Source organism: Streptomyces sp. NPDC031379, from assembly GCF_055569615.1.
On the sequence record NZ_JBVIIT010000007.1, the window covers coordinates 1 to 55,808 of the forward strand.

The following is a 55,808-nucleotide window of genomic DNA, read 5'->3' on the forward strand; positions in this document are numbered from 1 at the left end:
CCCCCCCCCCCCCCCCCCCCCCCCCCCCCCCCCCCCCCCCCCCCCCCCCCCCCCCCCCCCCCCCCCCCCCCCCCCCCCCCCCCCCCCCCCCCCCTGGGCCGTTCATTCCGGCCAGGCCTCCGCCAGCATCTTCCTGGTGTCCGCCAGCAGCTGCGGCAGCACCTTGGTGTGGCCGACCACCGGCATGAAGTTCGTGTCGCCGCCCCAGCGCGGGACGATGTGCTGGTGCAGGTGGGCGGCGATGCCGGCGCCCGCCACCGTGCCCTGGTTCATACCGATGTTGAAGCCGTGCGCGCCGGAGGCGGTGCGCAAGGCCGTCATCGCCTGCTTGGTCAGCTCGGCCAGCTCGGCGGTCTCCGGACCGGTCAGATCGGTGTAGTCGGCCACGTGCCGGTAGGGCACGGTCATCAGGTGGCCACCGTTGTACGGGTAGAGGTTGAGGACCGCGTACACGTGCTCGCCGCGCCGCACGATCAGCCCGTCCTCGTCGGACTTGGCCGGGATCGAGCAGAAGGGGCAGCCGTCGTCGGCCCCCGGGCCGGTCGGCTTGTTCTCGCCCTGGATGTAGGCCATCCGGTGGGGCGTCCACAGGCGCTGGAACGCGTCCTGCGTCCCCACTCCGATCTGCTGCTCCGGCTCACTCGTCATGCTAGGCAGCATATGGCTTCGCCCGTTCCCGGCGTGTCGCCGGGGCTCCCGGGGGACGGTCTCCGGCCAAGCTTGGCCGGTGGACGACGACAGCCTTGCGGTTCGCTGGGAACAGCGCACGGAGATCCCCCTCTTCGCGGGGTCACTGGTCTTCACGGCCGCCTATGCCACCCGTGTCCTGGCCGTGACGCTGCCGTCCGGCTGGCGGAACCTGTGCGGGGCCGCGATGCTCGTGCTCTGGCTGCTGTTCGCGGTGGACTACGTGGTGCGCTGGCGTCTCGGCGGGCAGCGCTTCCTGCGCTTCGTCACCACGCACTTCCTGCACACGGTGGTGGTTCTCCTGCCGCTGCTGCGCCCGCTGCGGATCGTCCCGCTCTACGACGTCATCCAGCGCCGGCAGGGTGAGCCCCGGCTCACCCTGTACGCACGCGTGATCGCCTACGCGAGCCTGTCCACGCTGCTGCTCGGCTTCTCCGGCGCCCTCGCGGTCTACCAGCAGGAGCGTGGGGCGCCGGGCGCCACCATGCGCACGTTCGGGGACGCCCTGTGGTGGGCCGCCTCGACCCTCAGCACGGTCGGCTACGGCGACATCACTCCGGTCACCACCCTCGGCCGGACGATCGCGATGGGGATGATGGCCTGCGGGCTGGGCCTGCTCGGCGCGGTGACGGGTTCGTTCTCGTCGTGGCTGATGCAGACGTTCTCCCGCGAGGGCGACGTGGGAAAGCCCCCGGGACGGTGATCCCGGGGGCTTTCAGGTACGGGCGGTTCAGACCTGGGTCCGCTCCTCCACGACCTTGGCGATCTTGGCGATGGCCTCGTCGAACGGGATGCCGTTCTCCTGGGAGCCGTCGCGGTAGCGGAAGGACACCGAGCCGTTCGACATGTCCTCGTCGCCCGCGATGACCATGAAGGGCACCTTCTGCTTCTGGGCGTTGCGGATCTTCTTCTGCATGCGGTCCGAGGAGGAGTCCACCTCGACGCGCAGGCCCTGCTTCTTGGCCGCGGCCGCGAACTTCTCCAGGTACTCCACGTGCGCGTCGCCGATCGGGATGCCGATCGCCTGCACCGGGGCGAGCCAGGCCGGGAAGGCGCCCGCGTAGTGCTCGAGGAGGACGGCGAAGAACCGCTCGATGGAGCCGAACAGGGCGCGGTGGATCATGACCGGGCGCTGCTTGGAGCCGTCGGGGCCGGTGTACTCGAGGTTGAACCGCTCGGGCAGGTTGAAGTCGAGCTGGATGGTCGACATCTGCCAGGTGCGGCCGATCGCGTCCTTGGCCTGGACGGAGATCTTCGGGCCGTAGAAGGCGGCGCCGCCCGGGTCGGGCACGAGGGGCAGGCCCTGCTTCTCGGCGACCTGGCGCAGGGTCTCGGTCGCCTCTTCCCAGACCTCGTCGGAGCCGACGAACTTCTCCGGGTCCTTGGTGGACAGCTCCAGGTAGAAGTCGGTCAGGCCGTAGTCGCGCAGCAGGTTCAGGACGAAGGTGAGCGTCTTGTCCAGCTCGTCGGACATCTGCTCACGGGTGCAGTAGATGTGCGCGTCGTCCTGGGTGAAGCCGCGGGCACGGGTCAGGCCGTGCACGACGCCCGACTTCTCGTACCGGTACACGGTCCCGAACTCGAAGAGGCGCAGCGGCAGTTCGCGGTAGGAGCGGCCGCGCGCGTCGAAGATCAGGTTGTGCATCGGGCAGTTCATGGGCTTGAGGTAGTAGTCCACGCCCTCGTCGAGCTGCATGGGCGGGTACATGCCCTCGGCGTACCAGTCCAGGTGCCCGGACGTCTCGAAGAGCTTCCCCTTCGTCGCGTGCGGGGTGTAGACGAACTCGTAGCCCTCTTCCTCGTGCCGGCGGCGCGAGTAGTCCTCCATCACGCGGCGGACGATGCCGCCCTTGGGGTGGAAGACGGCGAGGCCGGAGCCGATCTGCTCGGGGATGGAGAACAGGTCGAGTTCGTTGCCCAGCTTGCGGTGGTCGCGCTTCTCCGCCTCGGCGAGGAAGTCCAGGTACCCCTTCAGCTCGTCCTTGGACGGCCAGGCGGTGCCGTAGATGCGCTGGAGCATCGGGTTCTTCTCGCTGCCGCGCCAGTAGGCGGCCGCGTTGCGCATCAGCTTGAACGCCGGGATGAGCCGGGTCGAGGGCAGGTGCGGACCACGGCAGAGGTCCTTCCAGCACAGCTCGCCGGTCTTGGCGTCCAGGTTGTCGTAGATCGTCAGCTCGCCGGCGCCGACCTCCACGTCCGCGCCGTCGTCGTGCGACGCCGAACCCTTGAGGCCGATCAGCTCCAGCTTGTACGGCTCGCCCGCAAGCTCCTCGCGGGCGGCCTCGTCGGTGACGACGCGGCGGGCGAACTTCTGCCCGCGCTTCTGGATCTCCTGCATCTTCTTCTCGATGGCCTTGAGATCCTCGGGCGTGAACGGCTTCTCGACGTCGAAGTCGTAGTAGAAGCCGTCCTTGACGGGCGGGCCGATGCCCAGCTTGGCCTCGGGGAACAGCTCCTGCACGGCCTGCGCCATGACGTGCGCGGTGGAGTGGCGCAGGATGTTCAGGCCGTCCTCGGACGAGATCTCGACACCCTCGACCTCGTCACCGTCGGACAGCGCGTACGCGAGGTCCTTCAGCTCGCCGCCCACGCGCGCGGCGATGATCGAGCGCTCGCCCGCGAAGAGGTCGGCGGCCGTAGTGCCCGTCGTCACCACACGTTCTTCCCGCTCGGAATCGCGCTGGATGATCACACGGACGTCTGACACCGGTCTCTCCTGACTGAAGGTGGGGTGCGGCGCCATACCAGGAGCGCGCGCACAGGCGATCGTACCGACCCGACGGCGCCGACGGCGAAACGGCCACCCTCGGTACCCGACCCCTCACACCCCGGGTCCCGGTCTCGTACGGCTCGGTCCCCGTCCCCGTAGGACGCGGTCGCTCCCCGTAGGACTCGGTCGCTCCCCGTACGCCTCAGTCGCCGTCCTCGTACGCCTCCCCGCACGCCTCCTCGAAGAAGGCGCCTTCCTCGTCGGTCTCCCCCAGGGACTTCATCAGCCGGTCCCGCTCGGCGTCGTCCACCTGCAGGGGTACGACCCCGCAGGCGCCGGTGAGCCTGCGGAAGCCGCCCCGGCGCTCCAGCCGGCCCTGCACGCGCACCGGCAGTCCGACGAGGTGGGCGTGGCCGGCGACGCGGTAGTCCGCCTCGTCCAGGGTGACGCGGAGGTGCGGGACCTCGGCGCCGGCGAGGACGCGCAGGCGTACGGTGCCCTCGCCGCCGGGTCCGGAGCGGCGCATGCGGACGACGGCGCCGGTGATCCTGACCGGCACGGAGGGCTCGTCACGCAGGTAGCGGGCCGCGGCCTCGCGCAGGACGGGCAGGTCGCCGGGTGAGAACTCGACGGGTTCGGCGGAGCCGGCGCAGCCCTCGGGGACGCCGGCGCCGGGAGCCCAGGCGACGGCGACGCGGGCCCCCTCGGTGCCCCGGACGAGCGCGGTGAGCGCCTCGGCCAGCTCGCGGCTGACACCGGCCTCGACAGCACCGTCGAACGCGTCCATGCCGCCGGTGGCCCGCTGGTAGTCGATCGCCTCGCGGGCCGCGTACAGGGCCTGGTGGAGGCGGACGGCGAGCACGCGGCCGGCGGGCACGGGCACGAACGCGGTCACGGTGCGGCCCCCTGCGGCGGGGCCGACGAGGACGTCCTCGAGGAGGGCGGCGGCCGGCCTGCGGTGCCGGGCGCCGTGGTAGCCGGCCCGCGCGCGCGTGGCGAGGGCGGCGGCGAGCAGCAGCCGGCGGGCGGCGCCGCGCAGTTGCTCGTCGGCCGTCCAGGGGGCGGCGCCGACGGGTCCGCTCGGGGTGTCCCGCCACCAGCGGATCTCGTCGCTCGGGACGGCGAGGGCGATCAGCACCTCGTGGGCGGAGGGGGTGTCGCTGCGGGAGAGGGCGTCGAGGGCCTCGCCGAGCAGGTCGTCGCTGTCGGGGAAGGCGCGGCTCTCCGGCACGAGCAGGCTGGTCCCGCCGCCGCCGGGCCCCGGTGGGGTCCAGCGGCCGTAGCGCCCGGCCGCGCCGCCGCGCCGCTGCCAGCCGTGCCGGTGCAGCAGGGCACCGAGCACGGTGGGGTCGACCTCGGCGGGCTCCGGCGGGCGGTTCCAGGGCGGTTCGCCGGGGTGCGGCCGGACCTGCCGGACCGGCTCCTCGTGGGGACGGCTTCTCATGGCCTGCCTCCCGTCCCGACCCGCGTCATGATCTCGCACAGCGCCCGGTCGTCGAAGATGCGTGAGGTCGGTATCCGCACGGTGGTCCGATGCCGGCCGGTGACGGGGTGGCCGGCGAGGTTGATCCAGTAGCAGCAGTGCCGGAGGTCGAGCCGGTCGTGGCCGGCGCGCAGCCAGTCGCCCTGGGAGCGCGGCACGAGCATGACGACCAGGATCTTGTGCACCGAGACGGGCGTGCGGGCGAGCTTGCGCAGATGGTCGTTGTCGAGGGTGAAGGAGAAAAAGCTCCCCGGCGGGTTGGGCGGGACCTGGTAGGTGGCCTTCAGCTGCACCTTGATGGTGATCTCGTCGTCGACGGCGTGTGACGGCGCGCTGTGGCTGACGTGCCAGTCGATGCCGTTGTCCGGAAAGGGCTGGGACAGCGAGCAGCCGGCCGCGGCGGCGACCGCGTGCAGATAGCCGACCTGCAGTGTCTCCATGCAGGCGGTGGTGGCGAGCGTGCCGCGGAGGGGACCCGTGCGGTCGGGCAGCAGCCCGCCCCGCTCGGGCTGCGCAATGGCCATGACCAACAGCCTTCCAAGCCAGGGGTTTCCCCGCTGTGGGCCGCTGAACTGCAAAGACCCGTACTCCTGTTGTCTCCTTCCGGCGTACCGCGCAAACGGCCCGGGTATCACCAAACAGGCAGAAGACGGAACGTCATCTGCACTGGGTGAACGAGGAGTTGGATGGGGATGACGACCTGGTACGAGGGGCCGCTGGCCGCCTTCGACACGGAGACGACGGGCGTGGACGTCGAGACCGACCGGATCGTGTCGGCCGCCGTCGTCGTCCAGGACGCGCCGGGCACCCGGCCGCGGATCGTCCGCTGGCTGGTGAACCCGGGTGTGCCGGTGCCGGAGGCGGCGACGGCGGTGCATGGGCTGACGGAGGAGCACCTGCAGCGCAACGGCCGCTGGCCGGCGCCGGTGATGTACGAGATAGCCGAGCAGCTGGCCGAGCACGCGGCGATGGGGCGGCCGCTGGTGGTGATGAACGCGCCGTTCGATCTGACGCTGCTGGACCGGGAGTTGCGCCGGCACCGGGCGTCGTCGCTGGACCGCTGGTTCGAGTCGGTGCCGCTCAGGGTGCTGGACCCGCGCGTGCTGGACAAGCATCTGGACCGCTACCGCAAGGGCCGCCGCACGCTGACCGACCTGTGCGCGCACTACGAGGTGACGCTGCAGGACGCGCACGACGCGGCGGCGGACGCGCTGGCCGCGCTGGACGTCGTACGGGCCCTGGGCCGCCGTTTCGCGGCCCGGCTCGAGCGCCTCTCCCCCGCCGACCTGCACACGCTCCAGGCCAACTGGCACGCGGCACAGGCGCGCGGCCTCCAGGCGTGGTTCGCGCGCAGCGGCTCGGAGGAGATCGTCAGCACGGAGTGGCCCCTGCGGCCGGAGCTGCCGGCGGCGGCGTAGGGGTGCGCCGGGAAGCGGAAGAGCCGGCCCGCGGTTTGCGGACCGGCTCTTTCCCGGTGGGCGATACTGGGTTCGAACCAGTGACCTCTTCGGTGTGAACGAAGCGCTCTCCCACTGAGCTAATCGCCCGGGAACGCACTGAACAATACAGGTCCCCCGGGTATGACTTCAAACCGCTTCGAGGTACCGCAGCAGCCCGCGCCGTCCGGCGGCCATCATCAGCCGGTGGTTGGCCCGAAAGACGGGGCGTCCCGGCACGGCCAGCCGTCTGAGCAGGGGCTTGGTCACGTCGACGACCTGGTCGTACCGGGCCAGGGTGCCCGCTTCGTCCGGTGTGACCGTCCAGCGGGCCCACCCCTCGATGTCACCCGACACGGCGACCTCCAGCACCCCGGCGGCCGGATCGCGCCGCGTCTGACGTGCGGTGAAGGTCAGGGCGTAGGGCAGCACGGAGCGGATGGTGAGGACGCCGGTGCCGTCGTGCAGCCGGGTCACCGCCCGCACCTGTGGCCACCAGCGGGGATAGTCCTCGGGCCGCTCCAGCGCCGCGTACACGGCGGCCGGCGGGGCGGGCAGGGACCACAGGCTGCGGAAGCGGTAGTGGTTCCGGTCCATGGGCCGAGTGTGCCCCGCCGGACGCATAAATCTGAGTACGCGTACTCATGCGCCATGCCGTGACGCGGACCACACTCGGGGGACGAGCGCCGCCGCCCGTGCGACGGCGCTCCCCTCACCTGCTACGACGGCATCCTGTCGCCGAGCAGGGCCAGGTTCTCGATGGCCGCGAGGCCATAGAGGGCGGTGTCGTTGGTGGACACCCAGCTCGCCTCGCCGCCCTCGACCAGGGTGGCCGGTCCGGTCAGCTTCTCGGTCTTCCACGGCGAGGACTCGGTGTAGCCGTCGGAGCTGTAGAACTTGGTCCAGGCGCGCCTGGCGAGCGCGGCGTCACCGGTCTGTACGGCGGCGTAGGCGTCGAGGCGCGAATGCCCCTGGAAGAGCAGCAGTGTGCCGAAGTCGGAGCCGTAACGGGCCGCCTGTTCCGCCTTGGTGGCGTTGAAGTATCGGCAGTAGTCCAGGTAGGCCTCCTTGAAGTCGGGCATGTCGACCAGGTGGATCAGCTCCGCGCACAGCTCGTTGAGACCGAAGACGGCGGAGAGGTGCGAGACGGACACCGCCGGCTTGTCGGCGACGGCGAACCTGCCGGTGTCGATGTCGTACAGGCCGCTGCCCTGGACGAAGCCGTTGGGCTGGGCGGCGATGGTCTCCATGGTGGACAGAACTCGTGCCTTGGCCTTCTCCCACTGGGGGCCCTTGCGTTCCCACTCGGTGAGCCAGGCCGAGACCAGGCCGCTCCAGTCGGTGCCGAAGCCGATGGACAGGGCGTGCGGGTCGGGGGTGTAGGGGTCGGTGCGGACCTTGCGCTGCGGGTCGAGGACGAGGAACGTCTCGTCGGAGTCGACGTTGGCGCGCATGAGGTCGCCGACGCGTTCGTCGGCGGTGAGGAAGTAGTAGAAGCGCCGGTACGTCGTGTTGGCGATGCGCTGCTGCTTGGCGCTGTCCGCGAAGTGCTGGACGCCGTGCCTGGTGCCGAGACCCGCCCACTTGCCGAGGTGGTAGACGTCGACCTCGCCGGTGTGCCGGGTCATCGCCTCGGCGAAGCGGAAGATGTCCGATCGGCCGCTCCTGAGGTACGCGTACCAAAGCCACAGGTCGGGCGACAGCTCGGAGTTGTCCCAGGCGTAGCCCCCGATGTCGTACCGCCACACGTGCCGTGCCGAGTCGTAGGTGTGCATGATGTCGCCGTAGTCCCAGAAGCCGTACCACCGGCGCATCTCCACCTGGTCCTTGTAGTAGGTGAAGAGGAAGTCGAGGTGGTCCTCGATCTTCGCCTTGGCGGCGGTGGAGCGGTCCGGCTCGGAGTAGAGGCCGGGACCGAAGACCTTGGCCTTGATGAGCTGCCTGGGCGGGGCGGCGAGCTGCGGCAGGGTCCGGACGGCCTTCACCTGGGCCGCGAGGGTCTCGGCCGCGGGCGTGGACTCGTCGGCCCAGAAGAGGAGTTCGGAGGTGCGGGCGATGCCGTACGGGGTGCCGAACTCCGGCTCGTAGTCCTCGTAGGTGATGTTGAGGCCTTCGAGCTGTTCGGCGTAGGTGTCCTGGCCCATGCCGTCGTGGTAGAAGCGCAGGTCCATGGGCTGGGCCTCGGGCGACCAGAGCCAGAGGGTGACGGTGGCCTCGTCGGTGTGGGCGTCGCGGATGTCGAGCTGGGCGGGGAACTTCTCCCAGAAGTCCCTGAGGCCGAAGGAGAGACCGCCGCTCGCGCCGCCGACGTACCCGAAGCCGGAGGCCCGCCTGCCGCCGCCGGCGCCGATCCAGCCGTGGCCCTTCTTGGTGCGCTTGCGCACGGTGAAGCCGTCGGCGGAGAGCTGGGAGAGGGTGTGGTCGCCCCAGTGCGGGATGTACTGCAGGCGGGTGGTGACGCGCTGGTCCCAGGTGGCCGGGTCGGGAAGCTTCCTGCCTTCGTACTGGGCCGCCTGGACGGCGGCGCCCGGGTCGCGGCGCAGGCCGGTGATCCCCTGGACGGCCTCCCGCAGCAGGCCGGTGCCCTCGCCGCCGATGCGGATGTGCCGGTCGTAGGCCGCGTCCCGCATCGGCACGGTGAAGCGGACGCCGAGCCCGCGGATGAAGTCACCGCTCGCCCTGCCGGGCTCCTGCGTGCCGTCGTAGGTGATGGTGTGCACCATCCGGAAGGAGTCGGAGCCGGCGTAGAAGTACAGACGGACGGAGAACGGCAGCAGGCCGCGGTCACCCTTGCGGTGCTTGCCGTCGATGCGGACCACGGCACGGACCGGGCCGTCCTGCTCGACGGTGACCTCGCCGATCACGCCGTCGAAGCGCTCGGTCTTCACCGTTCCCTGGTCCCCGTCCTCGATCTCGGGCTGCCGGACGAGGACGAGCCTGCCGTTCCTGGCGATCTCGGTGGACCCGCGGGTGACCGATCTGATGAGCGTCGAGCCGTTCTTGCCGATCTTCGCGGTGATGACACCGGTGGACACGTCGATGGTGCCGCCGCTCTCGTCGACGGTGATCTTCTTCTCCGGTGCCGCGGGCGTGCCGGCGGTCAGGGTGAGCTTGCCCGAGCCCGAACCGACCGCGTGGGCGGTCCACTTCAGGGAGCCGTCGGGCCAGTAGGCGAGCGGCCAGGTCTGTACGGGGACGTCCTTGCCGTCGGCGTCCGTGAGCGCGAAGGTCTGGTCCTTCTGAAAGGCACCCATGGGCCAGGGCACGCCGACCGTGGAGCCGGGGGCCGCGCCGAGGCCGCCGTCCTCCAGCCAGTCGAGGGTCACCGGGTCGGCGCCGTCGGCCGCGGCTCCCGGCGCGGCCGCGGCGTCCTTCGCTCCTAGGGCCCAGCTGAACTGGGCGGCGGCTCCGGCGGCCGCGGCGGCCTTGAGAAGGGACCTGCGGGGGATGGGGGACATGGCCTTTCCTCTCCGTGCGGGACGTCTTTGTTCCAAGCGAGTGGTCAGGGGCATGACAGACAGAGGCGCGGCGCCGAGGGCACCGGCCCTGAACGGGGGCACTGCCGCCTCAGCGGCGCCGGTACCGCTCCTCCACGGCGACGGCCGCCGCCGCGACGGCTCCGAGCACGGGGACCGCCAGCGGTGCGATGAGCAGGGCGGAGCCGAGGGTGAGGGCCACACCGCCGACGAGCAGGAAGGATCCGGCCGGGTCGAGGACCGTACGGCGGCCCGCCTCGGCGAGCAGCGCGCGCCAGCGGTCCCCCGGCGCCCAGACGGCCGCCGCGCGCAGCCCGGTCACGACGAGTCCGAGCAGCGCGAACAGTCCTGCGGCCCCCATCAGCGGCCCGCCGGGCAGCCCGGCCCGCACGGCGGTCACGTCCACCCGGACCAGGGCCACGGCGACCCACCCGCCGATGCCGACCGCCCAGCCCCCGCGCAGGGCGGCCCGGAAGTCGGCGGTGAACTCCCGCAGGCCGCCGCCCTGGTGCCCCGCACGACGGCGCAGGTGCCGGGCGCCGGCGGCGAACGCGGCAGGGTAGGTGACCACGCCCAGCGAGGCCACCGCGATCCACACACCGGTCAGCAGACACTCGGCGAAGATCCCGAAACGCTCGGCGAGCACGTACTCCTTGCGTGCCTTCACGCGCACGTCGGCCATGGTGACCGCCTCAGCCCTTCAGTCCGGAGGTGGCCATGCCGTCGATCAGATAGCGCTGGAAGGCGAGGAAGAACAGCAACACCGGCAGCAGCGCCACCAATGACATGGCGATCATGCCGCCGTAGTTGGCGGCCACGCCGTCGGAGTCGCGGAACATCATCAGGCCGAGGGAGACGGTGTACTTGCCGGGCTCGTTCAGGTAGATCAGCGGGCCCATGAAGTCGTTCCAGGCGTTGATGAAGGTGAAGATCGCGCTGGTGATCAGGGCGGGCCGGCACAGGGGCAGCACGATCGACCAGTAGATGCGCAGGTGTCCGCAGCCGTCGAGGCGGGCGGCCTCGTCCAGTTCACGGGGCAGGTTGCGCATGAACTGCACCATGAGGAAGACGAAGAAGGCCTCGGTGGCGAGGAACTTGCCGATCAGCAGCGGGGCGTAGGTGTTGATCCAGCCCAGCTTCTGGAACATCACGTACTGCGGGATCAGCAGCACGTGGTACGGCAGCAGGAGCGTGCCGATCATGAGGGAGAAGAGCAGGTTGCGCCCGGCGAAGTCGACGCGCGCGAAGGCGTACGCGGTCAGCGAGCAGGAGATCAGGACGCCGACGACGGCACCGAGCGCGTAGAAGAGGGAGTTCTGGAAGAACGTCCAGATCGAGATGTCCGCTATGCCGTCGGCGAGGCCCTTGAAATTGGACAGGATCGGGTGGGACGGGAACAGCGTGAGGCTGTTGATGATGTCCTTGCTGGGCTTGAACGAGGCGCCGACGACCCAGAGCACCGGATAGAGGATGACGGCGAGGATCAGCAGGGCGCCGAGGTGCCAGGCGAGGGACCCGGTGCGCCGGCGGTCGAGGACGGCGGGCTTGGTGGTGGTCGCGCTCATCGGGCGCCCTCCTCGTAGTGCACCCACTTCTTCTGGGACCAGAAGAGGACGGCCGTCACCAGGGCCACGGCAAGCAGCAGCATCCAGGCCATCGCGGAGGCGAAGCCCATCTGGGAGTTCTTGAAGCCCTGCTGGTAGAGGTAGCAGGTGTAGACGAGCGTGGCGTCCGCCGGACCGCAGTAGGTGTTGGAGACGACGTAGGCCGAGCCGAAGATCTGGAAGGAGTGGATGGTCTCCAGGAGCACGTTGAAGAACAGCACCGGGGAGATCATCGGCAGGGTGATGTTCCAGAACTTCCGGAAGGGGCCGGCGCCGTCCATCTCGGCGGCCTCGTACAGCTCCCTGGGCACCTGTTTGAGCCCGGCCAGGAAGATGACCATGGGCGCGCCGAACTGCCAGACGGTCAGCGCGACCAGGCAGTAGAGCACCCAGTCGGCGTTGCCCACCCAGCCGCCCACGGGGAAGCCGAGGAAGGACTGGGTACGGTCCACGATCGCGCCGTCGGAGAAGAGGGAGCGCCACACGAAGCCGACCGAGACGCTCGCGCCGATGAGTGAGGGCGCGTAGAAGGCGGCCCGGTAGAAGGCCTGACCTCGTCGGCTCTGCGCGAGCAGCAGGGCGACGCCGAGCGCGAGGAGCAGCTTCAGCGGGGTGCCGATGACGACGTACTTGGCCGTCACCTCCACCGACTTCTGCCATCTCGGGTCGTCGAACATCTTGGTGAAGTTGTCGAACCCGACCCACTTCGGGGTGTTGAAGAGGTTGTAGTCGGTGAACGCGAAGTACAGCGAGGCGACCATCGGGCCCGCGGTCAGCAGCAGGAAGCCGGCGATCCACGGGGACATGAAGAGGTAGCCGGCGAGGTTCTCCCGCCGGCGGCCCGGCCGCCCCGCGGTGGCGGTGGCGGCCGAGCGCGTCCTGGGGGTCGCGGGCACGGAGTCCTTGACGAGCGTCACGGCACTTCCCATCAGGCCTGGAATGCGGCCTCGGACTCGGTGAAGAACTGCTTCACCGCGTCCGCGACCTTCGTCTTGCCCTGTCCGAGGTCCCCGCCGACGCGCAGGAAGGCGGCCTCGATGGTGTCGGCACCGGAGGGGTGCGGGGTGATCGTGCCGAGGACACCGGCCTTCGCGGTGTCGACCTCGTACTGCGCGATCTCCTTGTTCACCGCGTCGGTCGGCTCGTACGCCTCGTACTGCTCGGTGCCGGCCAGGATGCCCCGGTCGTAGCCCATGATCTTGCCGACCTCGGGGTCGTGGACCATGAAGTCGATGAACTGGGCGACTTCCTTGGGGTGCGAGGTGCGGGCGGAGGCGCTGAGCATCAGGGAGGCGAGGTACTGGCCGGTCTGCTTGCCGTCCGTGGTGGGGATCGGGGCGAGGCCGTAGGTGCTGTCGCCCTCCGCCGAGTAACGGACGGTGAAGTTGTCCCAGGTGAACTCCGAGGCGCCGTGGCCGGCGGAGAGCGAGGACTTCGGCTGGTCCTGGGAGACCACCTTCGGGTCGGTGACGATGCCGGCCTTGACGCGGTTGTAGCCGTCGGTCCACCACTCCGTCAGGTCGGCCTGGTCGAAGCCGAGTCCGTCCTGGGTGAAGAACGCCTTGCCGTTCTGCCGGAGGTAGAGGTCGTACAGGTACATGATGGTGAAGTAGCCGGTGTCCCCGGGGACCTTCGTCCTGTCGTGCACCGTCTTCAGGGCCTTGAAGTACTCGTCCCAGGTCCAGCCCTCCTGCGGATCGACGCCCGCCTTCCGGAAGACCTTCTTGTCGATGACGAGCGCCATGGTGTTGGAGCCGACGGGAATGCCGAGCTGCTTGCCGTCGACCTCGCCCACCTTCGTGACGTCCGCGCGGAAGTGATCCAGGCTCAGATTGCCCGCCTGAACCTGGGGCTTGAGGTCGAGGAGAATTCCTCGCTTGTCGTACTTCCGAAGAAAGGTGACGGCGTTCTGGAAAACGTCCGGGGGATTTCCGCCGGCGGCCTGCGTCTGGAACTTCTCCCAGAAGGACTGGTATGTCTGGAAGTCGGTCTTGACCTTGATCTTCGGGTACTTCTTCTCGAAGAGCGCGATGGTCTGGTTGATCTTCTTGGCCCGCTCCTCGGCACCCCACCAGGAGTAACGGATCGTCACCGTTCCGTCGCCGGAACCGCTTCCGCCGCCGCAGCCGGTCGTCGCGGCGAGCCCGAGCGTGGCCGCCGAGGCACCGGCCGCCTTCAGGATCGAACGCCTCTCAAGATTCCTGGTTCCCACAGTCGGGCCCTCCCCGCAGCGTCGTCGCCGCGTCATGAATCGTTTCAAGTAAGCGCTTGCTGGCACAAGTTACGGAGGGGCCCGGGGTGCGTCAATGATTCGGACAGGAATTTCTTGCGGGCGGCGGCGGCCCAGGGCGGCCTGCCGGGCGTTCTCACAGGTGGGAGAGGCGTGACCGACAGGCCGAACGAGCGCTCAGGCGGGCAGCGAAGCCAGCCAGTCGACGAGGATCCGGTTGGTCTCGTCCGGCCGTTCCTGCTGGACGAAGTGGCCGCATCCGTCGATGACGTGCGAGCCGAGGAGGCCGGGGAGAGTCTTCGGATACGCCCGGACGGCGTCGGCCAACCAGGCGAGCGAGGCGTCCCGCGCACCCCCGACGAACAGCGACGGCTGGGTGATCGGGGCGCCGCTGTGACCGGCCAGATCCGCCCAGTCCCGGTCCATGTTCCGGTAGCGGTTCAGCGCCCCGGTCATACCGGTCCGCTCGAACTCCCCCGCGTACACGTCGAGGTCGTCCTCCCCCAGCCAGGCCGGCCGGGCGCCGGTGGGGAAGCGTTCCCGCAGGGTGCCGCCACGGCTGACGAAGTGCGGGTCCGGGGCGCCCGGCGCGGGCATCGTGTCGCCGGACAGGGCCGCGTAGAAACCGGCGAGCCAGCCGCGCACATCGGGCTCGATCTCCGCCTCCGCCCGGCCCGGCCGCTGGAGGTAGGAGACGTAGAACTCCTCCTCGCCGCCCATCCGCGCGAAGACCTCACTGGGCCGCGGGCCACCGGGCGGGGTGTACGGCACCCCCAGCAGACCCACAGCACGGAAGACGTCGGGCCTGGTCAGCGCGGAGGCAGCGGCGATGCTCGCGCCCCAGTCGTGGCCCACGACCACCGCGGACTCCTCCTCCAAGGCCTCCACCACGGCGACGTTGTCCGCGACCAGGTCGAGCATCCGGTACGCCTCCACGGCCGCCGGCCTGGAGGAGCGGCCGTATCCGCGGACGTCGACCGCCACCGCGCGGTAACCGGCGCCGGCCAGCGCCGGCAACTGGTGCCGCCAGGCGTACCACGACTCCGGGAACCCGTGCACGAGCAGCACGAGCGGGCCGCTCCCCTGCTCCACGAGGTGCAGGCGGCCGGCAGGGGAGGACACCAGGCGGTGGGTCCAGTCGGCGTTGCGGGACACGAGAGGCTCCTTGGGTCGGCGGGTGCTGGACGCCCGTGCGGAGGGGGCGGCACCCGATGGTCCGGGGCATGGCCCGACGGGCACGAGGTTTGTTGCCGATTCGGCAAACCCGCAGGTGCATGACGGCGACCGGCGGTTTCGCAAGCCGGGGCCGGGTGAGTCGGCGGGGGGCGGCCTGGGGGGGCCTGGGGCGGACGGTCGGGGGTTGACCTGGGGCGGACAGCCGAGGGCGGATGGCCTGGGGGGATTGACCTGGGATGGGTGGCGGGAGCGTGGACGGCCCGGAAGCGGACGGCCTGGGACGCACGGTCGGGGACCGCTCGGCCCGGCAACGGACGGCCCGGCAACGGACGGCCCGGCAACGGACGGCCCGGCAACGGACGGCCCGGGGACAGACGGTCCGGGAGTCGACGGCCTGGAGGCAGACGGCCGGAGGGCGAACGGTCGAGGGGCGAACGGCCCGGGAGTGGACGACCTGAGGACAGACGGCCCGGGAACGGGACGACCTGAGGACAGACAGCCCAGGGGCGGGAGGATCTGAGGACAGACGGCCCAGGAGCGGGACGGCCTGAGGACAGACGGCCGGAAGGGGAACGCTGGAGGGGCAGACGGCCCCCGAGCGGACGGCGCGCGGACAGACGGCCCGGGAACCGACGGCCCGGGGACAGACGGCCAGAGGGCGGACGGTCGAGGGGCAGACAGCCCGGGAGCGGACAGCGCACGGACACACGGTTCGGGGACCGCTCGGCCCGGCAGCGGACGGCCCGGGGACGGACGACCGGCGGAGGCACGGCCCGGGGACGCGTGGTCGGGGGACGCGTGGTCGGGGGCCGCTCGCCGGTCGGCGCGCCTCGTGTGCGTGCCCTCGGGTCGGCGGCCGGCCGGTCGGGTGTCTCGGCCGCCGCCCTCGTAGGCAGCCGACAGTCGGCCCCCTGAGAGACGCGGCGTCGCCGTTGCCGGGTGCAGGGTCGCGGGCCTGTGGTGACGGGCCGCGCATACGCCGACGGCCCACCTGCTGTCGCAGATGGGCCGTCGGTCCGGGTGGGCGATACTGGGTTCGAACCAGTGACCTCTTCGGTGTGAACGAAGCGCTCTCCCACTGAGCTAATCGCCCGGGCGCAGGAAGAACATTACCCCATGTCAGGGGGTGCCTCCGACCAGGGGCCGGGCCCGCCGGGCGGCCGGCCCCCCGGCGCGGATCACTGGTCCTTGATCTTCCACGGCATCACGAGGCCGAACTTCCACAGGTAGATCCCGACCAGCGTCCCCACGATCACCAGGCCGATCACGGTGAGGGTGATGTTGCGCCGGCGCACCCTGGGGTCCAGGGCCCGGTGGGCCGCCTCGGTGACCTTGCGCTTCGTCCAGCGGAGCACGAGCTGGGCCCAGACGAACTCGGTCGCCCAGATCGCCATGCCGCCGAAGATCACCACCCAGCCGGGTCCCGGCAGCGGCAGCATGACGATGCCGACGGCGACGACCGCCAGGCCGACCACGAAGACGCCGACCTGCCAGCTCAGGTGCAGGGCCCGGCGGGCCTTGATGAATTCCGGCGCGCGGGAGCCGAGCCCGCGCTCGGCGTCGTCCTCGCCCACTCGCCCGTCCGCCTCACTCTCGCCCGTCTCGTCCGCCGCCACGACCTCGTCCGCTGCCACCGCGATCTCGCCCCGCTGGTCACTCCCCGTATTCATACATACAAACCCTACCGGAGTGAATCCGGTCACCGGAATGGCCGTAGGTCTGGTACGAGTTCTCGGCCGGAAGAGTTACGTAAACACACGCAAAACCCTCAGAGGGGTTTACAACGGCACCGTAGGTGGCATGTCGATTTCGCCGACGTGCGAATCCCCGAGCGCACACTGAGCGAAAGGCCCTGGCGCTTATGAACACCACGGTCAGCTGCGAGCTGCACCTGCGCCTCGTTGTGTCGAGCGAGTCCTCCCTGCCTGTCCCCGCAGGCCTGCGGTACGACACGGCCGACCCCTACGCCGTGCACGCCACCTTCCACACCGGAGCCGAGGAGACCGTCGAGTGGGTGTTCGCCCGTGACCTCCTCGCCGAGGGGCTTCACCGGCCCACCGGCACCGGCGACGTCCGCGTCTGGCCATCCCGCAGTCATGGTCAGGGCGTCGTGTGCATCGCCCTCAGCTCCCCGGAGGGAGAGGCCCTGCTGGAGGCCCCGGCGCGGGCCCTGGAGTCCTTCCTGAAGCGAACCGACGCCGCCGTGCCGCCCGGCACGGAGCACCGGCACTTCGACCTGGATCAGGAGCTCTCGCACATCTTGGCGGAGAGCTAGGTCGAGGTCCTTCCGAGCAGCCCGGCGCCGTCCACTCGGGGAGACGGCTCGGGCCAAGACAACCGCATACGGCACGGGCCGGCGCCGTCACCGTGAGTGTTCGCGGGGCGGCGTCGGCCTGTGCGCGGGCGGCGCGGCCCGTGCGGGCGGCGATTTCGCGGCCCCGCGCCCGCGTGATCGGGAACCCCTTGGCACACGGAGGCGTTCTACCGGCAATCGCGGTCGGGCTCGGGCCGGTGCGGTGGGCGCGGTTGTCGCTACCATCGGCCAGCATCGGCGGGCGCCCGCCCGACCCTCAGGCCAGGGAGCAAAACGTGCTGATCACCCACGACACCCGGTGCGCCCTCGACACGGTGGTGGATCTGGTGAACTCCGCGCCGGAGGACGACGCGGCGGCGGACGGACTGCTGGATGTCGCGGCTCTCGCCGACTTCGTGCGAAGGCACGACATGAGCGATGTCGGAGTGCTGTCCGAACTCGACCTCTCGGCGGTGCGCAAGGTCCGGGGCAGGTTCGCGGGGATCTTCGCGGCCCCGGACGCCCGGTCCGCCGCCGGGATGATCAATGAGCTGGTCGCCGCGGCGGGCACCACCCCGCGCCTGACGGACCACGACGGCTACGACTGGCATGTGCACTACTTCGCGCCCGGCGCCTCCGTGGCCGACCATCTCGCCGCCGACTGCGGGATGGCGCTGGCCTTCTTCGTGGTGGCCGGGGAGCAGGAGCGGCTGCGGCGCTGCGAGGCACCGGACTGCCGGCGCGCCTTCGTCGATCTCTCCCGCAACCGCTCGCGCCGCTACTGCGACAGCCGCACCTGCGGGAACCGGCTGCACGTCGCCGCCTACCGGGCCCGGCGCAAGGAAGCGACGGGCTGACACCGCCGCGCCGGGACCTGGCCGCTCACCGCTCCCGTGCCTGCGGCGACGTCGGCCCCGGCGGGTGGCGCCGGGACGGACGCGTACGGCTCACAGCAACAGCAGATCGTGCAGCGCAGCCATGAGGAGCAGACACCCGATCACCGCAAGGAAGATCATCAGCGGTGGCTGGGAAAGGGCGAAGAGGCACCCGCGCGGCTCGTCCTTCGGCGGCGCGGCCTCGCTCTGTCTCGTGTCCAGCATCTCGCGGCCGATGATGGACCAGGCGACCGACAAGGCGCGATCAACCACAAGGATCTTGCGGGAGTTCGCCGATTACCGTGATCTCTCGTTCGGCTGGTGAACGATTCCGGACGTCCCGGGACTCACTGTGTCGTTTCAGTGAGTGATGTGACTGTCATATGCCGTGCTTCTTGAGGATGGCCTCGATGTCGCTGAAGTCGTCGGCGGAGTCGGCGGCCCGGGGTGCCGCCGCCGGTCGTGCCGCGGGCCGGGATCCCTGACCCAGGGAAGGTGCCGAGGCCGCCGGCGCCACCGCCTGGCGCCCCGCTCCCTTGGCCGCCTTGCGCTCGGACCCGGCGCCGCCGCGTCGGCGCTCCACGGCCCGGGTGGCGGCGAACAGCAGCCAGGCCGCGCCCAGCACCCCGAACCCCGCCCAGGCGGTGGGGCTGAACGCGGTGTCGGCGAGCCAGCCGACGACACCGGTCATCACCAGGCCGACCGGCACGAGGGAGTAGGCCGCGATACGGGCCGCCTGCAGGAAACGCCTGCGGTAGGCCGTGACCACCGCGATGCCCAGGCCCGCAGCGGACACGGCGGAACAGACGGTCTCGGCAATCATCCGGTCCTCCTGGGCGGGCTCGGTCGGCTGGCGGGGACGAGGGAGGACGCACCGGCGTGGGCGAGGTGCGCTTCGTCCCTTCCATCCTGCACCGCCCGGTCCGCGTGATGCCATGCTCCCGGCGGACATCAGGGACATCTCCGGGTCTCCTCGTCCTGGAGTGCCGGTGCGCCGGGAGCCACCGGTGCCCCCGGGGAAGCCGCCCTGGCCTGCGGCGCCGCGGCCTCCCGATTGGGTCGCCCGGGCCCGGCCTGGAAGACTGGGGCGCATGAGCGACTCCTCCCCCGCACGCACCGATGCCCTCGTCCTCGACGTCTGGTGCGAACTGCAGTGCCCCGACTGCCGCACCGCCCTGGACGACGTCCGCGCCCTGCGCGCCCGCTACGGCGACCGGCTGGAACTGCGCCTGCGGCACTTCCCGCTGGAGAAGCACAAGCACGCCTTCGCCGCCGCCCAGGCCGCCGAGGAAGCGCTGGAGCAGGGCAAGGGCTGGCCGTACGTGGAGGCCGTGCTGGAGCGGGTGGCGGAGCTGGACCGTGCGGGGGAACCCTTCCTGGTCGACGTGGCCCGTGAACTCGGTCTGGACGCGGAGGAGTTCGACACCGCGCTGATCGACGGCCGGCACATCCTGATCGTCGACGCCGACCAGGCCGAGGGCAAGGCCATCGGCGTGACCGGCACCCCGACGTACGTCATCGGCGGTGAGCGCCTCGACGGCGGCAAGAGCCAGGAAGGGCTGCGCGAGCGGATCGAGGAGATCGCCGACCGGCTGCTGGCCGAACAGGAGGCCTGAGCCGGCGGCGCGTCCCGGAGCGGGGGCCGGACGTCCCGGAGCGCGGAGCCGGGACTCGGAACGGATGTCCTGGAGCAGGCCCGGAGCGGGTGTCCTAGAGCAGGGGCTTGGCGAGGGAGTGGGTCGTCGTCTCGTAGCCGAGTGACGCGTACAGCCGCTCCGCCGGGGCGTTGCCCGCGAACACGTTGAGGCCGAGGACCGGCAGTCCGGCCTCGATCGCCTGGCGTTCCGCCAGCAGCATGAGCGTACGGCCGTGTCCGCGGCCGCGCTGGGCCGTGTCGGTCTCGACGTCGAACACGTAGGCCTTGGCGGCCTCCAGGGCCACCCACAAGGTGCCCACGCGGGCCCCCTCGTGCTCCAGGACGCTGAAGACCATGCCGTCGGTGGCGAGCCCGCGCGGCAGCAGTCGCTCGTGGTCCTCGTGCGCCTTGGCGCGGGCCGCGGCTTCGGGGACGCCCCGCTCGATCCACTGCCGCGCGTACCGCTCGCCCTCCTGCGCGTGCCAGGCGGCGAACTCGGCCTCGGTCATGGGCCGCGCGTGGCTGCCCGGCGGCAGCTCGGGCGGGGTGGCGCCGAGGGGCTTCTCCATGCCGCGGTTGCGCAGGGTGTAGCCGAGGGCGCCGAACAGCCGCAGGGCGCCGTCCGCCGCGGCGGGCACGAGTGTCTCGATCTGCCTGCAGCCCCAGCCGCGCGCCACCTCCTCGGCGGCGAGCGCGGCCACCGTGCCCCGGCCGCGCCGCCGGTCGGGCTCGTCGATCCGCAGCTCGAGGACGCGGGCCACGGAATCGCCGAGGGTCGGCGAGGTGCCGAGGCGGATCTCGCCGACGGGACGGCTGTTCACGCACACCTGATAGCGGCGGGAGCGGGTCCCGTCGGGGTGGTGCCGGAGCGGCTCGGTCGGCCGCAGGGTCGTGGTCATCACAGGTGTTCTACCCACAGCGGCCCGCCCCGTCAGCCCGTTTTTCGGGCTCAGGACAGCGCGTTGGCCGGCTCACGGCAGCCCGTTCGCCGGTGCCGCCCCCTTCGTCGGCTCAGGGGTCGAGGTCCCGCCCCGCGTGCTCGTCGAAGATCCGCATCGCCTTGGCGGTCACGGGGCCCGGCGTGCCGGCCAGTTCCCGGTCGTCGACCCGGTGCACCGCCTGCACATCCCGGAGGGTGGAGGTCAGGAAGACCTCGTCGGCCCGCTGCAGGACGTCCAGCGGAAGGTCCGTCTCCTTGGCGCCCGTCCACTCGACGGCCAGGGCGCGGGTGATGCCGGGGAGGCAGCCGGAGGCGATCGGCGGGGTGTGGATCTCACCGCCCAGGACGACGAAGACGTTCGAACCGGTGCCCTCGCAGAGCTGTCCGACCGTGTTGCCGAACAGCGCCTCGGAGGCGCCGTGTTGATGGGCGCGGGCCAGGGCGACGACGTTCTCGGCGTACGAGGTGGTCTTCAGGCCGGTGAGAGCGCCGCGCTCGTTCCGGGTCCAGGGGACGGTGATCACCGCGGTGGAGTCCGGGCGGCGGGCGGTCTCGCCGAGGGCGACGAACAGGGTGGTGCCGTGCTCGCCGCGGTCGGAGCCGAGCGGGCCGTGGCCGCCGGTGTAGGTGATCCGCAGCCGGCCGAGCGGCATCGGATTGGCCTCCAGCACGGCCGCGCAGGCGCGGTGCACCTCGTCGTGGTCGGGGTCGGGCAGCCCGAGGCCGCGGGCCGAGCGGGTCAGCCGGTCGAGATGGCGGGTGAGCGCGAAGGGCCTGCCGTCGACCGCCTTCACCGTCTCGAAGATGCCGTCGCCGACCGTCAGCCCGTGGTCGAAGACGGAGACGTGGGCGGAATCCAGGTCCCGCAGCCCACCGTCCAGCCAGATCCTCATGCGAACGCCTTTCCGCTCTCCTCGTACGCTCCCGACGCTACCGCGAGCAGCCGGGACGCCTTCAGCTCGGTCTCCCGCCACTCGCCCTCGGGGTCGGACCCCCAGGTGATGCCGGCGCCGGTGCCGAAGCGCAGGACGCCGTCGGCGCGGTCGATCCAGAAGGTGCGGATGCCCACCGCCAGCTCGCCGGTGCCCCGGTCGGCGTCCACCCAGCCGATGCCGCCGCAGTACGGCCCGCGCGGGGCCGTCTCCAGGGCCTCGATGATCCTCATGGCGCTCGACTTCGGCGCGCCGGTCACCGAGCCGGGCGGGAAGGCGGCGGCGAGCAGTTCGGGCCACCCGGCCCCGGCCCGCAGCTCGCCCCGGACCGTCGACACCAGGTGGACCAGGCCGGGGTGCTTCTCCACGGCACACAGGTCGGGGACCGTCACGCTGCCGGTCGCGCAGACGCGCCCGATGTCGTTGCGGACGAGGTCCACGATCATCACGTTCTCGGCGTAGTCCTTCTCCAGGAGGTCCGCCTCGGTGCGCCCGGTCCCCTTGATGGGCCCCGACTCCACGATCCGCCCGTCCCGGCGCAGGAACAGTTCGGGCGAGGCGGTGGCGATCTCCACGCCGTGCTCCGGCAGGCGAATCGTTCCTCCGTACGGCGCGGGGTTCCCGCGGGCCAGCAGCGCGGTGAGGGCGTCCACGTCGGCCTCGGGGGCGACGGGCGCACTGAGCACCCGGCAGAGGTTGGCCTGGTAGACCTCGCCGGCCGCGATGTGCTCGCGGATCCGGCGGACGGCCGCCGTGTACGCGTCACGGTCCAGGGAGGAGGTCCACTCCCCCACCGCCGGGCCCCGCCAGCCGCCCGGGACCGGGGCGGGCACCGGCTCCTCCCGTACGTCGGCGAAACGGGCGCAGGTCAGCCGGCCCTCGAAGTCCGCGCAGACGGCCCAGAAGCCGGTGGAGTCCAGGGCGGCCGGATCGCCGGTGACGTCGAGGAGGCCGGTGGCGACGCGGTCGCCGAAGCGGGCCAGAGGAGGGGGTACGGATGGGTGGTGGAGCACGTGGTCGAGTCTAGGGCGGGTGTCCCGGAGGTGGCCCGGGGATGTCCCGGTGGGGCCCCTGACCACCGGGTCCGCCGGACGCAGCGCAGCACGCTGCGCAAACGCGTTTTTGTACTGGCCCGGGAATCCGCTAGAGTTCAACACGTCGCCGGGACGCGGAAGCGGACCGAAACGACAAGCGGACGTAGCTCAGTTGGTAGAGCGCAACCTTGCCAAGGTTGAGGTCGCGAGTTCGAGCCTCGTCGTCCGCTCGAAGGAAGAAGGGGTCATCCCGATCCCCTACACTCCTGGTGGAGTGGCCGAGAGGCGAGGCAACGGCCTGCAAAGCCGTCTACACGGGTTCAAATCCCGTCTCCACCTCCAAGGACGATTAGCTCAGCGGGAGAGCGCTTCCCTGACACGGAAGAGGTCACTGGTTCAATCCCAGTATCGTCCACTGGATCTTCTTCGAAGGTCCGAGGGTCTTCTCGAAGATCCCTACCCGCGCGATTAGCTCAGCGGGAGAGCGCTTCCCTGACACGGAAGAGGTCACTGGTTCAATCCCAGTATCGCGCACAGACTGTGACTCTCGGGTCACAGCCCGCGGACGATTAGCTCAGCGGGAGAGCGCTTCCCTGACACGGAAGAGGTCACTGGTTCAATCCCAGTATCGTCCACACGACAAGAAGTCCCCGGCCGTCTCGTACGGCCGGGGGCTTCTTCGTGGACTCGGCGGTCAGCTGGAGAACAGCATGTGGCCGAAGCTCTTGTGCCGGTGGTGACCGCCGTAGTGGCCTCCCTGGTGGCCGCCGCCGTGCGGGGCGCCCCAGGCCGGCGCGGCCGGAGCCGGGTACGCCTGCGGGGCGGCCGGGGGCGGCGGGGCCGGCTGGGACCATTGGGACTCCAGACGGGTCAGCGCCTCCAGCTCGCCGTAGTCGAGGAAGATGCCGCGACAGCCGCTGCACTGCTCGATCTGGACGCCGTTGCGGTTGTAGGTGTGCATCGGCGCATGGCACTTCGGACACTGCATGGTCGGCTCAACTCCTCGCCGGTCGGTACTGCTTCGTGTTTCCCCAGGACAGACTCCGTCCGGCCCCGGGCGGTTGCAGCCTAGTCGGGGAATCCGGACGTCAACTGAGGGGGGAGGGGCGTCATTCGGGCACAGGCGTCGACGAGGGCCTGCTCCACCTCGTCCAGCGGGCGGTCCGCGGCGAGCGCCTTGGTGATCGCCAGGGCGGCCGTCTGCACGGTGAGGGCGCGGGCGGGCACGTCCAGCGCGGGCCAGGGATCGCCGTCCGGGGGTACGGCCGGGCCGGCGGCCCGCTGGTAGGCGGTCAGGAAGCGGGTCCACTCGTCGGGCGGGAGGAGGCCGCAGGCGTACCAGGCGGCGGGGCGGGCGAGATCCCAGGCCGGGACGCCGACCCCGAGGTCGTCCACGTCGATCAGCCGCCAGGAGCCGCGCGGCGCCGGGTGCCGGACGAGCTGGCCGAGATGCAGATCACCGTGGCAGAGGGCCGCCGGCCCGGGCATCGGCGCCTCCGCCCTGGCCCAGCCGGGAAGCGCGGCCCAGGCCCGGAGTACGGGGCGGGCGGCCGCGTGGGGCGTATTGCCCAGGGCGGCGCGCAGTCGCCCGACGGCACGGGCGGCTTTGGCGGGGCCGCGCATGGGTGGCAGGGGGGCGTGCGGGGGCGTCCCGTGGGCCGACGCGGCACCGTGGCCGGGGATGACGCCGGGGAGAGCGGCGGTGCCGTGGCGCGGGGGCGCGGCGGGGAGAGGGGGTGCGTTGTGGAGTCGGGCCAGGAGGGTGGCGACGGCTTCCCAGGGGGCCGCGTCCGGGTCGTCCGGGTCGACGGGGGTGCCGTACGGCCAGAAGGTCACCAGGCGGTCGTGGAGCGGGGTGGGGGTGGGGACGAGCGGGGCCAGGAGGATGTCGGGGAGACGTGCGGCCGTGGCCAGGCGGAGGCTCAGCTCGGCGGGATCGGTGCCGGGGTCGTGCGCCTTCGCGACGGTGCCGGCGTGACGGACGACGGTGGCGTCGGGCCGGTCCGCGAGCGGGGCGGGGGTGCCGCACGCGCAGGTGGCTCCGCCGGCCTCTGGATGGGCGGCGGCTCTGACCTGTGCGGTGAGTGCGGGCAGGAGGTTCACGGAGGCCTCGGGGGGGTCGGGGACGCGGGCTGAGCGTACGCGGGTGGGCCACGGGTCGCGGGGGGCGGGTGCCGGCTGCGCGTGATGCCCGGCGCCGGGGCCGGACGGGGGTGGAACCGCTCGCCCGTGGCCGCACGGAGTCTTCGGGTGGACATGGACGGAGGTGGCCCCGGCCGCGACGGCCTCGGCCACTCCCGCGCCGTCGGCTCCCGAGCGGGGCCCGTTGAGTCCGGCGCCGGTGGGGTGCCGCCTTTGCGCGGAACGGCACCCCCCGCGATGTGGATACGCCGCTGCCCGGAGCCACGTCGCCGAGGCCGGCAGCGGCCTGCCCACCCGGCCGCGGGGCGCGACCACCGCTGCCGAGCGAGCACCGCCCCAGCGACGGCGACGGGCAGCCGTGCCGGCGGCCCGGCCGGCACGGCTGCCCGCGGCCAGGCGAGACGGCTGCCGCGAGACGCGACACCGCTGCCAGGTGGGCACGCACCGCCCCGACAGCACGACCGCCCACAGCAGGCGAACTCGGCTACCGCTGCCAGAGACGACCGGCACTGACCATCGGGCACCGCCGCCGCGGCACGACCACCCCCGGCCAGGCGACCACAGCCGCCGCAGCCAGATCAGCACGACCGCCCGCAGCCAGTCGAACTCGGCCGCGGCCAGAGACGACCAGCACTGACCATCGGGCACCACCCCCGCGGCACGACCGCCCGCAACCAGGCCAGCACGACCACCCGCAGCCAGGCGACCACAGCCGCCGCAGCCAGACACGACCACCACTGCCAGGTGACCACCGCTCCAACAGCACGACCGCCCGCAGCCAGGCGCATTCGGCTGCCTCAGCCAGAGGCGACCAGCGCTGACGATCGGGCAGCACCCCGCGGCACGAGGGTCCCCGGTTGGGTGAGGGGCGTGGGCGCTGTCGGGCGGGGTTCGGTTCCGCGGGGTTGCCGCCCGCTGCGCGGCCGGCCGTACAACGGCTCAATGCCGGCGCAGCTCCCCAGCTGCGCCGGCATTTGTGCCGTCCGCCGCACCCCCGTCCCCACGGGGTTTCATGGATGGATGTCCCCGCCCGGACCGCTCTTCCGGGCCTGGGGTCGCCGCTCAGCGCCCCAGCATCGCACCCACGGACGACGCCTGTGTGGCCACCGTCTCCCAGCCGTCGAAGACGAGCAGGAGCAGGGCCGCCAGGGGAAGGGCCATGATCGTCGCCACCAGGGGGTGGCGACGGCCCGTCCGGCGGGGGGCAAACGCTGTGCGTCGCGGTGCCGTGTGGGCCATGGTCCCTCTCCTGACCGTCTCTGTTGTGGTTCGGCAGCGGCGGGTGTCTGACCTCGGGGGACGAGTGCTGCACCCGCCGCTTGACCTCAAATCTAGGCGCGGGGCGGACGGCGGGCGTCATGCCCTCGTACCGATTGCCGGGCCTCCCGAAGGATGAGCCATGACCTGCGGTCTACTCCCCTGGGTGGAGACGTGGTCCTAGGTCTCGGGGTGTTCCCGGAGGGGGTGCCCGCTGTGTCCCGTCATTTCGGAAGCGTCCACCGGGCCATGGGGAGTGACTTCGATCACTCCCGCCGGGGGTGGGAGGGGTGCCGAGCGCCGTGGGTGATCCACTCCTCGCCCGACCCCGATCGCCGTTCGCGGCGTCGGCGCGGTGGACGTGGCCCTCGACCTGCACAGACCCTCCGCGAGGCCAACCACCCTTTACCGTCGTCCGGTTGAGGAGGGCAGCGGCTCAAAGGCGGCGCCCCGCACGGGATCCTGACCGTGTTTCACCTCCTGCGCCCGGCCCGCACAATCCATCCGCCCGAGAGGGCGCGGCCTCTGCGCGCAGGCGGCCGTGGAAACGTAAGCTGTGCCACGTCACAGGGACCGGGCAGCGGGGATGAACATGGCGATGATGCGCCTGAGGCGCGAGGACCCGCGCGTCATCGGCTCGTTCAGGCTTCACCGACGGCTCGGCGCGGGCGGGATGGGCGTGGTCTATCTCGGCTCCGACAAGAAAGGCCAGCGGGTCGCGCTCAAGGTGATCCGGCCCGACCTCGCGGAGGACCAGGAGTTCCGGTCCCGGTTCGCGCGCGAGGTCTCGGCGGCCCGGCGCATCCGGGGCGGGTGCACGGCCCGGCTGGTCGCCGCGGACCTGGAGGCCGAGCGGCCCTGGTTCGCCACCCAGTACGTCCCCGGGCCGTCCCTGCACGACAAGGTCGCCGACGAGGGACCGCTCGGCGCGGCGGACACCGCGGCGGTCGGCGCGGCCCTGTCCGAAGGGCTGGTCGCCGTGCACGAGGCCGGTGTCGTCCACCGGGACCTGAAGCCGTCCAACATCCTGCTGTCCCCCAAGGGCCCGCGGATCATCGACTTCGGTATCGCCTGGGCCACCGGCGCCTCCACGCTCACCCATGTGGGCACCGCGGTCGGCTCCCCCGGCTTCCTCGCCCCGGAGCAGGTGCGCGGCGCGGCGGTCACCCCGGCGACGGACGTCTTCTCGCTGGGCGCGACGCTGGCGTACGCCTCGACCGGCGACTCGCCCTTCGGACACGGCAGTTCCGAGGTGATGCTGTACCGGGTGGTGCACGAGGAGCCGCATCTGCTCGGCGTGCCCGACGCGCTCGCCCCGCTGGTCCGGGCCTGCCTGGCCAAGTCCCCCGACGACCGGCCCAGCACGCTGCAGCTGTCGCTGCGGCTCAAGGAGATCGCCGCCCGCGAGGCGCAGGGCCTGCCCGACGTGCGGCCGCCCGCGCCGCGCGCCGCAGAGGCGGACCGGCCCACCGGGCGGCTCGTCGACACCTATCCCGAGCAGCAGCGCACCCAGCGGCGCACCTCCCCCGGCACGCCGGTGCCGCGCGGTGGCACCCCCTCCCGTGGCGGTACGCCGTCCCGAGGCGGGGTGCCCTCACGGGGCGGCAGCGGCGGGGGCGTCGCCTCCCGGCCGGGTACGGCACGCCCGACCCCGGTGCCGCGGGGCGGTGCCCAGCGTTCCGCCGGCGGGGGCCGGCCCGGTCCGCGCGGGTCCGGGCGGCCGGGGCAGCGGACGACGGGAACCGGGCGGCGGCCGGCCAATCCGCGGCTGCTGCGGCAGCGGCTGTTCGTGTTCGTGGTGGTGACGCTGCTCGTGGCGCTCGGCATCGCGGTGGCGCAGGGCTGCCAGGGTCCGGCGCGCGGGCTCGGCGGTGACGGCGGGGGCCGGCGGCACGCGCAGCCGGGCTTCACACCGCCGGACAGCGGCCGGCCGATGTCCGACCGACGGATGCCCCACTTGCCGATGTCCCACCTGTCGATGTCCGACCGGCAGGTGTCCGGCCTTCCGATGTCCGACCCGCAGGTGTAGACGCTCGGCCGGGATTCAAGGGAGTGAGCGCCGAGCGGGCGGATCAGGCCCCGGGACGGCCGGTGGCCACCGCGTAGAAGGCCACCGCTGCCGCCGCGCCCACGTTGAGCGAGTCGACGCCGTGGGACATGGGGATGCGGACCCATTCGTCGGCGGCGACCAGGGCCTGGGTGGACAGTCCGTCGCCCTCGGCACCGAGCATGAGCGCCAGCCGGTCCATCTTCTGCGGCGCGGCCTCGTCCAGGGAGCGGGCCTTCTCGTCCGGGGTGAGCGCGAGGAGGGTGAAGCCGGCCTCGCGGACCGACTCCAGCCCCTTCGGCCAGGTCTCGAGTCGCGCGTACGGCACCGAGAACACCGCCCCCATGGAGACCTTGACGCTGCGCCGGTACAAGGGGTCGGCGCAGTCCGGCGACAGCAGGACCGCGTCCATGCCGAGGGCCGCGGCCGAGCGGAAGATCGCGCCGATGTTGGTGTGGTCGTTGACCGACTCCATGACCACGACCCGGCGCGCGGAACGGAGCAGATCGGCGGCCGTCGGCAGCGGCTTGCGCTGCATGGAGGCGAGGGCGCCGCGGTGGACGTGGTAGCCGGTGACCCGCTCGGCGAGTTCCGGGCTGACGGCGTACACCGGGGCCGGCAGCTCGTCGATGACGTCACGCATGACGTCGATCCACTTGGCCGAGAGCAGCATGGAGCGCATCTCGTAGCCCGCTTCCTTGGCCCTGCGGATGACCTTCTCGCCCTCGGCGATGAACAGGCCCTCGGCCGGCTCGCGCTTGCGGCGCAGCTCGACGTCGGTCAGGCCCGTGTAGTCGGAGAGGCGGGGGTCGTCGGGGTCCTCGACGGTGATGAGATCGGCCACAGGGTGATACTGCCTTGTCCTGGGTGTGCTGCCAACGGCTGGGAACGGGTGGGTTACCCCGGGTTACGCGTGATCAAGCCACCGGCTCCGGGCCGACGTTCACGACCTCGCCGACGACGATGACCGCCGGGGGCTTCACGTCCTCGGCGCGTACGGTCTCGGCGACCGTGGCGAGGGTGGCGTCCACCCGGCGCTGCGCGGCCGTGGTGCCCTCCTGGACCAGGGCAACCGGGGTCTCGGGAGACCTCCCGTGCGCGACGAGCGTCTCGGCGATCTTCCCGATCTTGTCGACGCCCATCAGGATCACGAGCGTACCGGTGAGTTTCGCCAGCGACGGCCAGTCGACCAGGGAGCGCTCGTCGTCGGGGGCGACATGGCCGCTGACCACGGTGAACTCATGGGCGACACCCCGGTGCGTGACCGGGATACCCGCCGCGCCCGGCACGGAGATCGAACTGGAGATGCCGGGGACCACCGTGCACGCGATCCCGGCTTCGGCGAGCGCCTGGACCTCCTCCATGCCGCGGCCGAAGACGAAGGGGTCCCCGCCCTTGAGCCGGACCACCGACTTGCCCTGCTTGGCGTGCTCGATCAGCGCGTTGTTGATGGCCTCCTGGGCCATGTAACGGCCGTACGGGATCTTCGCCGCGTCGATGACCTCGACGTGCGGCGGGAGTTCGGCGAGCAGGTCACGGGGGCCGAGCCGGTCGGCGATGACGACGTCCGCCTCGGCGAGCAGCCGACGGCCGCGGACGGTGATCAGGTCCGGATCGCCGGGCCCGCCGCCGACCAGGGCGACGCCGGCGGTACGGGTGCGGTGGTGCGGGGCGACGAGGGTGCCGTCGCGCAGGCCCTCGACGACCGCGTCCCGGATGGCGGCGGTGTGACGGGGGTCGCGGCCGCGCGCGTCCGTGGTGAGCACGGCGACGGTGACGCCCTCGCTGTGGCCGGTCGCCGGCGTCCAGGCGGTCGCCCGGTCGGCGTCGTCGGAGCGCACGCACCAGACGCGGTGCCGCTCGGCCTCGGCGGAGGCCTGCGCGTTGGCCTCGGCGTCGCTGGTGGCGATGAGCGCGTACCAGGCCTCGGCGAGATCGCCTTCGGCGTACGGCCGCCGCTGCCAGGTGATCTCACCGGCGTCCGCCATCGCCTCGACGGACGGGGTGGCTTCCGGCGACACGAGGACGATGTCCGCGCCTGCCGCGATCAGTGCCGGCAGGCGGCGCTGGGCCACCTGACCGCCGCCGAGGACGACCACGCGACGGCCGGAGAGGCGGAGGCCTACGGGGTAGGCGGGGTGTTCGGCCATGAGGGACGGCTCCTCGTGCAGCTGTGCGGTGGGCGCGCTGCACCTTCGGAGCGGCCCTGACGTGCGGATTTTATGCGGTGAGCAGGGCGGGTGGCACGGGTGGTCCGGCGGCTGGACACCGGACCGCCCCTTTCCTCACGCCTACTTCTCGGTGACACCCGCCGAATCGAACGTGGCCACCTCGTGCATCGCCCTCGCCGTGCTCTGCACCAACGGCAGCGCGAGCAGCGCGCCCGTGCCCTCGCCGAGGCGGAGGTCGAGGTCGACCAGGGGGCGCAGACCCAGCTTGTTGAGGGCGGCCACGTGGCCGGGCTCGGCGCTGCGGTGACCCGCGATGCAGGCCGCGAGGACCTCGGGGGCGATCGCGCGGGCGACCAGGGCCGCGGCACCGGCGCTCACGCCGTCCAGGATCACCGGCGTGCGCAGCGAGGCGCCGCCGAGGAGCAGTCCGACCATGGCCGCGTGCTCGAAGCCACCGATCGCGGCGAGGACGCCGATGGGGTCGGCCGGGTCCGGCTGGTGGAGTTCCAGGGCCCGGCGGACGACCTCGGTCTTGCGGGCCAGCGTCTCGTCGTTGATGCCCGTGCCGCGGCCGGTCACCTCGGCCGGGTCGGCGCCGGTGAAGACGGAGATCAGGGCGGCGGACGCGGTGGTGTTGGCGATGCCCATCTCACCGGTGAGCAGCGCCTTGTTGCCGGCCGCCACCAGGTCGCGGGCGGTCTCGATGCCCACCTCGATGGCCGCCTTGGCCTCCTCGCGGGTCATCGCGGCGCCGGTGGTCATGTCGGACGTGCCACCGCGGATCTTGCGGGGCAGCAGACCGGGCGTGGCCGGCAGGTCGGCGACGACACCGACGTCCACGACGCACACCTCGGCGCCGACCTGGTTGGCGAAGGCGTTGCAGACCGCGCCTCCGCCGAGGAAGTTGGCCACCATCTGGGCGGTGACCTCCTGCGGCCACGGGGTGACGCCCTGGGCGTGCACTCCGTGGTCGCCCGCGAAGATCGCGACGGCGGCGGGCTCGGGGATCGGCGGCGGGCACTGCCGGGACAGCCCGGACAGCTGCGCGGAGATGATCTCCAGCATGCCCAGCGCGCCGGCCGGCTTGGTCATGCGCTTCTGGCGCTCCCATGCCTCGCCGAGCGCCTTGGCGTCGAGCGGGCGGATCTGTGCGACGGTCTCGGCAAGCAGGTCGTGGGGGTCCTCTCCGGGCAGGGCGCGGCGGCCGTACGTCTCCTCGTGCACCACCCAGGACAGGGGGCGCCGCTTGGACCAGCCGGCCTGCATCAGCTCGGGCTCGTCCGGGAACTCGTCGACGTACCCGACGCACAGGTACGCGACGACCTCCAGGTGCTCGGGCAGGCCGAGCGTGCGGACCATCTCCCGCTCGTCGAAGAAGCTGACCCAGCCGACGCCGAGGCCTTCGGCGCGGGCGGCGAGCCAGAGGTTCTCCACCGCGAGCGCCGAGGAGTAGGGCGCCATCTGCGGCTGGGTGTGACGGCCGAGGGTGTGACGGCCGCCGCGGGTGGGGTCGGCGGTGACGACGATGTTGACCGGGGTGTCGAGGATGGCCTCGATCTTCAGTTCCTTGAACTGCTTCGCCCGGCCCTTGGGCAGCGACTTGGCGTACGCCTCGCGCTGGCGCATCGCCAGTTCGTGCATGGTGCGCCGGGTCTCGGCGGACCGGATGACGACGAAGTCCCAGGGCTGCGAGTGGCCCACGGAGGGCGCCGTGTGGGCCGCCTCCAGGACACGCAGCAGCACCTCGTGCGGGATCGGGTCGCTGCGGAAGCCGTTGCGGATGTCGCGGCGCTCGCGCATGACCTTCAGAACGGCCTCGCGTTCGGCGTCGGCGTAGCCGGGCGCGGCCGGGCCGGTGGACTGCTGTGCTTCTGCCACTGCGGCCGTGCTCTCCTCCTGGTCGGCGGCCCTGGTCTGCAGGTCCTCCGCGTGCTGTACGACGTCGGGGGTATCCCCCGCGTCCGGCGCGGCCGGTACCGCGGCCGGCTCGCCCTCGCGCGGCGCGGGCACGGTGGCCACCGGCTCGGGCTGCTCCGGGGAACCGGAGTCCTGCGCGCCCTGGGGACCCTGCGGGGCCGGTGCGCCGTCCGTGGGCAGGACGAGGGGATGCGGCGGGGTCGGCGCGAGATGGGGGGTGGTCGGCACCTGGCCGTCCACCGGCACGAACTGCCCGAGCGGCTGCTCCGGGTGCGCCTCCGGCGGGACGCCGGCGGACAACGCCTCGGCGGCACCGCCGGAGTCCGGCTGCCCGGCCGGCACCGCCTCCGGGTGCGCGGCCGCGGCCTCGGTGCCGGCCGGCACCGGGGCCGGCTCGGCGGGCTGGGCCTGCGGGCCCGCGGGTACGCCCGGACCGGCGGCCGGGGCGACCTGGTGGGGGCCGTCCTGGGCCGGGGGCTCGGGCCGGGTCTGGGCCTGCGGTTCCGGGTGGACCGACGGCTGGGGCTGCGGCGCGCCGGGCACGGACTCGGCGGCGGGCGGGGCGGGTTCGGCCGGCTGCGGGCTCTGAGCCTGCTGGAGCTGCGGCTCGGGTGTGCCGTTGCCCTCGGGGGCGGCCGGGTCCCGTACGGCGGCCGGGTCCTGTACTGCGGCCGGGTCCTGTACTGCGGCCGGGTCCTGTACTGCGTCCTGGGCCACGGGGGCCTCGGTTTCCGCCGGAGCCGGCACGGCGTCCGCGGTGACGGACTCGGGTGCCTCTGCCGGTTCGGGCGCCTCCGCGAACGTTGGCGCCACCGCGGACGAGGGTTCCTCTGCCGCCTCGGGCGCCTGCACGGCTTGGGCGGCGGGCGCGGCCTGAGCGGCGGCGGGCTGGGCTTCGGCAGCGGGCTGGGCTTCGGCGGCGGGAGCGGCCTGAGCATCCGCGGTGACAGCCTGCGCGTCGGCGGGCTGCGCCTCGGTCACGGGCGCCACCTGAGCAGCGACGGACGGGACCTCCACGCCGGGCACCGTCCGAGCGTCGGCAGGCACGGCGTGGGTCTCGTCGGGCTGCGCCTCTGCGCCGGGCGCCGCCTGAGCATCGGCCGGCACGGCCTCAGTCCCGACCGGCTGCGCATCCGCCGCGGCGGGCTGAGCCGCTTCCGCGGCCGTGGGCTGGGCCCCCGTGACGCCCGACTCGGCTTCCGCGGACTCGGCCTGCGGGGTGCCGGGCTGAGCCTGCGCCACCTCTGCGGTGTGCGGGTCGGGCTGCGGCTGGGCGGCGGCCTCGGGAGCGGCCGGGTACAGAACGGCGGTCTCGGCCACCACCTGGGCGGGTGCGACGTCCGCGCCCTCCTGGGCGGGAACGGTGACGTCGGTCTCCGTCGCGTCCTGGCCCGGAGCGGCCTCCTCGGCGACCGCAGGAACCTGCGTCGTGTCGGTGCTGTCGGTGTTCTCCCCGCCCGCGCCCTCCTGCACGCTCGCGCCCTGCTCCGGCTCCTCGCCGGGACGGGCCTCGTCCGGAGTCACCTCGTACTGCTGAGCGATAGTCACCTCGGACTGCTGAGCGATGTCCGTGACCGGTCCGCCGTCCGGCGTTCCGTCCGCCGGGACATCGCCCGGCGGCTGCCGGTCCACCGCATCCTGGACGGGACCCTGCCCGACCGTGTCCGCCTCCTGGCCGGAAACGGGCGCCGGGTCGACGCCGAGGCCCTCCGCGGCCGCCACGGCACCCTCGACCGGTTGCCCGGCCTCAGCCTCCGCCGGAGCCGGAACCTCGGCCATCGGCGTGCCCTCAGGTGCCGGGCCACCCGCCGCGACCAGGTCGCCCTGCCCGGCAGCCGTGTCCCCGGCCGCCTGCTGAGCCCCCTCGGTTCCCTGCGCCACCGGAGTCGTGTAGACCCCGTCGTGGCCGTGCGCCGGCTGTACGCCGTCGTGGCCGTGCACCACCTGGGCCGGTGCCGGCGCGCCCGCCTGGGTCGCCAGGCGGGCGAGGGTGGCCTGGGCGGCACCGGACGGGTCGACGGGCTCGGCGAAGGCGTCCACCACCGGACCGGCGGCCGGGGCAACCGTTTCGGCAGCCGGTGCCGGAGCGCCGACCTGCGCCACGGCGCCCGGTGCGGTACCGGCGTCGGCCGGTGCCACGCCCCAGGGGGCCGCGCTCTGCGGGGCCATGTCACGCAGGGGCTGCGCGTCGAGGTACTCGGGGCCGGTGGCCGGCAGACCGGGCTGCCGTACCGGCGCTCCGGCGGGGCCGCGGTCGGCGAGGGAGCGGACCGGGCTCGCGGAGGCGTCGGGGATCGGCGGGCCGAGGTGCAGCGGGCGGCGCTGCGGCTGCGGGGCGGCCGCCGGGTCGTGCGGGGCCGACAGGATGGGCGACGGCGGCACGGACGCCGGGCCCGGGTCGGGCAGCCGGACGCCGCTGAGGTCGACCGAGCCGCTGTCCCGGCCGGACGTCTCGTGCGGGCCCGGCTCGTGGACGGCCTCGACGACCGGTTCCGGGGCGGGGGGCGGCACTTCGTTGCCCCACGCGCCCTGCGCACCCGGCAGCAGCAGGTCTTCGTCCTCGGCGGGCGCCTCGGAGAGGTAGGTGTACGCACCGTGCGCGGAGACGCCCGGCTGCTCCACCATGCCTGCGCTCTCCGGCTGCCCCTCGCCCGGGATCTGGCCGGTGTCCGTCATGCGTACCCCTCGCCCATCGGTTAGTGCTTCTACGACCAGCTCACCCGGAACGGCGCACCGACCGCCCCGTAGTGAAGAACGAGCGTCCGTGCCCAGCGGCACGAACGACCCGCCCAAAAAAGGCGACAAAGCCATTCAGTGGCATTGTCCCGGCCGTTCCGCCATCGCGACAGCAAGATCCGCGACAGCCCGCTGTGGACTGCGCCACGTTGCGCGTCCTCCGGTTCCGCAGTACCGCACCCACCCCAAAACGGGCGTGCGTTCCGGACATTGGCGAACGAAGTTCCGGGCCACCGGTGCGGTACAACGATCGGCCAGCCTACCGCGCGCGGTACGACAACAGGATCACGGGGCGCGATCCGGCAGAACCCCGCTGAGCAGGAACGCTACGTTCCGCTCGGTCTCGGTCCAGGCCCGGGTGTCGAGTTCGACGGACTGGAGGAGGGCGCACTCGACCCGGTATCCGTGCTCGGTCAGGTCGCGGCCCACGAGTTCGGCCGCGTCACGGGTCGCGGCGTGCGTGACGATGCGCTGCGGGCGCCGGTCGGCGACCGCGGAGACGACGGCCGCTCCCCCGCCACCGACCCGTACGACGTCCGGTTCGGGCAGGTTCTCCAGGACATGCGGGGCGGTGCCTCGCACCACGTGCAGCTGTACGCCGTACCAGCGTGCGGTGTTCTCGGTCCGGGCGCAGGCCTGCGGGTCGCGGTCGACCGCGATGACGGCCGCTCCGGCGCGCGCGGCCTCGGTGGCGAACGCGCCGCTGCCGCAGCCGATGTCCCAGACGAGGTCGCCGACCCGGGGGCCGAGACGGGCGAGTTGGGCGGCGCGCAGCAGTTCGGTCTCGCCCTCGCCGAGGCCGCCGCCGTAGGTCTCGTCGGGCTGCACCCAGCCGCGCGGGCCGGTCCCCGGGTCGCGCCCGGCGATCCAGCCGCCGCCCTCGGCGGCGCCCCCCGGCCCGGCGGGTCCGCCGATGACGATGACGACGTTCGGGTCGCGCCAGGTGTGGTCGGGGGCCTTGTCGGAGGTGACGACGGTGACCTGCTCGCGTTCGGTGCCCAGTTCCTCGCAGATGACGAAGGTGCGGTGGACGCCCTCCAGCAGGAGGCCGAGTTCGGCGGGACCGGCGCCCGGTGCGGTGAGGACGGCGACCTTGGTGTGGGCGCGGCAGACGTTCACGGCCCGGCGCAGGGTGCGCGGATGGGCGACGACCACCTGGGCGTCGTCCCAGGGCATGCCGGCGCGGGCGAAGGCCGCGGCGACGGCGGAGACGGCGGGGACGACCTCGACCTCCAGGCCGAACTCCGGCGCGCGCAGGGTGCGTACGACGCCGAAGAAGCCGGGGTCGCCGTCGGCGAGGACCACGGCGGTGCCGCGGTGGGCGGCGATGCGGCGGGCGGCCAGGGCGACGCTGCCGAGGCGGACGCGCTCTGCGCCGGGCGGGATCTCGGGCAGTGCCAGGTGGTGGGCCGCGCCCGCCACCAGCGTGGCGGCGCCGAGGGCGGAGCGTGCCGCGTCGGTCAGCGGCGAACCGTCCCAGCCGATCACCGTCACCCGGTCGGCCATCGTCGTGTATCTCCAGGTTTCCGCAGCTCGTCAGGGGAGGGGCCCATGGGCGGGCTCCGTGAGACTACCCGGTGGGGCTGCCGGACGCGCGCCGGGGCCGAGCCCGTGGTCCCGGGGGCGTCAGTTCCAGTCGGAGTACGACGTGAAACCGCCGGTGTCGGCGAACTGCTCGTCGGCGCCTTCCAGGTCCTCCGGCAGGAGGCTCCACACGATGTAGTCGGTGCGCACGTCGGTCCAGGAGCCGTCCTCGGTGCGGTGGTGCACTATGCAGGCGTTGCGCAGCACGCCCTCGCTGATACAGCCGATCTTCTGCGCGACCTGCTGGGAGGCGGTGTTGTCGGCGGCGGTGCGCAGTTCGATGCGCTCGAACCGCTGGTCCCCGAAGAGCCAGTGGGCGGTGGCGAGGGCGGCCTCGGAGGCGTATCCCTCCCCGCGGGCCCAGGGGGCGATGATGTACGACATCTCGGTGGACCGTACGTGCCAGTTGGTCTTGGCCAGCTGGACGAGGCCGACCAGGCGCTGGGTGAGGAACTCGGTGACCGCGAGGTCGAGGCCCCGGCCCGCGGCGCGCTCGGCGGGGGCGTAGGCGGTGATCCAGTGGCGGGCCTGGTCCTGGGTGTAGGGCTGGGGCACATTGGTCCAGGCACCGACCTGCTCGTCGTTCATCATCTCGGACAGGGCGGGCACGTCGTCCTCGTCGAGGGGACGCAGCACCAACCGCTCCGTGCTGATGGAGATGGTGGGGAAGGTGCTAGTCATGCGCCGCTCCGTAACCTTCGGGAAACGTTGATGGACCATCAGGACCGACGGGGCCGCCCTGCTGAACTGCCCAGCATGCAGCATGAAACCACCGAACCGCACGACGGGGTCCACTCCCGCTGAGGGAGTGGACCCCGTACGTCGTGTCCCGGATCAGAACGAGGGGATGACCGAGCCCTGGTACTTGTCCTCGATGAACTTCTTGACCTCGGGCGAGGTGAGGAGCTTGGCGAGCTTCTTCACCCGCGGGTCCTTCTCGTTGCCCTCCTTCACGGCGAGGAAGTTGCCGTACGGGCTGTTCTTCGCGGACTCCAGGACCAGGGCCTCCTCGGCGGGCTTGATGCCGGCGGAGATGGCGTAGTTACCGTTGATCACGGCCGCGTCCACGTCGTCCAGGGAGCGCGCGGTCTGGGCCGCCTCGACCTCCTTGAACTTGAGGTTCTTGGGGTTCTTGGTGATGTCCCGCGGGGTGGCCTCGGTGCCGACGCCGTCCTTGAGGGTGATGAGCCCGTTGGCGGCGAGCAGCTTCAGGGCGCGGGCCTCGTTGACGGAGTCGTTCGGGACCGCGATGGTCGCACCGCTCTTCAGGGCGTCGGCCTTCTTCACCTTGTGGGAGTAGAGGCCGAGCGGCTCCAGGTGCACCGTGACGACGGGCGCGATGTGCGTGCCGCGCTTCTTGTTGAAGTCGTCCAGGTACGGCTGGTTCTGGAAGTAGTTGGCATCCACGTCACCGTCTTCGGTCGCCGTGTTCGGCGTGATGTAGTCGGTGAACTCCTTGACCTCCAGGTCGAGGCCCGCCTTCTTCGCCAGGTCCTTCTTGACGAAGTTCAGGATCTCGGCGTGCGGGGTCGGGCTCGCGGCGACGACCAGCGGGCCGCTGTAGTCGGAGGAGCCGGAGTCCTTGTCCGAGCCGCAGGCGGTGAGCCCGAGGGTGAGGGCTCCGGCGGCGAGGACGGCGGTGGTGAACTTGGCGGTGTTACGCACGAAAAGTGCCTTTCCTTATGGGTGGTGCGACCCCGTGACGGGTGACGGGGAGTCTGGGGGTGTTACGCGACCTTGCCGACGTCGGCAGCCGCGGGCTCCTTGGCCTTGAGCAGGCGGAGCCTGGGTACGGGACCGGAGCGGGCGCCGCGGCTGTGCAGAGAGCGTGCCGCGAGGTCGCCGGCGAACTGGATGACGGCGATGACGACGGCGAGGATCGCGACGATCACCCACATCAGCCCGGTCTCGAAGCGCTGGTAGCCGTAGCGGACGGCGAGGTCGCCGAGGCCGCCGGCGCCGACGGTGCCGGCCATCGCGGAGTAGCCGATGAGGGCCACGAGGGTGGTGGTCGCCGACGCGATCAGCGAGGGCAGGGCCTCCGGGACCAGGACCTTGCGGACGATGGTGAGGGTGTTGCCGCCCATCGACTGCACGGCCTCGACGAGCCCGCCGTCCACTTCGCGGACAGCCGTCTCGACGAGCCGGGCGAAGAAGGGGATGGCGCCGATGGCGAGCGGCACGATGGCGGCGTCACGGCCGATGCTGGTCCCGGTGACGAACCGGGTGAAGTCCGTCAGCGCGACCATGAGGATGATGAACGGCATCGAGCGGGTGACGTTCACGACCTGCCCGAGGACCTTGTTCACCACGACGTTCTGCAGCAGGCCGCCGCGTTCGGTGAGGACGAGCAGGATGCCGAGCGGCAGACCGCCGACGACGGCGATGAGCGTGGACCACCCGACCATGTAGAGGGTGTTCCAACACTCGGGCCGGAGCAGTTCCCACTTCTCGGACCAGGTCACTTCGCACCCTCCTTGACCAGCACGGGCTCCTCGCCCTCGCTGCCGACGACGTCGATCTGCAGGCCCTGTTCGCGCAGGAAGCCGACCGGCACCACGTTGTCCTCGTAGCGGCCGGGCAGTTCGATGCGCATGCGGCCGATCTGGAGGCCGCCGACGGTGTCGATGGCGGCGCCGAGGATCGAGATGTCGATGTTGTAGGTGCGCGACAGCTGGGAGATGACCGGCTGGGTGGCGGCCTCGCCGTGGAAGGTGACGTCGAGGACGGTCCGGTCGGTGCCGGAGGCCTCGCCGCCCACCGGGAACAGCGCGGCGGCCAGCGTGGAGCCCGGGGTGCCCAGCAGCTCGCTGACCGTGCCGGATTCCACGATCCGGCCCTTCTCCATCAGGGCGGCGGAGTCGCAGATCGACTTCACCACGTCCATCTCGTGGGTGATGAGCAGGACGGTGAGGCCCAGCTGCCGGTTCAGGTCGCGCAGCAGCTGGAGGATGGAGCGGGTGGTCTCCGGGTCGAGGGCGCTGGTGGCCTCGTCGGACAGGAGCACCTTGGGGTCGCCGGCGAGGGCGCGGGCGATGCCGACGCGCTGCTTCTGGCCGCCGGAGAGCTGGGCGGGGTAGGCCTTGGCCTTGTCGGCGAGGCCGACCAGGTCCAGCAGTTCCAGCGCCTTGCGGGAGCGTTCCTTGCCGGACTTGCCGAGGATCTCCAGCGGCAGCTCGACGTTGTCCTGGACGGTCCGCGACGACAGCAGGTTGAAGTGCTGGAAGACCATGCCGATGTGGCTGCGGGCCCGGCGCAGGTCCTTGCCGGCGCGCGGTCCGCGGCCGGCCAGGGCGGTGAGGTCCTGCCCGGCGACGGTCACGGTGCCGGCGGTGGGGCGCTCCAGCAGGTTGACGCAGCGGATGAGGGAGGACTTGCCGGCGCCGGACTGGCCGATGACGCCGTAGACCTCGCCTTCGCGGACGTGGAGATCGACGCCGTCGAGGGCGGTGACCTCACGGCCGCGGGAGCGGTAGACCTTGGTCAGGCCCGTGGTGGTGATCACGTGGGTTTCCGTCACTGTCGAGTGCGCGGGCGTGGGTGTGCCCGGGCACGGATGCGTTTCGTGCGTTCGGTCAGGGACGCGGCACGGTTCTCGGGTGGCGGTGGAACCGGGGAGAACGTCGTGTGTGCGGCGCGGGCGGCCTTGGGTCGCGTACGCCCGGACTCGGACGCCGGACAGGCCGCGGGCTCTCGCTTCGGGGCGCGAGGCTCAGGTGGTGCGGGGGCCCTCTAGAAGGCGCACATTCGACACGGACACATACAACGAGCACCGGGCGTGGGGGTCGCCTCGGTCGCAAGGATGCGGCTGCTCGTGGTGGTCATGCGATCAGTAAACCAGACGTACGGTCCTGACCGGCCGCCGCTGTCCGCATGGTGGACAGGGGCGGACACCCCCGGCCGCACGCTCAGCCGCGGACCGAGATCTCCACGGCCTCGCCGGTGACCAGTGCGGACAAGGCCGACAGATCCCTGACCACCAGATCGGCGTCCAGCTCCTCCGCTCGGTGCGTTGTGGCCAACGCCACGGTGGTCATACCGGCCGCGCGGCCCGCGCGGAGTCCGGCGGGGGCGTCCTCGAAGACGACACACCGGGCCGGGTCCACGCCGAGCTGCCGGGCGGCGAGCAGGTAGGGCTCGGGGTCGGGCTTGCCGCGGGTGATGTCGTCGGCGGAGATCAGGGCCTTCGGGCGGATGCCGACGGCGTCCAGGCGGGCCTCGGCCAGGCGCCGCGTGGCGGAGGTGACGACGGCCCAGCGGTCGGCCGGCAGGGAGTCCAGGAAGTCCCGGGTGCCGGGCAGCAGCCGCACACCGCCGTCGGCCACGTCCTCGACCTCCAGTTGCTCGACCCGGGCGACCGCCTCCGGCACGAGGTGGGCGGGGAGCAGGTCGGCGACTATCTCCACCGCGGGCCGCCCGTGCAGTTCCACCCGCCCGAACTCCTCGGCCGTGATCCCGTACTCCCCGGCCCAGCGGGTCCAGCAGCGGTCGACGGAGTCGAGGGAGGAGACGAGGGTGCCGTCGTTGTCGAACAGGAGGGCGTGCGCGTGGAACATCATGGTCTAGACCCTACGGCGTACGACGGGGGCGGCGACGATGGGTCGTTTCGGCCGTAATAAGGTCACGGCATGCTCAATGCCCTGACGCTGGTGACCGGCATCGCCGCGCTGCTGCTCGCCGCCTGGTGCGGCTGGGCCGCCTACCGGGACCAGCCGACCAAGGACTGGCACTTCATCGGCATGGCCGTGGTGTCGCTGCTGGCCGCCGTCCAGCTGGTGATCGGGATCGTGCAGCTGGCGCGGGGCGAGAAGCCGGAGCAGGGCACGACGATCTTCGTGGCGTATCTGCTGGGTGCCTTCGCGTGCGTTCCGGTGACGGGGTTCATGTCACTGTCCGAGCGGACGCGCTGGGGTTCGGTGACGGTCGCGGCGGGCGGTGTGGTCCTGGCCGTGCTCGAAGTACGGCTCTACGACATCTGGGGAGGCTGAGGTGACCGCGGCGGAGGAGAAGCCGACCCGGCTGATCAGCGGGCCGGGCCTGCTGCTCGTCTGGTTCTACGGCGTGATGGTGGTCGGCGCGGTGTCGCGCTCGGTGTACCAGATCGCCACGGAGTTCGACCGGGCGCCGCTCGCGTACGTCCTCTCGGCCGGGGCCGGCGTGGTGTACGGGTTCATCACCTACACCCTCGTGCGCGGCGGCGAGACGGCCCGCAGGGCGGCACTGGTCTGCTGCGCGGCCGAGCTGGCGGGGGTGCTGGTCGTCGGCACCTGGACGCTGGTGGAGCCGTCCGCGTTCCCGGATGCGACCGTGTGGTCCAAGTACGGGATGGGGTACGTCTTCATCCCGGTGCTGTTGCCGCTCTCCGCGATGTACTGGCTGCGGAAGGCGCGGGAGCGAAGGGGCGCCTGAAGGCGGCGCCCCCTCAGCCGGTCGTCACGCCGTTGCCGCGAAGGTTCCCGTTCCCGCCTGCTTCTCCAGGATGATCATCTCCACCCCGTCGGCGCCCTGGGACCTGCCCACCGTCTGGTAGCCGGAGCGGCGGTACAGGCGCAGGTTGCCCTCGCTGCGGTGGCCGGTGAAGAGGCGGAACCTGGTGGCGCCGCGCTCCTCCTCCAGCGCCGCCTCGGCCGCGCGCAGCAGCCGCGCGCCGATGCCGTGGCCCTGCAGGCGCGGGTGGACGCAGAGCTTGCCGATGGCCGCGGCGCCGCCCTCGGTGACCTTGCCGCGCACGGAGCCCACGACCTCGTCGCCGAGCCGGGCGACGAAGACGCAGTCCGCGGCGACCTCCTCGCGGACGGAGTCCAGGGTCTGGACGAGCGGGTCGATGCGGTAGTTGCCGTACAGCGCCGCCTCGCTCTGGAAGCACAGGTACTGGAGCCTGAAGATCTGCTCCGCGTCCTGCTCGGTCGCCACCGAGATGGTCACGCTCATGCCCATGTGCGCATGCCTCCCGCTCACCTGATCACCTGTCGTTCCTCACTCCTATCCCCGCACTTCGCCGGAAGCAACCTCCAGGGTGAGCAAACGACGCAGACATCCGAGACATCGGGAACGTTCCGGGCCAAGGCTGCCCTGTGAGATACCCAACTCCCCCGCGATCTCCCGGTATGTCATGTCCTTCGGAGAGAGCAGCGCCTCCATGAGCCGGGGGCAGCGGCCGGGCAGCCGGCGGACCGCCGCCCGCAGCGCGCGGTACCGGGCGGTCGTGAGGGCGTGCTGCTCGGGGCCGGGGCGGACGTCATCGGCCGGCTCGGCGCGGTACGGGCGTTCGAGGCGGGTGGTGCGACGGGTACGCCGGGCCTCGGCGCGGACGGCCTTGCGCAGCCAGCCGTGCGGGTCCGGCGGTGGCCCGTCGGTCTCGAGCCGCTCCAGCAGGCGGAGCCAGACGGCCTGCTCGAGATCGCCCGGCTCACCCCCGGAGGCATATGCCTCCGCGGAGGCCTCGGCGGTGAGCAGCGGGCGCAGGGTGGCTACCAGGTCGTGCGTCATATGCGAAACGACGAGCCGCCCCGGCGGTGGGTTGCCGGGGCGGCTCGGAGTCACCCCGAACGGGGCGCCGGCGGCTGTGCCGGTTGACGCGGTCAGCCGTTCCGGAAGTCGGCGCGGGCGAGCAGGCCGGTGTCGGCGTTGTCGGTGAAGACACCGTCGATGCCGGTCGCGAAGTACCTCCGGAAGGCGCCGAAGACGTCTCCGTAGGCGTCCGCCGCGCTGCCCTTGCGGTACTCGGCCGGCAGGAAGGGGTTCTCGTTGCGCATGGTGTACGGGTGCAGGATCAGACCCACCCTGTGCGCGTCGGCGACCAGCGTGGTGGGTTCGGCCAGGGTGCCGTCCGCCTTCTTGGGTATGACCAGGTCCAGGGTCGGACCGATGCCCTGCGCGTAGCCGGCGATCTCCCTGAGGCCCTTGGGCGTGATCAGGTCGGCGACCGTGCGCGGGTCGCCCGCCTCGACGAAGTCCCAGGGGCGGCTGCCGGCCGAGGAGAGCAGGACGACGAGCGGGTTGTCGACCAGCTGGTTCAGCCTCTGGATGCTGGTCGGCTCGAAGGACTGCAGGATGACCGGCGAGTTCCGGCCGTCCTTGCCGTACTTGCGCAGCAGCTTCGCGACCCGCTCCTCCAGGCCGAGGCCGAGGTTGCGGAAGTAGGTGGGGTGCTTGGTCTCGGGGTAGATCCAGACCTGCTTGCCGCGCTTGCGGGTCTGCTCGTCCTGCCACTTGAGGACCTCTTCGAACGTGGGGATCTCCCAGCGCCCGTCGTAGAGGGTGTTGTGCGGCCGGTTGGCCGGGATGCGCTCGGTGGCGCGCAGCGTCTTCAGCTCGGCGAGCGTGAAGTCCTCGGTGAACCAGCCGGTGGTGGAGACGCCGTCGAGGAGCTTGGTGGTCCTGCGGTCGGCGAACTCGGGGTGGGAGGCGACGTCCGTGGTGCCGCCGATCTCCGGCTCGTGCCGGCAGACGAGGTGGCCGTCCTTGGTGGGGACCAGGTCACCGGCCTCGACGATGTCGGCGCCCAGGTCCAGGGCCAGGTCGTACGAGCCGAAGGTGTGCTCGGGCCGGTAGCCGCTGGCTCCCCGGTGGCCGATGATCGTCGGCACCGGCAGGCTCTTCAGCCCGCGCCCCCCGTGCCCGGCCGTCCGGACCTCGGCGGCCCCGGCCGTGCCGGGCAGCCCGAGGACCGCCCCGCCCGCGCCGAGCACCGCGGCGCCGAGGATCGCCCGCCGTCCCGTGATGCCGTGTGTCCGCTCGTTCGCCTGGTCGCCGCCCATCAGCGCCCTCCTGCCGTCGCCCTGCGTCTGTTTTCGGCGCTCCGCGCCTTCGGTGCGCGCCGATCGTAGGGGTGCGCGCGTGACGGACGGGAGTCCTCGGTTCGAACACGCGGGTGCCGGCACATGTCCTGTGGGAGGCGAGAGGTGACGGTCCGTCGGCATCGGCGGGCGCGGCCCGGGTACCCGGCGGACGAGGACCCCGCGCGATGTCCGTCACACCGTCGCCACGATGTGACGGCCCGTCCCCGGCACCGCACCGCAGGTAAACCCGCGTCAACACTTCGTAAGACCTCGGTGAACCGGGCCTCCCCGATGTGCGCTCGCCGGGGCGCCGCGAGTAATGTCCTCACCTGCACAGACTCATATCGCTCTCCCTCGACATCGGAGGACCCGTTGTCCCGCTTCGCGCTCATCAAGGCAGTGCTCGGACCGATCATGCGCCTGATGTTCCGCCCACAGGTGGAGGGCGCGGAGCACATCCCGGGGGACGGCCCGGTCATTCTGGCCGGAAATCACCTGACATTCATCGACTCGATGATCCTGCCCCTGGTCTGCGACCGTCAGGTCGTCTTCATCGGCAAGGACGAGTACGTCACCGGCAAGAGCCTCAAGGGCCGGCTCATGGCCTGGTTCTTCACGGGCGTCGGCATGATCCCGGTGGACCGCGACGGCGGTCGCGGCGGTGTGGCGGCGCTGATGACCGGCCGCCGCGTCCTCGAGGCGGGCAAGATCTTCGGCATCTACCCGGAGGGCACGCGGTCCCCCGACGGCCGCCTCTACCGCGGCCGCACCGGCATCGCCCGCCTCACGCTGATGACGGGCGCGCCCGTGGTCCCCTTCGCGATGATCGGCACGGACAAGCTGCAGCCGGGCGGGGCGGGGATCCCGCGGCCCGGCCGCGTGACCGTCCGGTTCGGTGAGGCGATGGAGTTCTCGCGGTACGACGGCATGGACCGGGACCGCTATGTGCTGCGGGCCGTGACCGACTCCGTCATGACCGAGGTCATGCGCCTGTCGGGCCAGGAGTACGTCGACATGTACGCCACCAAGGCCAAGGCCGCCTGAGGGCCGGGGACGGACGGGCGCGCCGGGCGTGACACCCGCGTGCGTCCGCCTGGCGGTGGAATCTGCCACCGACACATCGGGCATTCAGCCGAATCACCCGGCTATATGACCAGGCAACATGTCTTATTTAGACATGTTCAAACCTTCTCGGCGTACCCTCCTCCGTACCCCGATCGCCGCCGCCGGCGCGGGACTCCTGGCAGCCTGCACCGGCTCAGGTACCGAGCCCAGCTCCGGCCCCCAACGCGCCGACGGCTCAGGGAAGTTCGTCCCGGCCGGGCCCCGGGGGTACGTCAATCCGTCGGATCCGGAGGTCCTTGCCGCCGAGCGGAGACGCGGGTCGGGTCCCGTACGCACGTACCGGATCACGGCCGGCGCGACCACGCTGGACCTGGGCGGGCGGTCGGTCCGGAGCTGGGCGTACAACGAGGCGCTGCCGGGCCCCCTGGTGCGGGTGACCGCCGGTGACATCCTCGCGCTCACCCTCACCAACCGGCTGCCCGCCACGACCACGCTGCACTCCCACGGGCTGCGGCTGCGCTGCGACATGGACGGCGCTCCGGAACTGACCCAGAACGCCATCCCCTCGGGGGCGGACTTCCTCTACCGCTTCGCCGTCCCCCACCCGGGCACCTATCTGCTCCACTCCCACGTCGGCATGCAGGCCGACCGCGCCCTCTACGCGCCGTTCATCGTCGACGACCCCAAAGAGCCCCTGGCCTACGACAAGGAATGGATCGTCGTCCTGGACGACTGGGTCGACGGCGTGGACGGTTCCACCCCCGACGCGGTGCTCGGGCAGCTCCAGCCCGCCGGGTCCGCGCACATGGGACACATGGCCATGGGCCCCGGACACGGCAGCCCGTCCCCCCACCGGTCGGCGAGCGGGCACGCGTCGCCGCCCAAGTCCCCCTCGGGCCCCTCGCGGGTGCTGCACAAGTCCCACAGCCGCATGCTCCACGGGGAGGGCGGCAGCGTCGCCTACCCCTACTACCTGGTCAACGGGCGCCTGCCCGCCAATCCTTCGGTGTTCCGCTGCCGCCCCGGCGACCGCGTCCGGCTGCGCATCATCAACGCCGGTTCCGAGACCGCCTTCCGGATCGCGTTGGGCGACCACGAGATGACCGTCACGCACACCGACGGCTATCCCGTGAAGCACAAGAAGACCGACGCCCTCCTCGTCGGCATGGCGGAGCGGTACGACGTCCTGATCACCGCCCGGGACGGCGTCTTCCCCCTGGTCGCCCTGCCCGAGGGCAAGAAGGGCACGGCCCTCGCCGTCCTCCGCACGGACAAGGGCAGGAACCTTCCCTCACCTGAGGTGCGCCCGGACGAACTCGACGGGGAGACGGTCCCCGCGCGCCGTCTCGAGCCGGACGACTCCGTGGCGCTCGACGACCGCCGCCCCGACCGCGAACTGCGCATCCGGCTCACCGGAAACATGAAGAAGTACGACTGGGGGTTCGACCACCGGCCCTACTCCGTGCGCGAACGCCACCCGGTCCGTGCCGGCGAACGGGTGCGGCTCACCCTCGTCAACGCCACGGACATGTGGCATCCCCTGCATCTGCACGGGCACACCTTCGCGCTGACCGGCCTCGATGCGGTCGGCGCCCGCAAGGACACCGCCGTGGTGCTGCCGCACCGGAAGCTGGTGGTCGACTTCGACGCCGACAATCCGGGGCTGTGGATGTTGCACTGCCACAACCAGTACCACTCGGAGAGCGGGATGATGACGGTGCTCGGCTATCGGAGGTGACGTCCCGGGGTGGCTCGCCCCGTTTCGGGGCGCGGGTGCGTCGTGGCGTGTCGCGCAGCTCCCCGCGCCCCTTGCGTCGTCACCTCAGCCGGCGCTTTCCAGTCGCTGGTTCCGCAACAGGAACCATGCCGCCACCGCCGTGGCCAGCAGTACCGCGGCTCCCGCGCCCGAGGCCAGGTGGAGGCCGTGGACGAAGGATTCCCGGGCCGCCTCCAGCATGGTCTGCGCCGTGTGCGCGGGCATGCTCGACGACGCCTCCACCGCCGCGCCCAGTGACTCGTGGGCCGCCGCCGGAGTGCCGGCCGGCCCCGTGAAGTCGCGGTAGACGCCCGTCACGATCGAGCCGAGCAGGGCGATGCCGAGGGCCGCGCCCAGTTCGTACGCCGTCTCGGAGACGGCGGAGGCGGCGCCCGCCTGGTCCTTGGGCACGCTGGAGAGGATCACGTCTGCCGTCACCGTGAAGGAGAAGCCGGCGCCGATGCCGACGACCAGGAGTGCCGCGCCGAGGACCGGGTAGCCCGTCGACCGGCCCACGGTCGTGAGCACGGCCAGCGCGATGCCGACGGCCGCCAGGCCGCCCGAGACCACCACGCGGACCGAGAAGCGCCGGGCCGCGCGGCCCGCGACGAGGCCGGCGGCCACCGCACCGACGGCCGCGGGCAGTTCGGCCAGGCCCGCCTCGAACGGGCGCCTGCCCTGGACGAGTTGCAGGTACTGGGAGAGGAAGAACACCAGGCCGGACATGCCGAGGACGGTCAGCAGGTCGGCGAGGACCGCTCCGCTGAAGCCGCGACGCCTGAACAGCCGCATGTCCAGCAGCGGGGTCGGCATGGTGAGCTGGCGGTGCACGAAGCCGTACAGGGCCGCCGCGCCCAGCAGGGCCGCCGCGAGCGTGGGCCAGGTGAGGCCGTGCGTGGCCATCTCCTTGACCGCGTACACGATGCCGATCATGCCGACGAGGGACAGGAGGACGCTGACCAGGTCCCAGGGACCGGGGTTCGGGTTGCGGGACTCGGGCAGCGTGCGGATGCCGACGAGGACCAGGACCGCCATCACCGGCAGGTTGATCAGGAAGACCGAGCCCCACCAGAAGTGTTCCAGGAGGAATCCGCCCGCGATCGGGCCGACGGCCGTGCCCGCGGAGGCGGTGGCACCCCAGATGCCGACGGCCATGCTGCGCTCGCGCGGGTCGTTGAAGAGATTGCGGATCAGCGCCAGGGTGGCGGGCATCAGGGTCGCGCCCGCCACGCCGAGCAGGGCCCGCGCGAGGATCATCAGCTCGGGTGTCGTCGCATAGGCGTTGAGCACGGAGATCGCGCCGAACGCGGTCGCGCCGCCGAGCAGGATCCGCTTGCGGCCGATCCGGTCACCGAGGCTGCCCATGGAGACCAGCAGACCGGCGATGACGAAGGAGTAGACGTCACCGATCCACAGGAGCTGGGTGCCGGAGGGGTTGAGGTCTTCGCTGATGTAGGGGGTCGCCAGGCCGAGAACGGTGGCGTCGACGGCCACCAGCAGCACGGCCAGGACGAGGACGGAGAGCGCGAGCCAGCGGCCCGGACGCTTCTCCACCTCCGCCACACGAGCCGGCTGCAGGGTGCTGGTCATGATTCCTCTCTTCGTCACACGTCGGTGCGTCGTACTCCGCCGAGCAGCAGCTCGACGATCATGTAGGTGAAGTCCTTGGCCGCCACGCGGCCCTCGCTCACGGCCCAGGCGCCGGAGGCCAGCAGGCCGCACAGCGCCTCGGCGAGCCAGGCCGGGGTGAGGTCGATACGGAACTCGCCGCTCTCCTGACCCCGCCGGAACAGGGCGATGAGGCGCTCGTCGATGCGGGCCCAGCCCTGGTTCTGCTGCTCGCCCTCGAACAGCTGGTTCTCGGTGTAGAGGAAGGCGAGCAGTCCGGCGGCGGGCTCGATCGCGCGGACCATGCGGTGTACGGCCTCGCGCGCCGGACCCTCGTCCAGGCGGGCCGTGTCCAGTGCCGCCTCGCACTCGGCGATGCCGAGCGCCTCCAGCGCCCGCACGAGCGCGTCGCGGCCGGCGAAGTGGCGGTGCAGCGTGGCCCGGCTGATCCCGGCGGCCTTGGCGACCTCGTCCATGGTCGCGGTGGATTTGCGGGTCAGCAGGGCGGCTGCGCTGCGCAGCACATGGTCACGATCGAGAGCCATGAGACAAGAATAGCCCAAGTGAGACAGTGATGTCTCACCATGGGCATGGATGACTCACAACCGCTGGATATCACGGGTGCGCGTGCGGTCGCGCGCCGTCAGCGGCGCTCTGCCAGCGGTGTTCCGTCAGTCGCGTTTCCGTCAGTGCCAGGGCAGTTGTCCACGCCGCTCCCAGTAGACGCGCGGGTCCTCCGCCAGCGTGGCGAGGCGGGTCAGCTGGTCCTCGTCGAGGTCGACGGCGGGAGCGTGCAGGTTGGAGACGAGCTGTGGGACGGTCGCGGCACCGGAGAGGACGACACCGGCCCAGGGCCGGCGCAGGATCCACGCGAGGGCCACGGCGTCGCAGCCGAGGGAGGTCTCCTCGGCCACGGCCTTCAGCGCGTCGGGGGCGTGCGGCGCGGCCAGCCGGCCGTTGGCCATGCCCTCCTTGATGATCACGGTGAGCCCGGCGTCGTACGCCTCGGCGAGGGCGGGTTCCGCCGAGGTCTCCAGGGCGTTGTAGGTCGACTGGACGGTACGGAAGAGGGGCTCGCCGTCGACCGTGACGGCGAGGGCGGCGCGGACGGCGTCGGCCTGCGCGGGGCCACTGGTGGAGAACCCGATGGTCAGGCCCTCGGCGGCGGCCTCCGCCAGCTTGGCGTGGAGCTGCTTGTCGGTGAGGGCGGGGCTGTCCGGGGTCACCGAGTGGATCTGGTAGAGGTCCATCCGGTCGCCGAGCAGGGCGTCGCTCTCGGCGCGCTGGCGCTGATAGGTGGCGAGGCTGTGGTCCTTGACCTCGTGCCGCTCGGCGTCGGTGGACCAGCCGGCGGTGTAGGTGTACCCCCACTTGCTGCCGACCACGACGTCGTCGATGTCGGGGCGGGCGTTCAGCCAGTCGGCGAGGAACTCCTCGGAACGGCCGTAGGAGCGGGCCACGTCGACGTAGCGGATGCCCTGGGCGTAGGCGGCGTCGAGGAGTTCATGGGTGCGCTCGCGCAGGGCGCCGACGGTGCGCTCGGCCGGGAGGTCGCCCTCCCGGCCCAGGTTGATGTAGCCCGGACGGCCCACGGCGGCCAGACCGAATCCGATATGCGCGGTGGGCGTGGTCACGGCGGCCAGGCGGCTGAACGGCATGCGGACTCCCTGCACGATCGGAACCGGGAACCCGCACCAATCTACCGGCGCCCCTTCGATTCAGCCCGTGCTGACGCAGCGTGGCACAAAGGCCGGGTCGGCCGGTCCCTTCCGGTTCAGGGCGTTGAGCACCCACTGTTCGACCACGGGCGACTTGGGCGCCTGGTCGTGCTCGGTGAGGTCGAGCGGGCAGCGGTCCTGGAGCAGCACGTCGGTCACATAGGAGGCCGGACCGTCGAGGAAGGCGCTGGTGTACGGCAGCACGACCTCGTCGTAACGGGTGGCGATCGCCGTGTAGTCGGGACCGACCGGTGCCTCCGGGTCGGAGTTGAGCTTGTACAGGAAGTCCGAACCGGCGGTCTGGTCGACACACGAGGGGCAGACGGTGGCGCCGGCCGCGAGGGCGAGCGGATTGCTGGTGCCGTGGTTGGAGGGCACGATGCCGACGAGGTCGTCGACCTTGGTCGCGCCGCCGAGGAACTTGACGTAGTAGCGGGGCATCATGCCGCCCTGGCTGTGGCCGACGAGGTCGACCCTCTTGGCGCCGGTCGCACCGAGCACGGCGTTCACGAAGTCACGCAGCTGCGCCGCCGAGTCGGGGATCGGGGCGGTCTCCAGGTCCCCGTACTCGAAGGAGAAGACGCAGTAACCGGCGTTCGCGAGCGCCGGTGACAGGGTGAGCCAGTTCTCGTACGAGGTCTTGAAGGTGCCGTTGACCAGGACCACGGGCTGCGGGTGGGCGGAGTCCGGCTTGCAGGACCAGTCGTCGGCGCCGGGCGGCGGGGTGTCGGCCGCGCCCGCGGGGGCCGTGACACCGAAGGCGCAGAGCGCCGCCACAGCGGCGACGGCGAGGAGGCGGGCGGCTCGTCCGGTACGTCTTGCGCGCATGACGTCCCCTTCATACTCGGCTGGGACCGACCGGCGTTCGACATTGCCGACCGGGTAACCGGAATAGTTACCTCCGAGTAAGGGCAAGTCAAGGATTCGGCCACTGGCCGAATCTCATCTGTTATCGAACGGTCCGCACAGCGAGAAGGGCCCGGACGAGGTGTCCGGGCCCTTCGGTCCGCTGCGGCGTCCGTGCTGCCGCGATGTCCGCCGCGCTGCGGTGCCTGTGCCGTCAGGCCAGCTTGGCCGTCGCCCAGGCGTGCTGTGCCGTCACGTCCGCCTTGACCTCCGCCAGCTGGACGGCGACCGCGCTGGGTGCCGTACCGCCGCGGCCGTTGCGGGAGGCCAGGGCGCCGGGGACGTTGAGGACCGTGCGGACCTCGGGAGTGAGGTGGGCGGAGATCTTCGCGAACTGCTCGTCCGTCAGCTCGTCCAGCTCCTTGCCCTCGGCCTCGGCGACCTTCACGCACTCCCCCGCGACCTCGTGCGCCACGCGGAACGGCACGCCCTGCTTGACCAGCCACTCGGCGATGTCGGTGGCGAGCGAGAAGCCGGCCGGGGCCAGCTCCTCCATGCGCTCGCGGTTGACGGTGAGCGTGGCGATCATGCCGGTGAAGGCGGGGAGCAGCACCTCCAGCTGGTCGCAGGAGTCGAAGACCGGCTCCTTGTCCTCCTGGAGGTCGCGGTTGTAGGCGAGGGGCAGTGCCTTCAGGGTCGCGAGGAGACCGGTGAGGTTGCCGATCAGGCGGCCCGACTTGCCGCGCGCCAGTTCCGCGATGTCCGGGTTCTTCTTCTGCGGCATGATCGACGAGCCCGTGGAGAACGCGTCGTGCAGGGTCACGAAGGAGAACTCCTTCGTGTTCCAGATGATGATCTCCTCGGCGATCCGGGAGAGGTTCACACCGATCATCGCGGTGATGAAGGCGAACTCGGCGACGAAGTCGCGGGAGGCCGTGCCGTCGATGGAGTTGCCGACGCTGCCGTGCTCGAAGCCGAGGTCCTTCGCGACCGCCTCCGGGTCCAGACCGAGGGACGAGCCCGCGAGGGCACCCGAGCCGTACGGCGACACGGCCGTCCGCTCGTCCCACTGGCGCAGCCGCTCCGCGTCCCGGGACAGGGACTGCACATGCGCGAGGACGTGGTGCGCGAAGAGCACCGGCTGGGCGTGCTGGAGGTGCGTGCGGCCGGGCATCGCCACGTCCGGGTGGGCCTCGGCCAGGCCGATCAGCGCGTCCTGGAGGTCGGCGATCAGGCCGCCGACGATCCGGGCGTGGTCCCGCAGATACATCCGGAAGAGGGTGGCGACCTGGTCGTTCCTCGACCGTCCGGCGCGCAGCTTGCCGCCGAGGTCCGGGCCGAGGCGCTCCAGCAGGCCGCGCTCCAGGGCGGTGTGGACGTCCTCGTCGGCGATGGTGCCGACGAAGGAGCCGTCGGCGACGTCCGCCTCGAGCCGGTCGAGCCCGGCGATCATGCGCGTCAGCTCGTCCTCGGTGAGCAGCCCCGCCTTGTGCAGCACGCGCGCGTGGGCACGCGAGCCGGCGATGTCGTAGGGCGCGAGCCGCCAGTCGAAGTGGACGGACGCGGACAGCTTCGCCAGGGCCTCGGCGGGACCGTCGGCGAAACGGCCGCCCCAGAGCCGTACGTCACCGCTGTTGCTGCTCACTTGGCTTGCTCCTCGGAGATGTCTTTGTGTCACAGATGTCTCTGTGCGACCGCCTCCTCACCCTTGCAGGCGAGGAGGCGGCTGTCAGGCTGATGCGCGTGGGGTGACCCGGAAGCCTTACGCCAGGTCCCGCTTGGCGGCGATCTTCGACGACAGGCTGTAGATGTCGATGAAGCCCTTGGCCGCGGCCTGGTCGAAGGTGTCGCCGGTGTCGTAGGTGGCGAGGTTGAAGTCGTACAGGGACGACTCCGAGCGCCGGCCGGTGACGACCGCGCGACCGCCGTGCAGGGTCATCCGGACATCGCCGGAGACGTGCTGGTTGGCCTCGTCGATGAAGCCGTCGAGGGCGCGCTTGAGCGGGGAGAACCACTGGCCGTCGTAGACCAGCTCGCCCCAGCGCTGCTCGACCTGCCGCTTGTAGCGGGCCAGCTCGCGCTCGACGGTGACGTTCTCCAGCTCCTGGTGGGCCGTGATCAGGGCGATCGCGCCCGGAGCCTCGTAGACCTCGCGGGACTTGATGCCGACGAGGCGGTCCTCGACCATGTCGATCCGGCCGATGCCCTGGGCGCCGGCCCGCTCGTTGAGCTGCTGGATGGCCTGCAGGACGGTGACGGGCTTGCCGTCGACGGCGACCGGGACGCCCTCCTTGAAGGTGATGACCACCTCGTCGGCCTCGCGCGGGGTGGCCGGGTTGGAGGTGTACTCGTAGATGTCCTCGATCGGGGCGTTCCAGATGTCCTCCAGGAAGCCCGTCTCGACGGCGCGCCCGAAGACGTTCTGGTCGATGGAGTACGGGGACTTCTTGGTGGTGGCGATCGGGAGCTGCTTCTCCTCGCAGAAGGCGATCGCCTTGTCCCGGGTCATCGCGTAGTCACGGACCGGGGCGATGCACTTCAGGTCGGGGGCGAGGGCGACGATGCCGGCCTCGAAGCGGACCTGGTCGTTGCCCTTGCCGGTGCAGCCGTGGGCGACCGTGGTGGCGCCGTGCTTCTTGGCGGCGGCGACGAGGTGCTTGACGATCGTCGGCCGGGAGAGGGCGGAGACCAGCGGGTAGCGGTCCATGTACAGGGCGTTGGCCTTGATCGCCGGGAGGCAGTACTCGTCGGCGAACTCGTCCTTGGCGTCGGCGACCTCGGCCTCCACCGCGCCGCACGCGAGGGCGCGCTTGCGGATGACGTCCAGGTCCTCGCCGCCCTGGCCGACGTCGACCGCAACGGCGATGACCTCGGCGCCCGTCTCCTCGGCGATCCAGCCGATGGCGACGGAGGTGTCCAGACCGCCTGAGTAGGCGAGTACGACGCGCTCGGTCACGGGTTTCTCCTCACAGTGCATTCGCTGACATGCATGAGTATGCAGAACTCTGCATGGTTCGTCAATCGCCGCCTCGAGTGACGTGGACGCCGAGGCTCCGGCGACAGGAGTTCCGCTCCGGCGCACGGCGGCGACCAGACAGCCGGGCGACGGCGCGAGGCGGCCCGAACGCGACGGGCGACCACGGCCCGGGTTCGGCAATTCCTTAGACAGGCGAATGAGTGGCGTCGATAATCGTTAGACATGGGAAAGACCTATGAGCGCATAGACGGCAGGCTCCGCACGTTCATCGAGGAGCAGCCCCTCTTCTTCACCGCGACGGCCCCGCTGTCCGCCGACGGCACGGTCAACCTCTCCCCCAAGGGGCTCAAGGGCTCGTTCGCCGTGCTGGACGAACTCACCGTGGCCTACCTCGACTTCGCCGGTTCCAACGCCGAGACCATCGCGCACCTCCGGGAGAACGGGCGGATCACCCTGATGTGGTGCGCCTTCCAGGGGCCGCCGAACATCGTGCGCGTGCACGGCCGGGGCGAGCCGGTCTTCCGGGACGACCCGCGCTTCGGGGACCTGCTCTCCCGCTTCCCGGACATCGACCCGCGCGCACACGGGCTGCGCGCGGTCATCGTCGTCCACGCCGAGACGGTGCGGGACACCTGCGGGTACGCCGTCCCCCACATGGCGTACGAGGAGGACCGCGACCTGCACGGAAAGCGCTTCGCGCGCGAGGACGACGCCTCGCTGAGCGCCTACTTCGCCAAGAAGGAGCACGTCGCGACGAGCCTGGACGGACTACCCGGGCTGCCGTTGCCGCTTCCCCCGTCTACCGTCTGAGCCATGCGCCCAGGTGTCGTCCTCGCCCTCGTGTCCGCCTCCTCCCTCGCCCTGCTCGGCTCCGCACCCGGACCCGAACCGGCCGCGTTGCCCGCACGGATGGCGGACACGGGCGGCGGCACCCAGCTGATCACCGCTCAGGCCCCGGCGACCGGCTCGACGTCGGGGACGCTCAGCTGGTGGGACCTGCGGGACGGGCACTGGGTGGAGACCGGGTCCGCGCCGGCCCGGTTCGGGTCCAACGGGCTCGTCGAGGGCGGCGCACGGACCCAGGGCACCAACACGACCCCGACCGGGCTGTACGACCTTCCCTTCGCCTTCGGCATCAAGGCGGCGCCGGCCGGGACACGGGTCACGTACCTCCCGGTACGGGACAGTTCCTGGTGGTGCCAGGACAACGACGCGAAGGCGTACAACCGGTGGGTGGATCCCCTGCCGGCCGACTGCCGTGCCACGCAGGCCGAGCACCTGGTCACCTATGCCACCCAGTACGCCTACGGCCTCGTCATCGGGTTCAACTACGACCGGCCGGTGCGGGGACGCGGCGCCGGCATCTTCCTGCATGTCAACGGGAAGGCGGCCACAGCCGGTTGCGTGTCGGTGCCGGAGGACGCGATGCGGCGGATTCTGCAGTGGGCGGAGCCGGGGAAGAAACCGCACATCGCCATCGGGACGGTGGACGGGGACACGGCTCTCACCCGGTACTGAGACACGGCGGTACGCAGGCGCCGTGGGTGGCCACGGGTCGTGTGCGGCTCACGGCAGTCCCGGGCCGGCCGCGTGGTCCGCCGCGCCCCTGGGGCCGGGCAGGCGCACCGTGAACGTCGTACAGCCCGGTCGGCTCTCCAGCCCCACGCCGCCCGCGTGCGCCTCCACCACCG

Annotated in this window: 50 protein-coding genes and 7 tRNA genes (1 of these 57 running past the window's edge); 17 read left to right on the forward strand and 40 right to left on the reverse strand. The window is 71.8% G+C overall.

Annotated elements, in window-relative coordinates; translation table 11 throughout:
• Positions 1-102: 102 nt before the first annotated feature.
• Positions 103-660 (reverse strand): HIT family protein, encoded by a 558-nt coding sequence (locus ACZ5CW_RS11795; protein ID WP_468600155.1) that lies wholly within the window; start codon positions 658-660, stop codon positions 103-105.
• A gap of 67 nt (positions 661-727) precedes the next feature.
• On the opposite strand from ACZ5CW_RS11795, the gene ACZ5CW_RS11800 reads away from it, so the two are divergent.
• A complete protein-coding gene (locus ACZ5CW_RS11800; RefSeq protein ID WP_468600156.1) occupies positions 728-1,390 on the forward strand; it encodes a potassium channel family protein in 663 nt (220 codons plus the stop codon).
• Between the two features lie 27 nt (positions 1,391-1,417).
• Here the strand turns inward: ACZ5CW_RS11800 and thrS are convergent, their stop codons facing one another.
• From thrS to ACZ5CW_RS11815, 3 genes are all read right to left on the reverse strand, one after another.
• Complete coding sequence (thrS, locus tag ACZ5CW_RS11805; protein WP_468600157.1) at positions 1,418-3,394, reverse strand: threonine--tRNA ligase; 1,977 nt, start codon at positions 3,392-3,394, stop codon at positions 1,418-1,420.
• 205 nt (positions 3,395-3,599) lie between these two features.
• Complete coding sequence (locus tag ACZ5CW_RS11810) at positions 3,600-4,841, reverse strand: hypothetical protein (RefSeq protein ID WP_468600158.1); 1,242 nt, start codon at positions 4,839-4,841, stop codon at positions 3,600-3,602.
• Positions 4,838-5,404, reverse strand: a complete 567-nt coding sequence (locus tag ACZ5CW_RS11815; protein WP_468600159.1) for a DUF4365 domain-containing protein — start codon at positions 5,402-5,404, stop codon at positions 4,838-4,840. The genes ACZ5CW_RS11810 and ACZ5CW_RS11815 overlap by 4 nt, the downstream gene beginning before the upstream one ends.
• A 168-nt stretch (positions 5,405-5,572) precedes the next feature.
• Between ACZ5CW_RS11815 and ACZ5CW_RS11820 the strand changes: the two genes are divergently transcribed.
• Entirely contained in the window at positions 5,573-6,298 is a 726-nt protein-coding gene (locus tag ACZ5CW_RS11820; protein WP_468600160.1) for an exonuclease domain-containing protein, read from the forward strand.
• A 57-nt stretch (positions 6,299-6,355) separates the two neighbouring features.
• On the opposite strand, the gene ACZ5CW_RS11825 is transcribed toward ACZ5CW_RS11820, so the two are convergent.
• The 10 genes from ACZ5CW_RS11825 to ACZ5CW_RS11870 form a co-directional block, all read right to left on the reverse strand.
• Positions 6,356-6,427: transfer RNA gene (locus ACZ5CW_RS11825), tRNA-Val, on the reverse strand.
• Between the two features lie 39 nt (positions 6,428-6,466).
• The gene (locus ACZ5CW_RS11830) at positions 6,467-6,913 is read right to left on the reverse strand and encodes an SRPBCC family protein (protein ID WP_468600161.1); all 447 of its coding nucleotides are present in this window, start codon (positions 6,911-6,913) and stop codon (positions 6,467-6,469) included.
• A gap of 122 nt (positions 6,914-7,035) precedes the next feature.
• A complete protein-coding gene (locus tag ACZ5CW_RS11835; RefSeq protein ID WP_468600162.1) occupies positions 7,036-9,774 on the reverse strand; it encodes an exo-rhamnogalacturonan lyase family protein in 2,739 nt (912 codons plus the stop codon).
• Between the two features lie 109 nt (positions 9,775-9,883).
• The gene (locus tag ACZ5CW_RS11840; RefSeq protein ID WP_468600163.1) at positions 9,884-10,474 is read right to left on the reverse strand and encodes a hypothetical protein; all 591 of its coding nucleotides are present in this window, start codon (positions 10,472-10,474) and stop codon (positions 9,884-9,886) included.
• A gap of 10 nt (positions 10,475-10,484) precedes the next feature.
• Positions 10,485-11,357 carry a carbohydrate ABC transporter permease gene (locus ACZ5CW_RS11845; protein ID WP_468600164.1) on the reverse strand — a complete coding sequence of 291 codons (873 nt, stop codon included), beginning with the start codon at positions 11,355-11,357 and terminating at the stop codon, positions 10,485-10,487.
• Positions 11,354-12,313: a carbohydrate ABC transporter permease gene (locus tag ACZ5CW_RS11850; RefSeq protein WP_468600165.1), complete on the reverse strand. Its 960-nt coding sequence runs from the start codon at positions 12,311-12,313 to the stop codon at positions 11,354-11,356. Before ACZ5CW_RS11850 ends, ACZ5CW_RS11845 begins: the two co-directional genes overlap by 4 nt.
• Positions 12,314-12,324: 11 nt before the next feature.
• Complete coding sequence (locus tag ACZ5CW_RS11855) at positions 12,325-13,608, reverse strand: ABC transporter substrate-binding protein (protein ID WP_468600166.1); 1,284 nt, start codon at positions 13,606-13,608, stop codon at positions 12,325-12,327.
• Between the two features lie 195 nt (positions 13,609-13,803).
• Complete coding sequence (locus ACZ5CW_RS11860) at positions 13,804-14,781, reverse strand: alpha/beta fold hydrolase (RefSeq protein ID WP_468600167.1); 978 nt, start codon at positions 14,779-14,781, stop codon at positions 13,804-13,806.
• Between the two features lie 1,042 nt (positions 14,782-15,823).
• Positions 15,824-15,895 (reverse strand) — tRNA-Val (locus ACZ5CW_RS11865).
• A gap of 85 nt (positions 15,896-15,980) precedes the next feature.
• Positions 15,981-16,472 (reverse strand): TIGR02611 family protein, encoded by a 492-nt coding sequence (locus ACZ5CW_RS11870; protein WP_468600168.1) that lies wholly within the window; start codon positions 16,470-16,472, stop codon positions 15,981-15,983.
• A gap of 191 nt (positions 16,473-16,663) precedes the next feature.
• Here ACZ5CW_RS11870 and ACZ5CW_RS11875 point away from each other — a divergent pair, with 191 nt between their 5' ends.
• Positions 16,664-17,077, forward strand: a complete 414-nt coding sequence (locus ACZ5CW_RS11875) for an SsgA family sporulation/cell division regulator (protein WP_004002642.1) — start codon at positions 16,664-16,666, stop codon at positions 17,075-17,077.
• Between the two features lie 314 nt (positions 17,078-17,391).
• On the forward strand, positions 17,392-17,952 hold the full coding sequence (locus ACZ5CW_RS11880) for a CGNR zinc finger domain-containing protein (RefSeq protein ID WP_468600169.1): 561 nt from the start codon (positions 17,392-17,394) through the stop codon (positions 17,950-17,952).
• A gap of 90 nt (positions 17,953-18,042) precedes the next feature.
• Here ACZ5CW_RS11880 and ACZ5CW_RS11885 read toward each other — a convergent pair whose 3' ends face one another.
• Both ACZ5CW_RS11885 and ACZ5CW_RS11890 read right to left on the reverse strand, forming a co-directional pair.
• Positions 18,043-18,195 (reverse strand): hypothetical protein, encoded by a 153-nt coding sequence (locus ACZ5CW_RS11885; protein WP_165289388.1) that lies wholly within the window; start codon positions 18,193-18,195, stop codon positions 18,043-18,045.
• A 154-nt stretch (positions 18,196-18,349) separates the two neighbouring features.
• A complete protein-coding gene (locus ACZ5CW_RS11890; protein WP_468600170.1) occupies positions 18,350-18,793 on the reverse strand; it encodes a hypothetical protein in 444 nt (147 codons plus the stop codon).
• Between the two features lie 268 nt (positions 18,794-19,061).
• Between ACZ5CW_RS11890 and ACZ5CW_RS11895 the strand changes: the two genes are divergently transcribed.
• Positions 19,062-19,586, forward strand: a complete 525-nt coding sequence (locus ACZ5CW_RS11895) for a DsbA family protein (protein ID WP_468600171.1) — start codon at positions 19,062-19,064, stop codon at positions 19,584-19,586.
• Between the two features lie 94 nt (positions 19,587-19,680).
• On the opposite strand, the gene ACZ5CW_RS11900 is transcribed toward ACZ5CW_RS11895, so the two are convergent.
• From ACZ5CW_RS11900 to ACZ5CW_RS11910, 3 genes are all read right to left on the reverse strand, one after another.
• Positions 19,681-20,505 (reverse strand): GNAT family N-acetyltransferase, encoded by an 825-nt coding sequence (locus tag ACZ5CW_RS11900; protein ID WP_468600172.1) that lies wholly within the window; start codon positions 20,503-20,505, stop codon positions 19,681-19,683.
• A gap of 112 nt (positions 20,506-20,617) precedes the next feature.
• Positions 20,618-21,439 carry an aminotransferase class IV gene (locus ACZ5CW_RS11905; RefSeq protein ID WP_468600173.1) on the reverse strand — a complete coding sequence of 274 codons (822 nt, stop codon included), beginning with the start codon at positions 21,437-21,439 and terminating at the stop codon, positions 20,618-20,620.
• Positions 21,436-22,491 carry a chorismate-binding protein gene (locus ACZ5CW_RS11910; RefSeq protein ID WP_468600174.1) on the reverse strand — a complete coding sequence of 352 codons (1,056 nt, stop codon included), beginning with the start codon at positions 22,489-22,491 and terminating at the stop codon, positions 21,436-21,438. Before ACZ5CW_RS11910 ends, ACZ5CW_RS11905 begins: the two co-directional genes overlap by 4 nt.
• A gap of 178 nt (positions 22,492-22,669) precedes the next feature.
• Here ACZ5CW_RS11910 and ACZ5CW_RS11915 point away from each other — a divergent pair.
• From ACZ5CW_RS11915 to ACZ5CW_RS11935, 5 genes are all read left to right on the forward strand, one after another.
• Positions 22,670-22,742, forward strand: a tRNA-Gly gene (locus ACZ5CW_RS11915).
• A gap of 38 nt (positions 22,743-22,780) precedes the next feature.
• A tRNA-Cys gene (locus ACZ5CW_RS11920) sits at positions 22,781-22,854 on the forward strand.
• Position 22,855: 1 nt separating this feature from the next.
• A tRNA-Val gene (locus ACZ5CW_RS11925) sits at positions 22,856-22,927 on the forward strand.
• Positions 22,928-22,974: 47 nt separating this feature from the next.
• Positions 22,975-23,046, forward strand: a tRNA-Val gene (locus ACZ5CW_RS11930).
• Between the two features lie 29 nt (positions 23,047-23,075).
• Positions 23,076-23,147 (forward strand) — tRNA-Val (locus ACZ5CW_RS11935).
• Between the two features lie 59 nt (positions 23,148-23,206).
• Here the strand turns inward: ACZ5CW_RS11935 and ACZ5CW_RS11940 are convergent.
• Complete coding sequence (locus tag ACZ5CW_RS11940) at positions 23,207-23,500, reverse strand: TFIIB-type zinc ribbon-containing protein (RefSeq protein ID WP_468600175.1); 294 nt, start codon at positions 23,498-23,500, stop codon at positions 23,207-23,209.
• A gap of 80 nt (positions 23,501-23,580) precedes the next feature.
• A complete protein-coding gene (locus ACZ5CW_RS11945; protein WP_468600176.1) occupies positions 23,581-24,615 on the reverse strand; it encodes a phosphotransferase in 1,035 nt (344 codons plus the stop codon).
• Between the two features lie 1,882 nt (positions 24,616-26,497).
• Between ACZ5CW_RS11945 and ACZ5CW_RS11950 the strand changes: the two genes are divergently transcribed.
• On the forward strand, positions 26,498-27,940 hold the full coding sequence (locus ACZ5CW_RS11950) for a serine/threonine-protein kinase (protein ID WP_468600177.1): 1,443 nt from the start codon (positions 26,498-26,500) through the stop codon (positions 27,938-27,940).
• A gap of 43 nt (positions 27,941-27,983) precedes the next feature.
• Here the strand turns inward: ACZ5CW_RS11950 and ACZ5CW_RS11955 are convergent, their stop codons facing one another.
• The 9 genes from ACZ5CW_RS11955 to ACZ5CW_RS11995 form a co-directional block, all read right to left on the reverse strand.
• Entirely contained in the window at positions 27,984-28,802 is an 819-nt protein-coding gene (locus tag ACZ5CW_RS11955; RefSeq protein ID WP_468600178.1) for a TrmH family RNA methyltransferase, read from the reverse strand.
• Positions 28,803-28,875: 73 nt separating this feature from the next.
• The gene (gene cobA / locus ACZ5CW_RS11960; protein WP_468600179.1) at positions 28,876-30,108 is read right to left on the reverse strand and encodes a uroporphyrinogen-III C-methyltransferase; all 1,233 of its coding nucleotides are present in this window, start codon (positions 30,106-30,108) and stop codon (positions 28,876-28,878) included.
• Positions 30,109-30,249: 141 nt separating this feature from the next.
• On the reverse strand, positions 30,250-34,722 hold the full coding sequence (gene cobT, locus ACZ5CW_RS11965) for a nicotinate-nucleotide--dimethylbenzimidazole phosphoribosyltransferase (protein ID WP_468600180.1): 4,473 nt from the start codon (positions 34,720-34,722) through the stop codon (positions 30,250-30,252).
• A gap of 345 nt (positions 34,723-35,067) precedes the next feature.
• Positions 35,068-36,288, reverse strand: a complete 1,221-nt coding sequence (gene cbiE / locus ACZ5CW_RS11970; protein ID WP_468600181.1) for a precorrin-6y C5,15-methyltransferase (decarboxylating) subunit CbiE — start codon at positions 36,286-36,288, stop codon at positions 35,068-35,070.
• 120 nt (positions 36,289-36,408) lie between these two features.
• Positions 36,409-37,047, reverse strand: coding sequence for a GNAT family N-acetyltransferase (locus tag ACZ5CW_RS11975; protein WP_468600182.1), 639 nt, complete (start codon positions 37,045-37,047; stop codon positions 36,409-36,411).
• Between the two features lie 153 nt (positions 37,048-37,200).
• Positions 37,201-38,031 carry a MetQ/NlpA family ABC transporter substrate-binding protein gene (locus ACZ5CW_RS11980; protein WP_468600183.1) on the reverse strand — a complete coding sequence of 277 codons (831 nt, stop codon included), beginning with the start codon at positions 38,029-38,031 and terminating at the stop codon, positions 37,201-37,203.
• Positions 38,032-38,093: 62 nt separating this feature from the next.
• On the reverse strand, positions 38,094-38,831 hold the full coding sequence (locus ACZ5CW_RS11985; RefSeq protein WP_468600184.1) for a methionine ABC transporter permease: 738 nt from the start codon (positions 38,829-38,831) through the stop codon (positions 38,094-38,096).
• Entirely contained in the window at positions 38,828-39,871 is a 1,044-nt protein-coding gene (locus ACZ5CW_RS11990) for a methionine ABC transporter ATP-binding protein (RefSeq protein ID WP_468600185.1), read from the reverse strand. Before ACZ5CW_RS11990 ends, ACZ5CW_RS11985 begins: the two co-directional genes overlap by 4 nt.
• A gap of 403 nt (positions 39,872-40,274) precedes the next feature.
• Entirely contained in the window at positions 40,275-40,925 is a 651-nt protein-coding gene (locus ACZ5CW_RS11995) for an HAD family hydrolase (protein ID WP_468600186.1), read from the reverse strand.
• A 69-nt stretch (positions 40,926-40,994) separates the two neighbouring features.
• Here ACZ5CW_RS11995 and ACZ5CW_RS12000 point away from each other — a divergent pair, with 69 nt between their 5' ends.
• Positions 40,995-41,354 carry a hypothetical protein gene (locus ACZ5CW_RS12000; RefSeq protein WP_468600187.1) on the forward strand — a complete coding sequence of 120 codons (360 nt, stop codon included), beginning with the start codon at positions 40,995-40,997 and terminating at the stop codon, positions 41,352-41,354.
• 1 nt (position 41,355) lies between these two features.
• Positions 41,356-41,775 carry a hypothetical protein gene (locus tag ACZ5CW_RS12005; RefSeq protein ID WP_468600188.1) on the forward strand — a complete coding sequence of 140 codons (420 nt, stop codon included), beginning with the start codon at positions 41,356-41,358 and terminating at the stop codon, positions 41,773-41,775.
• Positions 41,776-41,799: 24 nt separating this feature from the next.
• On the opposite strand, the gene ACZ5CW_RS12010 is transcribed toward ACZ5CW_RS12005, so the two are convergent.
• The 3 genes from ACZ5CW_RS12010 to ACZ5CW_RS12020 all read right to left on the reverse strand — a co-directional run bounded on the left by ACZ5CW_RS12010 (position 41,800) and on the right by ACZ5CW_RS12020 (position 44,126).
• Complete coding sequence (locus ACZ5CW_RS12010) at positions 41,800-42,303, reverse strand: GNAT family N-acetyltransferase (protein WP_468600598.1); 504 nt, start codon at positions 42,301-42,303, stop codon at positions 41,800-41,802.
• A 45-nt stretch (positions 42,304-42,348) separates the two neighbouring features.
• A complete protein-coding gene (locus tag ACZ5CW_RS12015) occupies positions 42,349-42,855 on the reverse strand; it encodes a sigma-70 family RNA polymerase sigma factor (RefSeq protein ID WP_468600189.1) in 507 nt (168 codons plus the stop codon).
• Between the two features lie 92 nt (positions 42,856-42,947).
• Complete coding sequence (locus ACZ5CW_RS12020) at positions 42,948-44,126, reverse strand: glycerophosphodiester phosphodiesterase (protein ID WP_468600190.1); 1,179 nt, start codon at positions 44,124-44,126, stop codon at positions 42,948-42,950.
• Positions 44,127-44,519: 393 nt separating this feature from the next.
• Between ACZ5CW_RS12020 and ACZ5CW_RS12025 the strand changes: the two genes are divergently transcribed.
• Entirely contained in the window at positions 44,520-45,191 is a 672-nt protein-coding gene (locus tag ACZ5CW_RS12025) for a lysophospholipid acyltransferase family protein (RefSeq protein ID WP_468600191.1), read from the forward strand.
• Between the two features lie 133 nt (positions 45,192-45,324).
• Entirely contained in the window at positions 45,325-46,950 is a 1,626-nt protein-coding gene (locus tag ACZ5CW_RS12030) for a multicopper oxidase family protein (protein WP_468600192.1), read from the forward strand.
• 84 nt (positions 46,951-47,034) lie between these two features.
• Here ACZ5CW_RS12030 and ACZ5CW_RS12035 read toward each other — a convergent pair whose 3' ends face one another.
• From ACZ5CW_RS12035 to ACZ5CW_RS12060, 6 genes are all read right to left on the reverse strand, one after another.
• Complete coding sequence (locus ACZ5CW_RS12035; protein WP_468600193.1) at positions 47,035-48,558, reverse strand: MFS transporter; 1,524 nt, start codon at positions 48,556-48,558, stop codon at positions 47,035-47,037.
• A gap of 14 nt (positions 48,559-48,572) precedes the next feature.
• Positions 48,573-49,121, reverse strand: coding sequence for a TetR/AcrR family transcriptional regulator (locus ACZ5CW_RS12040; protein WP_468600194.1), 549 nt, complete (start codon positions 49,119-49,121; stop codon positions 48,573-48,575).
• A gap of 141 nt (positions 49,122-49,262) precedes the next feature.
• On the reverse strand, positions 49,263-50,234 hold the full coding sequence (locus tag ACZ5CW_RS12045; protein ID WP_468600195.1) for an aldo/keto reductase: 972 nt from the start codon (positions 50,232-50,234) through the stop codon (positions 49,263-49,265).
• Between the two features lie 60 nt (positions 50,235-50,294).
• Complete coding sequence (locus ACZ5CW_RS12050; RefSeq protein WP_468600196.1) at positions 50,295-51,122, reverse strand: alpha/beta fold hydrolase; 828 nt, start codon at positions 51,120-51,122, stop codon at positions 50,295-50,297.
• 232 nt (positions 51,123-51,354) lie between these two features.
• Positions 51,355-52,785 carry an argininosuccinate lyase gene (gene argH, locus ACZ5CW_RS12055; protein ID WP_468600197.1) on the reverse strand — a complete coding sequence of 477 codons (1,431 nt, stop codon included), beginning with the start codon at positions 52,783-52,785 and terminating at the stop codon, positions 51,355-51,357.
• 117 nt (positions 52,786-52,902) lie between these two features.
• Positions 52,903-54,096, reverse strand: a complete 1,194-nt coding sequence (locus ACZ5CW_RS12060) for an argininosuccinate synthase (RefSeq protein WP_468600198.1) — start codon at positions 54,094-54,096, stop codon at positions 52,903-52,905.
• A 243-nt stretch (positions 54,097-54,339) separates the two neighbouring features.
• Between ACZ5CW_RS12060 and ACZ5CW_RS12065 the strand changes: the two genes are divergently transcribed.
• Both ACZ5CW_RS12065 and ACZ5CW_RS12070 read left to right on the forward strand, forming a co-directional pair.
• The gene (locus tag ACZ5CW_RS12065; protein ID WP_468600199.1) at positions 54,340-54,927 is read left to right on the forward strand and encodes a pyridoxamine 5'-phosphate oxidase family protein; all 588 of its coding nucleotides are present in this window, start codon (positions 54,340-54,342) and stop codon (positions 54,925-54,927) included.
• Between the two features lie 3 nt (positions 54,928-54,930).
• Positions 54,931-55,635, forward strand: coding sequence for a L,D-transpeptidase family protein (locus ACZ5CW_RS12070; RefSeq protein WP_468600200.1), 705 nt, complete (start codon positions 54,931-54,933; stop codon positions 55,633-55,635).
• A gap of 48 nt (positions 55,636-55,683) precedes the next feature.
• Here ACZ5CW_RS12070 and ACZ5CW_RS12075 read toward each other — a convergent pair whose 3' ends face one another.
• A protein-coding gene (locus tag ACZ5CW_RS12075; protein ID WP_468600201.1) for a sensor histidine kinase crosses the window boundary here: on the reverse strand, positions 55,684-55,808 show its 3' portion. It continues 1,417 nt past the right edge of the window; 125 of the gene's 1,542 nt are visible here — the last part of the coding sequence; its start codon lies beyond the right edge, outside the window; it ends in the stop codon at positions 55,684-55,686.

What these genes read in the sequence shown, in the direction of transcription:
- ACZ5CW_RS11940 (WP_468600175.1), bottom strand. Translation starts at nt 23,500, where the DNA reads ATGCAGTGTCCGAAGTGCCATGCGCCGATGCACACCTACAACCGCAAC.
- ACZ5CW_RS11890 (WP_468600170.1), bottom strand. Translation starts at nt 18,793, where the DNA reads ATGATTGCCGAGACCGTCTGTTCCGCCGTGTCCGCTGCGGGCCTGGGC.
- ACZ5CW_RS11875 (WP_004002642.1), top strand. Translation starts at nt 16,664, where the DNA reads ATGAACACCACGGTCAGCTGCGAGCTGCACCTGCGCCTCGTTGTGTCG.
- ACZ5CW_RS11900 (WP_468600172.1), bottom strand. Translation starts at nt 20,505, where the DNA reads ATGACCACGACCCTGCGGCCGACCGAGCCGCTCCGGCACCACCCCGAC.
- ACZ5CW_RS12035 (WP_468600193.1), bottom strand. Translation starts at nt 48,558, where the DNA reads ATGACCAGCACCCTGCAGCCGGCTCGTGTGGCGGAGGTGGAGAAGCGT.
- ACZ5CW_RS11810 (WP_468600158.1), bottom strand. Translation starts at nt 4,841, where the DNA reads ATGAGAAGCCGTCCCCACGAGGAGCCGGTCCGGCAGGTCCGGCCGCAC.
- cobA (WP_468600179.1), bottom strand. Translation starts at nt 30,108, where the DNA reads ATGGCCGAACACCCCGCCTACCCCGTAGGCCTCCGCCTCTCCGGCCGT.
- cbiE (WP_468600181.1), bottom strand. Translation starts at nt 36,288, where the DNA reads ATGGCCGACCGGGTGACGGTGATCGGCTGGGACGGTTCGCCGCTGACC.
- ACZ5CW_RS12045 (WP_468600195.1), bottom strand. Translation starts at nt 50,234, where the DNA reads ATGCCGTTCAGCCGCCTGGCCGCCGTGACCACGCCCACCGCGCATATC.
- cobT (WP_468600180.1), bottom strand. Translation starts at nt 34,722, where the DNA reads ATGACGGACACCGGCCAGATCCCGGGCGAGGGGCAGCCGGAGAGCGCA.
- ACZ5CW_RS11795 (WP_468600155.1), bottom strand. Translation starts at nt 660, where the DNA reads ATGCTGCCTAGCATGACGAGTGAGCCGGAGCAGCAGATCGGAGTGGGG.
- ACZ5CW_RS12015 (WP_468600189.1), bottom strand. Translation starts at nt 42,855, where the DNA reads ATGACGCACGACCTGGTAGCCACCCTGCGCCCGCTGCTCACCGCCGAG.
- ACZ5CW_RS12065 (WP_468600199.1), top strand. Translation starts at nt 54,340, where the DNA reads ATGGGAAAGACCTATGAGCGCATAGACGGCAGGCTCCGCACGTTCATC.
- ACZ5CW_RS11995 (WP_468600186.1), bottom strand. Translation starts at nt 40,925, where the DNA reads ATGATGTTCCACGCGCACGCCCTCCTGTTCGACAACGACGGCACCCTC.
- ACZ5CW_RS12040 (WP_468600194.1), bottom strand. Translation starts at nt 49,121, where the DNA reads ATGGCTCTCGATCGTGACCATGTGCTGCGCAGCGCAGCCGCCCTGCTG.
- ACZ5CW_RS11870 (WP_468600168.1), bottom strand. Translation starts at nt 16,472, where the DNA reads ATGAATACGGGGAGTGACCAGCGGGGCGAGATCGCGGTGGCAGCGGAC.
- ACZ5CW_RS11950 (WP_468600177.1), top strand. Translation starts at nt 26,498, where the DNA reads ATGAACATGGCGATGATGCGCCTGAGGCGCGAGGACCCGCGCGTCATC.
- ACZ5CW_RS11845 (WP_468600164.1), bottom strand. Translation starts at nt 11,357, where the DNA reads ATGAGCGCGACCACCACCAAGCCCGCCGTCCTCGACCGCCGGCGCACC.
- ACZ5CW_RS12070 (WP_468600200.1), top strand. Translation starts at nt 54,931, where the DNA reads ATGCGCCCAGGTGTCGTCCTCGCCCTCGTGTCCGCCTCCTCCCTCGCC.
- ACZ5CW_RS11835 (WP_468600162.1), bottom strand. Translation starts at nt 9,774, where the DNA reads ATGTCCCCCATCCCCCGCAGGTCCCTTCTCAAGGCCGCCGCGGCCGCC.
- ACZ5CW_RS12050 (WP_468600196.1), bottom strand. Translation starts at nt 51,122, where the DNA reads ATGCGCGCAAGACGTACCGGACGAGCCGCCCGCCTCCTCGCCGTCGCC.
- ACZ5CW_RS11840 (WP_468600163.1), bottom strand. Translation starts at nt 10,474, where the DNA reads ATGGCCGACGTGCGCGTGAAGGCACGCAAGGAGTACGTGCTCGCCGAG.
- ACZ5CW_RS11895 (WP_468600171.1), top strand. Translation starts at nt 19,062, where the DNA reads ATGAGCGACTCCTCCCCCGCACGCACCGATGCCCTCGTCCTCGACGTC.
- ACZ5CW_RS11905 (WP_468600173.1), bottom strand. Translation starts at nt 21,439, where the DNA reads ATGAGGATCTGGCTGGACGGTGGGCTGCGGGACCTGGATTCCGCCCAC.
- ACZ5CW_RS11975 (WP_468600182.1), bottom strand. Translation starts at nt 37,047, where the DNA reads ATGACTAGCACCTTCCCCACCATCTCCATCAGCACGGAGCGGTTGGTG.
- ACZ5CW_RS11815 (WP_468600159.1), bottom strand. Translation starts at nt 5,404, where the DNA reads ATGGCCATTGCGCAGCCCGAGCGGGGCGGGCTGCTGCCCGACCGCACG.
- ACZ5CW_RS11820 (WP_468600160.1), top strand. Translation starts at nt 5,573, where the DNA reads ATGACGACCTGGTACGAGGGGCCGCTGGCCGCCTTCGACACGGAGACG.
- ACZ5CW_RS12030 (WP_468600192.1), top strand. Translation starts at nt 45,325, where the DNA reads ATGTTCAAACCTTCTCGGCGTACCCTCCTCCGTACCCCGATCGCCGCC.
- ACZ5CW_RS11830 (WP_468600161.1), bottom strand. Translation starts at nt 6,913, where the DNA reads ATGGACCGGAACCACTACCGCTTCCGCAGCCTGTGGTCCCTGCCCGCC.
- ACZ5CW_RS12010 (WP_468600598.1), bottom strand. Translation starts at nt 42,303, where the DNA reads ATGGGCATGAGCGTGACCATCTCGGTGGCGACCGAGCAGGACGCGGAG.
- ACZ5CW_RS12020 (WP_468600190.1), bottom strand. Translation starts at nt 44,126, where the DNA reads ATGGGCGGCGACCAGGCGAACGAGCGGACACACGGCATCACGGGACGG.
- ACZ5CW_RS12000 (WP_468600187.1), top strand. Translation starts at nt 40,995, where the DNA reads ATGCTCAATGCCCTGACGCTGGTGACCGGCATCGCCGCGCTGCTGCTC.
- ACZ5CW_RS11885 (WP_165289388.1), bottom strand. Translation starts at nt 18,195, where the DNA reads ATGCTGGACACGAGACAGAGCGAGGCCGCGCCGCCGAAGGACGAGCCG.